At 55.4% G+C, this 55,553-nt stretch carries 59 protein-coding genes and 2 tRNA genes (2 of these 61 cut by a window edge); 24 read left to right on the forward strand and 37 right to left on the reverse strand.

Features of this window, described 5'->3' with window-relative positions; genetic code table 11:
* The 7 genes from ABLU96_RS11815 to ABLU96_RS11845 form a co-directional block, all read left to right on the forward strand.
* On the forward strand, positions 1-756 hold the 3' portion of the coding sequence (locus ABLU96_RS11815) for an HPr family phosphocarrier protein (RefSeq protein WP_064404309.1). 60 nt of this gene lie to the left of the window's left edge; the window shows 756 of its 816 coding nt (coding positions 61-816); its start codon lies beyond the left edge, outside the window; its stop codon occupies positions 754-756.
* 176 nt (positions 757-932) lie between these two features.
* The gene (gene gatZ / locus ABLU96_RS11820) at positions 933-2,204 is read left to right on the forward strand and encodes a tagatose-bisphosphate aldolase subunit GatZ (protein ID WP_064404311.1); all 1,272 of its coding nucleotides are present in this window, start codon (positions 933-935) and stop codon (positions 2,202-2,204) included.
* 14 nt (positions 2,205-2,218) lie between these two features.
* On the forward strand, positions 2,219-2,686 hold the full coding sequence (gene gatA, locus ABLU96_RS11825) for a PTS galactitol transporter subunit IIA (RefSeq protein WP_014226959.1): 468 nt from the start codon (positions 2,219-2,221) through the stop codon (positions 2,684-2,686).
* 26 nt (positions 2,687-2,712) lie between these two features.
* Complete coding sequence (gene gatB / locus ABLU96_RS11830) at positions 2,713-2,997, forward strand: PTS galactitol transporter subunit IIB (RefSeq protein WP_004106023.1); 285 nt, start codon at positions 2,713-2,715, stop codon at positions 2,995-2,997.
* 5 nt (positions 2,998-3,002) lie between these two features.
* The gene (locus ABLU96_RS11835) at positions 3,003-4,376 is read left to right on the forward strand and encodes a galactitol-specific PTS transporter subunit IIC (RefSeq protein ID WP_017145366.1); all 1,374 of its coding nucleotides are present in this window, start codon (positions 3,003-3,005) and stop codon (positions 4,374-4,376) included.
* Positions 4,377-4,422: 46 nt separating this feature from the next.
* Positions 4,423-5,466, forward strand: coding sequence for a galactitol-1-phosphate 5-dehydrogenase (gene gatD / locus ABLU96_RS11840; protein WP_064404313.1), 1,044 nt, complete (start codon positions 4,423-4,425; stop codon positions 5,464-5,466).
* Positions 5,467-5,576: 110 nt separating this feature from the next.
* On the forward strand, positions 5,577-6,350 hold the full coding sequence (locus ABLU96_RS11845; protein ID WP_049079965.1) for a DeoR/GlpR family DNA-binding transcription regulator: 774 nt from the start codon (positions 5,577-5,579) through the stop codon (positions 6,348-6,350).
* A 64-nt stretch (positions 6,351-6,414) separates the two neighbouring features.
* On the opposite strand, the gene ABLU96_RS11850 is transcribed toward ABLU96_RS11845, so the two are convergent.
* Entirely contained in the window at positions 6,415-7,416 is a 1,002-nt protein-coding gene (locus ABLU96_RS11850; protein WP_049079966.1) for a Fic family protein, read from the reverse strand.
* A 4-nt stretch (positions 7,417-7,420) separates the two neighbouring features.
* A complete protein-coding gene (gene rsmI / locus ABLU96_RS11855) occupies positions 7,421-8,284 on the reverse strand; it encodes a 16S rRNA (cytidine(1402)-2'-O)-methyltransferase (RefSeq protein WP_064404314.1) in 864 nt (287 codons plus the stop codon).
* 63 nt (positions 8,285-8,347) lie between these two features.
* Between rsmI and ABLU96_RS11860 the strand changes: the two genes are divergently transcribed.
* Genes ABLU96_RS11860 through dolP form a run of 4 tightly spaced genes read left to right on the forward strand, consistent with a single transcriptional unit; the run spans position 8,348 to position 11,971 of the window.
* Positions 8,348-10,429, forward strand: coding sequence for a penicillin-binding protein activator (locus ABLU96_RS11860; protein WP_064404316.1), 2,082 nt, complete (start codon positions 8,348-8,350; stop codon positions 10,427-10,429).
* The gene (locus ABLU96_RS11865) at positions 10,387-10,773 is read left to right on the forward strand and encodes a YraN family protein (protein WP_014226966.1); all 387 of its coding nucleotides are present in this window, start codon (positions 10,387-10,389) and stop codon (positions 10,771-10,773) included. Before ABLU96_RS11860 ends, ABLU96_RS11865 begins: the two co-directional genes overlap by 43 nt.
* 22 nt (positions 10,774-10,795) lie before the next feature.
* Positions 10,796-11,386 carry a DnaA initiator-associating protein DiaA gene (diaA, locus tag ABLU96_RS11870; protein ID WP_002918211.1) on the forward strand — a complete coding sequence of 197 codons (591 nt, stop codon included), beginning with the start codon at positions 10,796-10,798 and terminating at the stop codon, positions 11,384-11,386.
* Positions 11,387-11,395: 9 nt separating this feature from the next.
* The gene (gene dolP, locus ABLU96_RS11875; RefSeq protein ID WP_004125578.1) at positions 11,396-11,971 is read left to right on the forward strand and encodes a division/outer membrane stress-associated lipid-binding lipoprotein; all 576 of its coding nucleotides are present in this window, start codon (positions 11,396-11,398) and stop codon (positions 11,969-11,971) included.
* Positions 11,972-12,078: 107 nt separating this feature from the next.
* Here the strand turns inward: dolP and ABLU96_RS11880 are convergent, their stop codons facing one another.
* A complete protein-coding gene (locus ABLU96_RS11880; RefSeq protein ID WP_064404317.1) occupies positions 12,079-13,119 on the reverse strand; it encodes a permease in 1,041 nt (346 codons plus the stop codon).
* 69 nt (positions 13,120-13,188) lie between these two features.
* The gene (locus ABLU96_RS11885) at positions 13,189-13,839 is read right to left on the reverse strand and encodes an NAD(P)H-binding protein (RefSeq protein WP_046878314.1); all 651 of its coding nucleotides are present in this window, start codon (positions 13,837-13,839) and stop codon (positions 13,189-13,191) included.
* A 128-nt stretch (positions 13,840-13,967) separates the two neighbouring features.
* On the opposite strand from ABLU96_RS11885, the gene ABLU96_RS11890 reads away from it, so the two are divergent.
* Positions 13,968-14,486 carry a type 1 glutamine amidotransferase domain-containing protein gene (locus tag ABLU96_RS11890; RefSeq protein WP_004854517.1) on the forward strand — a complete coding sequence of 173 codons (519 nt, stop codon included), beginning with the start codon at positions 13,968-13,970 and terminating at the stop codon, positions 14,484-14,486.
* Here ABLU96_RS11890 and ABLU96_RS11895 read toward each other — a convergent pair.
* A complete protein-coding gene (locus ABLU96_RS11895; protein WP_046878315.1) occupies positions 14,466-14,909 on the reverse strand; it encodes a YhbP family protein in 444 nt (147 codons plus the stop codon). The genes ABLU96_RS11890 and ABLU96_RS11895 overlap by 21 nt on opposite strands.
* Before the next feature lie 55 nt (positions 14,910-14,964).
* Here ABLU96_RS11895 and ABLU96_RS11900 point away from each other — a divergent pair, with 55 nt between their 5' ends.
* The gene (locus tag ABLU96_RS11900; protein WP_004854522.1) at positions 14,965-15,249 is read left to right on the forward strand and encodes a GIY-YIG nuclease family protein; all 285 of its coding nucleotides are present in this window, start codon (positions 14,965-14,967) and stop codon (positions 15,247-15,249) included.
* Here the strand turns inward: ABLU96_RS11900 and ABLU96_RS11905 are convergent.
* Entirely contained in the window at positions 15,236-15,739 is a 504-nt protein-coding gene (locus ABLU96_RS11905; protein ID WP_004125592.1) for an N-acetyltransferase, read from the reverse strand. The two genes, ABLU96_RS11900 and ABLU96_RS11905, sit on opposite strands and share 14 nt — an antisense overlap.
* The gene (locus tag ABLU96_RS11910; protein ID WP_004854523.1) at positions 15,733-16,257 is read right to left on the reverse strand and encodes an SCP2 domain-containing protein; all 525 of its coding nucleotides are present in this window, start codon (positions 16,255-16,257) and stop codon (positions 15,733-15,735) included. Before ABLU96_RS11910 ends, ABLU96_RS11905 begins: the two co-directional genes overlap by 7 nt.
* A gap of 221 nt (positions 16,258-16,478) precedes the next feature.
* On the opposite strand from ABLU96_RS11910, the gene ABLU96_RS11915 reads away from it, so the two are divergent.
* The 3 genes from ABLU96_RS11915 to ABLU96_RS11925 all read left to right on the forward strand — a co-directional run bounded on the left by ABLU96_RS11915 (position 16,479) and on the right by ABLU96_RS11925 (position 19,512).
* A complete protein-coding gene (locus ABLU96_RS11915; RefSeq protein ID WP_004106058.1) occupies positions 16,479-17,474 on the forward strand; it encodes a peptidase U32 family protein in 996 nt (331 codons plus the stop codon).
* Between the two features lie 8 nt (positions 17,475-17,482).
* The gene (locus tag ABLU96_RS11920; RefSeq protein WP_064404321.1) at positions 17,483-18,361 is read left to right on the forward strand and encodes a U32 family peptidase; all 879 of its coding nucleotides are present in this window, start codon (positions 17,483-17,485) and stop codon (positions 18,359-18,361) included.
* Between the two features lie 143 nt (positions 18,362-18,504).
* Positions 18,505-19,512: an LLM class flavin-dependent oxidoreductase gene (locus ABLU96_RS11925; protein WP_032693258.1), complete on the forward strand. Its 1,008-nt coding sequence runs from the start codon at positions 18,505-18,507 to the stop codon at positions 19,510-19,512.
* 32 nt (positions 19,513-19,544) lie between these two features.
* Here the strand turns inward: ABLU96_RS11925 and mtr are convergent, their stop codons facing one another.
* From mtr to ABLU96_RS11985, 12 genes are all read right to left on the reverse strand, one after another.
* Positions 19,545-20,789, reverse strand: a complete 1,245-nt coding sequence (gene mtr / locus ABLU96_RS11930) for a tryptophan permease (RefSeq protein ID WP_025108146.1) — start codon at positions 20,787-20,789, stop codon at positions 19,545-19,547.
* Positions 20,790-20,933: 144 nt separating this feature from the next.
* The gene (locus ABLU96_RS11935; protein ID WP_064404323.1) at positions 20,934-22,895 is read right to left on the reverse strand and encodes a DEAD/DEAH family ATP-dependent RNA helicase; all 1,962 of its coding nucleotides are present in this window, start codon (positions 22,893-22,895) and stop codon (positions 20,934-20,936) included.
* Positions 22,888-22,968 carry a protein YrbN gene (gene yrbN, locus ABLU96_RS11940; RefSeq protein ID WP_085954934.1) on the reverse strand — a complete coding sequence of 27 codons (81 nt, stop codon included), beginning with the start codon at positions 22,966-22,968 and terminating at the stop codon, positions 22,888-22,890. The genes ABLU96_RS11935 and yrbN overlap by 8 nt, the downstream gene beginning before the upstream one ends.
* A gap of 100 nt (positions 22,969-23,068) precedes the next feature.
* Complete coding sequence (gene nlpI, locus ABLU96_RS11945; RefSeq protein WP_004854535.1) at positions 23,069-23,953, reverse strand: lipoprotein NlpI; 885 nt, start codon at positions 23,951-23,953, stop codon at positions 23,069-23,071.
* 107 nt (positions 23,954-24,060) lie between these two features.
* The gene (pnp, locus tag ABLU96_RS11950) at positions 24,061-26,199 is read right to left on the reverse strand and encodes a polyribonucleotide nucleotidyltransferase (protein ID WP_009651902.1); all 2,139 of its coding nucleotides are present in this window, start codon (positions 26,197-26,199) and stop codon (positions 24,061-24,063) included.
* A gap of 241 nt (positions 26,200-26,440) precedes the next feature.
* On the reverse strand, positions 26,441-26,710 hold the full coding sequence (gene rpsO, locus ABLU96_RS11955; protein WP_002918244.1) for a 30S ribosomal protein S15: 270 nt from the start codon (positions 26,708-26,710) through the stop codon (positions 26,441-26,443).
* 147 nt (positions 26,711-26,857) lie between these two features.
* The gene (gene truB, locus ABLU96_RS11960) at positions 26,858-27,802 is read right to left on the reverse strand and encodes a tRNA pseudouridine(55) synthase TruB (RefSeq protein ID WP_014839629.1); all 945 of its coding nucleotides are present in this window, start codon (positions 27,800-27,802) and stop codon (positions 26,858-26,860) included.
* The gene (gene rbfA / locus ABLU96_RS11965) at positions 27,802-28,203 is read right to left on the reverse strand and encodes a 30S ribosome-binding factor RbfA (RefSeq protein WP_004106092.1); all 402 of its coding nucleotides are present in this window, start codon (positions 28,201-28,203) and stop codon (positions 27,802-27,804) included. The genes truB and rbfA overlap by 1 nt, the downstream gene beginning before the upstream one ends.
* Before the next feature lie 91 nt (positions 28,204-28,294).
* Entirely contained in the window at positions 28,295-30,985 is a 2,691-nt protein-coding gene (infB, locus tag ABLU96_RS11970; RefSeq protein ID WP_025108147.1) for a translation initiation factor IF-2, read from the reverse strand.
* Between the two features lie 24 nt (positions 30,986-31,009).
* On the reverse strand, positions 31,010-32,497 hold the full coding sequence (nusA, locus tag ABLU96_RS11975; RefSeq protein WP_004854539.1) for a transcription termination factor NusA: 1,488 nt from the start codon (positions 32,495-32,497) through the stop codon (positions 31,010-31,012).
* A 27-nt stretch (positions 32,498-32,524) separates the two neighbouring features.
* A complete protein-coding gene (gene rimP / locus ABLU96_RS11980) occupies positions 32,525-32,977 on the reverse strand; it encodes a ribosome maturation factor RimP (RefSeq protein WP_004125659.1) in 453 nt (150 codons plus the stop codon).
* A 206-nt stretch (positions 32,978-33,183) separates the two neighbouring features.
* Positions 33,184-33,260, reverse strand: a tRNA-Met gene (locus ABLU96_RS11985).
* Between the two features lie 308 nt (positions 33,261-33,568).
* Between ABLU96_RS11985 and argG the strand changes: the two genes are divergently transcribed.
* Positions 33,569-34,912 (forward strand): argininosuccinate synthase, encoded by a 1,344-nt coding sequence (gene argG / locus ABLU96_RS11990; RefSeq protein WP_004106101.1) that lies wholly within the window; start codon positions 33,569-33,571, stop codon positions 34,910-34,912.
* 155 nt (positions 34,913-35,067) lie between these two features.
* Here the strand turns inward: argG and ABLU96_RS11995 are convergent.
* The 6 genes from ABLU96_RS11995 to rlmE form a co-directional block, all read right to left on the reverse strand.
* A tRNA-Leu gene (locus tag ABLU96_RS11995) sits at positions 35,068-35,154 on the reverse strand.
* A 14-nt stretch (positions 35,155-35,168) separates the two neighbouring features.
* Entirely contained in the window at positions 35,169-35,498 is a 330-nt protein-coding gene (secG, locus tag ABLU96_RS12000; RefSeq protein ID WP_004106103.1) for a preprotein translocase subunit SecG, read from the reverse strand.
* Positions 35,499-35,727: 229 nt separating this feature from the next.
* Complete coding sequence (gene glmM / locus ABLU96_RS12005) at positions 35,728-37,065, reverse strand: phosphoglucosamine mutase (protein WP_014226977.1); 1,338 nt, start codon at positions 37,063-37,065, stop codon at positions 35,728-35,730.
* Positions 37,058-37,906, reverse strand: coding sequence for a dihydropteroate synthase (gene folP, locus ABLU96_RS12010; protein WP_014226978.1), 849 nt, complete (start codon positions 37,904-37,906; stop codon positions 37,058-37,060). The genes glmM and folP overlap by 8 nt, the downstream gene beginning before the upstream one ends.
* Before the next feature lie 98 nt (positions 37,907-38,004).
* Positions 38,005-39,939 (reverse strand): ATP-dependent zinc metalloprotease FtsH, encoded by a 1,935-nt coding sequence (gene ftsH, locus ABLU96_RS12015; protein ID WP_004854549.1) that lies wholly within the window; start codon positions 39,937-39,939, stop codon positions 38,005-38,007.
* 99 nt (positions 39,940-40,038) lie between these two features.
* Positions 40,039-40,668, reverse strand: coding sequence for a 23S rRNA (uridine(2552)-2'-O)-methyltransferase RlmE (gene rlmE, locus ABLU96_RS12020; protein WP_004106110.1), 630 nt, complete (start codon positions 40,666-40,668; stop codon positions 40,039-40,041).
* A 124-nt stretch (positions 40,669-40,792) separates the two neighbouring features.
* On the opposite strand from rlmE, the gene yhbY reads away from it, so the two are divergent.
* Positions 40,793-41,086 (forward strand): ribosome assembly RNA-binding protein YhbY, encoded by a 294-nt coding sequence (gene yhbY, locus ABLU96_RS12025; RefSeq protein WP_004139797.1) that lies wholly within the window; start codon positions 40,793-40,795, stop codon positions 41,084-41,086.
* Between the two features lie 152 nt (positions 41,087-41,238).
* Here yhbY and greA read toward each other — a convergent pair whose 3' ends face one another.
* The gene (greA, locus tag ABLU96_RS12030; RefSeq protein WP_004854554.1) at positions 41,239-41,715 is read right to left on the reverse strand and encodes a transcription elongation factor GreA; all 477 of its coding nucleotides are present in this window, start codon (positions 41,713-41,715) and stop codon (positions 41,239-41,241) included.
* Positions 41,716-41,949: 234 nt separating this feature from the next.
* Between greA and dacB the strand changes: the two genes are divergently transcribed.
* Positions 41,950-43,383, forward strand: a complete 1,434-nt coding sequence (gene dacB / locus ABLU96_RS12035) for a serine-type D-Ala-D-Ala carboxypeptidase (RefSeq protein ID WP_064358312.1) — start codon at positions 41,950-41,952, stop codon at positions 43,381-43,383.
* 45 nt (positions 43,384-43,428) lie between these two features.
* Here dacB and cgtA read toward each other — a convergent pair whose 3' ends face one another.
* The 4 genes from cgtA to rplU form a co-directional block, all read right to left on the reverse strand.
* On the reverse strand, positions 43,429-44,601 hold the full coding sequence (gene cgtA, locus ABLU96_RS12040) for an Obg family GTPase CgtA (RefSeq protein ID WP_004125676.1): 1,173 nt from the start codon (positions 44,599-44,601) through the stop codon (positions 43,429-43,431).
* Positions 44,602-44,616: 15 nt separating this feature from the next.
* The gene (locus tag ABLU96_RS12045) at positions 44,617-45,582 is read right to left on the reverse strand and encodes a DMT family transporter (protein WP_014226981.1); all 966 of its coding nucleotides are present in this window, start codon (positions 45,580-45,582) and stop codon (positions 44,617-44,619) included.
* A gap of 95 nt (positions 45,583-45,677) precedes the next feature.
* A complete protein-coding gene (rpmA, locus tag ABLU96_RS12050) occupies positions 45,678-45,935 on the reverse strand; it encodes a 50S ribosomal protein L27 (RefSeq protein WP_003861831.1) in 258 nt (85 codons plus the stop codon).
* Between the two features lie 19 nt (positions 45,936-45,954).
* A complete protein-coding gene (rplU, locus tag ABLU96_RS12055) occupies positions 45,955-46,266 on the reverse strand; it encodes a 50S ribosomal protein L21 (RefSeq protein ID WP_004106123.1) in 312 nt (103 codons plus the stop codon).
* A gap of 260 nt (positions 46,267-46,526) precedes the next feature.
* Here rplU and ispB point away from each other — a divergent pair, with 260 nt between their 5' ends.
* Together ispB and sfsB are read left to right on the forward strand one after the other, a co-directional pair.
* Positions 46,527-47,498 carry an octaprenyl diphosphate synthase gene (gene ispB, locus ABLU96_RS12060; RefSeq protein WP_004854564.1) on the forward strand — a complete coding sequence of 324 codons (972 nt, stop codon included), beginning with the start codon at positions 46,527-46,529 and terminating at the stop codon, positions 47,496-47,498.
* 197 nt (positions 47,499-47,695) lie between these two features.
* Positions 47,696-47,968: a DNA-binding transcriptional regulator SfsB gene (gene sfsB / locus ABLU96_RS12065; RefSeq protein WP_004854566.1), complete on the forward strand. Its 273-nt coding sequence runs from the start codon at positions 47,696-47,698 to the stop codon at positions 47,966-47,968.
* 65 nt (positions 47,969-48,033) lie between these two features.
* Here the strand turns inward: sfsB and murA are convergent, their stop codons facing one another.
* The 7 genes from murA to mlaF form a co-directional block, all read right to left on the reverse strand.
* On the reverse strand, positions 48,034-49,293 hold the full coding sequence (murA, locus tag ABLU96_RS12070) for a UDP-N-acetylglucosamine 1-carboxyvinyltransferase (RefSeq protein ID WP_009651898.1): 1,260 nt from the start codon (positions 49,291-49,293) through the stop codon (positions 48,034-48,036).
* 54 nt (positions 49,294-49,347) lie between these two features.
* On the reverse strand, positions 49,348-49,602 hold the full coding sequence (gene ibaG, locus ABLU96_RS12075) for a BolA family iron metabolism protein IbaG (RefSeq protein WP_004106141.1): 255 nt from the start codon (positions 49,600-49,602) through the stop codon (positions 49,348-49,350).
* A 135-nt stretch (positions 49,603-49,737) separates the two neighbouring features.
* Positions 49,738-50,028 (reverse strand): lipid asymmetry maintenance protein MlaB, encoded by a 291-nt coding sequence (gene mlaB, locus ABLU96_RS12080; protein WP_014839634.1) that lies wholly within the window; start codon positions 50,026-50,028, stop codon positions 49,738-49,740.
* Positions 50,028-50,663, reverse strand: a complete 636-nt coding sequence (gene mlaC, locus ABLU96_RS12085; protein ID WP_004125682.1) for a phospholipid-binding protein MlaC — start codon at positions 50,661-50,663, stop codon at positions 50,028-50,030. The genes mlaB and mlaC overlap by 1 nt, the downstream gene beginning before the upstream one ends.
* Before the next feature lie 18 nt (positions 50,664-50,681).
* On the reverse strand, positions 50,682-51,233 hold the full coding sequence (gene mlaD, locus ABLU96_RS12090; protein WP_014226983.1) for an outer membrane lipid asymmetry maintenance protein MlaD: 552 nt from the start codon (positions 51,231-51,233) through the stop codon (positions 50,682-50,684).
* Positions 51,234-51,237: 4 nt separating this feature from the next.
* The gene (gene mlaE, locus ABLU96_RS12095) at positions 51,238-52,020 is read right to left on the reverse strand and encodes a lipid asymmetry maintenance ABC transporter permease subunit MlaE (protein WP_004125690.1); all 783 of its coding nucleotides are present in this window, start codon (positions 52,018-52,020) and stop codon (positions 51,238-51,240) included.
* 7 nt (positions 52,021-52,027) lie between these two features.
* Positions 52,028-52,840 (reverse strand): phospholipid ABC transporter ATP-binding protein MlaF, encoded by an 813-nt coding sequence (mlaF, locus tag ABLU96_RS12100; protein ID WP_004125691.1) that lies wholly within the window; start codon positions 52,838-52,840, stop codon positions 52,028-52,030.
* A 209-nt stretch (positions 52,841-53,049) separates the two neighbouring features.
* Between mlaF and ABLU96_RS12105 the strand changes: the two genes are divergently transcribed.
* The 3 genes in view from ABLU96_RS12105 to kdsC are tightly spaced (at most 14 nt apart) and all read left to right on the forward strand, a layout consistent with a single transcriptional unit that may run on beyond the window.
* A complete protein-coding gene (locus ABLU96_RS12105; RefSeq protein ID WP_004854581.1) occupies positions 53,050-54,027 on the forward strand; it encodes a calcium/sodium antiporter in 978 nt (325 codons plus the stop codon).
* Positions 54,028-54,041: 14 nt separating this feature from the next.
* Complete coding sequence (gene kdsD, locus ABLU96_RS12110; RefSeq protein WP_004854583.1) at positions 54,042-55,028, forward strand: arabinose-5-phosphate isomerase KdsD; 987 nt, start codon at positions 54,042-54,044, stop codon at positions 55,026-55,028.
* 14 nt (positions 55,029-55,042) lie between these two features.
* Positions 55,043-55,553 carry the 5' portion of a 3-deoxy-manno-octulosonate-8-phosphatase KdsC gene (gene kdsC / locus ABLU96_RS12115; RefSeq protein ID WP_004854584.1) on the forward strand. It continues 56 nt past the right edge of the window, so only the first 511 of its 567 coding nucleotides appear in the window; it begins with the start codon at positions 55,043-55,045; its stop codon lies off the right edge, out of view.

A 55,553-nucleotide genomic window follows, 5' to 3' on the forward strand; every position in this document is an offset into this window, starting at 1 on the left:
CTGCAACGCGTCGTTGGCAGATTAACCGAAGCCGGGCATACCACGCCCGCTTATCTGAACGGCATGCGCGACCGCGAAGGGCAAATCAGCACGTACCTTGGCAACGGTATTGCCATTCCTCACGGCACGCCGCAGAGCCGCGATGCGGTACTGAAAACCGGTGTCAAAGTACTGGCCTGCCCGCAGGGGGTGGATTGGGGAGAAGAACAAGCGGCTTTTCTGATTGTGGGGATCGCCGCGCAGGACAACGAACACCTTGATATTCTTCGCCAGCTTACCCACGCCCTGAGCGACGAACGCGTACCTGCAGCGCTATCGCGCGCTGAGAGTCCGCAGGCGGTGCTGGAGATTCTGGCCGGCAATATCTTCCCGGCCGAAGGGGAAGAGATGGAACCGCCCCCGGCGTTCGATGAAGAGGCGACTTTTACCCTGCGCAATCCCCACGGACTGCACGCGCGGCCAAGCGCTGTACTGGTGAAAGCGGTGAAGCAGTGGCGATCGCAAATTCAGGTGGAAAATCTCGACACCCGTTCCGCTATTGTTGACGCCAAAAATCTGATGCGGGTGGTGTCTCTCGGCGCAAAACAGGGACATCGGCTGCACTTTATGGCCAGCGGGGAAGATGCCCATCAGGCGCTGGAGGCTATCGGTACGGCCTTTAATGCCGGATTAGGCGAAATTGCCGCTCAACCGCAGCAGGTCGTTCAGCCAGCAGAAAAGCCTAAACGGAGCTGGATTTCACGAATATTTAGTTAAATTTCAATAAATTAAAAACGCTCTGCCGTCATCGCCAGAGCGTTTTTTTATCTTTAACTTTCGTAACATTACGTTTTATCTTTCTTTTTTTCGAGATTGATCACAAATCAAAACAAAGGAGTTTGCTAGCAAAACAAAACATAACGAATATATTCGAAAGAAAACGGAGGTTTTAAATGAAAGATATTATTTCCCGCCACAAAGCTGGCGAACACATCGGCATCTGCTCAGTTTGTTCCGCGCATCCGCTGGTTATCGAAGCCGCGCTACGTTTCGATCTGCATACCAACAACAAGGTTCTTATCGAAGCAACCTCTAATCAGGTTAACCAGTTTGGCGGCTACACCGGAATGCAGCCTGCGGACTTCCGTGATTTCGTGAATAAAATTGCCCGCGAAGTCGGTTTCCCGTCAGAGCGCATCATCCTTGGCGGCGACCATCTCGGGCCGAACTGCTGGCAGGGCGAACCCGCCGCCGAAGCGATGGAAAAATCGGTCGATCTGATTAAAGCCTACGTCGCCGCGGGCTTCAGCAAAATCCATCTCGATGCCTCAATGTCCTGCGCTGACGATCCGGTACCGCTGGACCCGGCCGTCGTCGCCGAACGTGCCGCTCGCCTGTGCCAGGCCGCGGAAGAGACGGCAACCGACGCGCAGAAACGCCATCTGACCTACGTGATCGGCACCGAAGTTCCGGTTCCCGGCGGCGAAGCCAGCACCATCGGCAGCGTCCACGTGACCCGCGCCCAGGATGCGGCGGCAACGCTGGAAACCCATGAAGCCGCCTTCCGCAAGCTGGGTCTTAACGCAGCGCTGGAACGCATCATTGCTATCGTGGTGCAGCCCGGCGTTGAGTTCGACCATACGCAAATTATTCATTACCAGCCGGAGGCCGCCAAAGCGCTCTCCGCGTGGATCGAAGGCACGCCGATGGTCTATGAAGCGCACTCGACTGATTACCAGTCTCGTCAGGCCTACCGGGCGCTGGTGCGCGACCATTACGCCATCCTGAAAGTTGGCCCGGCGCTAACCTTCGCGCTGCGCGAAGCTATTTTTGCCCTCGCGCAAATGGAAAATGAGCTGGTCGCTCCGGAATCCCGCAGCCGCGTGATGGAAGTGATTGATGAAGTAATGCTTAACGAGCCGGGCTACTGGAAGAAGTACTACCGCCCGACCTGGAGCCAGGCAATGGTGGATATCCACTTCAGCCTCTCCGATCGCATTCGCTACTACTGGCCGCATCCGCGTATTCGCCAGAGCGTGGAAAAGTTAATTGCAAACCTGACCGAAACTAAGCTGCCGCTGGGCCTTATCAGCCAGTATATGCCCGTGCAGTTTGAACGACTGTCGTTAAACGAACTCGCCGCCGTGCCGCACGACCTCATCCTCGACAAAATTCAGGATGTGCTGCGTGCCTACCGTTACGGCTGTTCATCCGAAATCGCCTGAAGTAAAGAGGATTTATGAGTCAATTGTTTGTTCGTACCGGCATTCATTTTAGTTCCAGCCGGCAGGCGCTGGAGCACATTGGCGAAGAGATGCTGGCGCGCGGCGTTGTGCACGACAGCTATCCACTGGCGCTGCTCGAACGAGAAGCAACTTTCCCCACCGGCATTGCGCTGGAGCAGCACGCGGTCGCGATTCCCCACTGCGAGGCGGTACATGCGAAGTCTCCGGCTATCTACCTGATTCGCCCGGACAACCCGGTCCCTTTTCAGCGTGCTGACGACGACGGCGAAATCGACGTTTCGTTAATCATCGCGCTGATTGTAGAAAATCCGACTGCACAGCTACAGCTGCTGCGCCGGTTATTTAGTGAGCTACAGAACCCGAACACGCTTGAAGCATTGCTGGCTGCCTCACAGGAGCAGCTGCCCGAGCTGTTTCGGCACTCTATCCTTGAGTCAGAGCCCAGCGCTCAGGCTTTATAACAGACTGATAATAAAAGGGGTACCCTATGAAACGTAAAGTAATCGTCGCCTGTGGCGGCGCTGTCGCCACCTCGACCATGGCCGCAGAAGAGATCAAAGATCTGTGCGCGGACCACAGCATCGAGCTGGACCTGGTGCAGTGTCGGGTGAATGAAATCGAAACCTATATGGACGGCGCGCACCTCATCTGCACCACCGCCCGGGTTGACAGAACATTTGGCGACATTCCGGTGGTTCACGGTATGCCTTTCATTTCTGGCGTAGGCATTGAAGAACTGCAGCAAAAAATCCTGAACATCCTGACGGAGTAACGCCCATGTTTAGCGAAATCATGCGTTATATCCTCGACCTTGGTCCAACGGTGATGCTGCCGATCGTGATCATCATCTTCTCCAAAATACTGGGGATGAAGCTCGGGGACTGTTTTAAATCAGGCCTGCACATCGGGATTGGTTTCGTCGGTATCGGCCTGGTCATCGGCCTGATGCTCGACTCTATCGGCCCGGCGGCGAAAGCGATGGCGGAGCATTTCCAGATTAACCTGCACGTGATTGATATTGGCTGGCCGGGGTCGTCGCCGATGACCTGGGCATCGCAAATCGCGCTGGTGGCGATTCCCATCGCCATCGCGGTCAACATCTTCATGCTGGTCACCCGAATGACTCGCGTCGTGAACGTCGACATCTGGAACATCTGGCATATGACCTTTACCGGCGCAATGCTGCATATCGCGACCGGTTCTTACTGGATTGGGATTCTTGGCGTAGTGGTGCATGCGGCTTTCGTCTACAAGCTCGGCGACTGGTTTGCGAAGGATACCCGCGACTTTTTCGGCCTCGATGGTATTGCTATTCCGCACGGTAGCTCGGCGTATTTAGGGCCGATAGCGGTGCTGGTCGATACGATTATCGAAAAAATTCCCGGCCTGAACCGCATCCACTTCAGCGCTGACGACATCCAGAAACGCTTCGGTCCGTTTGGCGAACCGGTCACCGTCGGTTTTGTAATGGGTCTGGTCATCGGCGCGCTGGCGGGCTACGACCTGAAGGGCATCCTCCAGCTGGCGGTGAAAACCGCGGCCGTAATGCTGCTGATGCCGCGCGTCATCAAACCTATCATGGATGGCCTGAACCCGATTGCCAAACAGGCGCGTAAACGTCTGCAGGCGAAGTTTGGCGGCCAGGATTTCCTGATTGGTCTCGATCCGGCGCTACTGCTTGGTCATACCTCGGTCGTATCGGCCAGCCTGATCTTTATTCCGCTAACTATTCTGATCGCGGTTGTGGTGCCGGGTAACCAGGTCCTGCCGTTCGGCGACCTCGCAACCATTGGATTCTTCGTCGCCATGGCGGTGGCGGTACACCAGGGGAACCTGTTCCGCACGCTGATTTCCGGGATCATCCTGATGGGGATAACGCTATGGATTGCCACGCAGACCATCGGCCTGCATACCCAACTGGCGGCTAACGCCGGGGCCCTGAAGACAGGCGGCCTTGTGGCCTCAATGGACCAGGGTGGTTCACCGGTTACCTGGCTGCTCATTCAGCTCTTCACCTGGCAAAACGTGGTGGGTTTTGTGGTTATCGGCGTCATCTATGTTGCCGGCGTGCTGTTGACGTGGCGTCGGGCGCGCAGCTTCGCCGCCGCAGAGAAAGCAACCGCCGCGCAGCAAAGCCCGAGCGTTTCTTAATCTCAAGGGGGAGCATTCGCTCCCCCGGACATTTCTGGAGAATATTATGCAATCAGTGGTTATCCATGCTGAGGGGACAGTGCGCGTTGAAGAACGCCCGATACCGACTCTACAAACGGAAAACGATGTCCTGGTCAAAGTCGTCAGCTCCGGATTGTGCGGTTCTGATATTCCGCGCATCTTCGCCAAAGGCGCCCACTACTATCCCATCACCCTGGGTCATGAGTTCAGCGGCTATGTTGAATCTTACGGCTCAGCGGTGACCGACCTGCAGCCGGGCGACGCGGTAGCCTGCGTGCCTCTGCTCCCCTGTTTTAACTGCCCCCAGTGCCAGCGCGAATACTTCTCTCTCTGCAAACAGTACCAGTTTGTCGGTTCGCGCAGCGAAGGCGGAAATGCGCAGTACGTGGTGGTCAAACGCGCCAACCTGTTCCGTCTACCGGACCAGATGCCGATTGATGACGGCGCGTTTATTGAACCGATGACCGTCGGCCTGCACGCCTTCCATCTGGCTCAGGGCTGCGAAGGGAAAAACGTCATTATTATTGGCGCAGGCACAATTGGTTTGCTGGCGTTGCAGTGCGCCCGCGAACTGGGCGCCAAAAGCATTACGGCAATCGATATCAACCCGCAGAAGCTGGCGCTGGCAAAAACGCTCGGCGCAACGCACGTCTTTAACAGCAAGGAGATGAGCAGCAAACAGATTCAAACGGCGCTGGAAGAGATTCAGTTCGACCAGCTGGTGCTGGAAACCGCCGGTACGCCGCAAACCGTGGCGCTGGGCATTGAGGTCGCCGGACCGCGCGCGCAGCTGGCGCTGGTGGGTACCTTGCACCATGACTTAACGCTGCCTTTCGCCACCTTTGGCCAGATTCTTCGAAAAGAGCTGACTATTGTCGGCAGCTGGATGAACTACTCGGGCCCGTGGCCGGGAAAAGAGTGGCAAACGGCGGTTCGCCTGCTGACGGAAAAACGCATTCAGCTTGCCCCGCTTATCACCCACATCGGCGATGCCGAAAGCTTTGCCCGCGAAGTCCAGGCGCTCAACGGTGCGCCGATGCAGGGGAAAATCCTGCTTAAACTCTCCTGACCAACTGAGCCAGCAATCAGAGCTGGCTCACATAACCTTTCGAAAATTATCGTTCAACTTTCATTACCCTTCGATTACACTAAGATCAGTTAATTATCAGGCAAATTAATATGAACTCATTCGAGCGAAGGAACAAAATTGTCGAAATGGTCAATACGCAGGGTAGCGTATTGGTGCTGGACCTTTCGAATCTCTTTGGCATCTCCGAAGTGACGATCCGGGCCGATCTCCGTTTGCTGGAAGAAAAAGGGTTACTCACCCGCTTTCACGGCGGTGCCGCAAGGCCCGGCAGCAATTTGACCGAAGGAGATAATCTGGAAGTGGTACTTGAAGATCGTTATCAGTTGGCCAGCGATCCGAAAAAACGGATAGCCCAGGCCGCGGCGGCGATGATTAGCGAAGGCATGACGGTGATCCTGGATAGCGGCAGCACTACCCTACTGATTGCCGAGGCGCTGGTACGTATGACCAATATTACGGTGATTACCAACAGCCTGCCCGCGGCGTTCACGCTATCCGAAAACAAAGATATCACCCTGGTGGTCTGCGGCGGCACCGTACGCCACAAAACACACTCCATGCACGGCACCATCGCCGAACGTTCACTCCAGGGCATCAGCGCCGATCTGATGTTCGTCGGCGCAGACGGCATCGATACCACCAACGGCATCACCACCTTCAACGAAGGTTACTCCATCAGCGGCGTCATGGCCGCCGCGGCACATAAAGTAATTGCCGTGCTGGACGCCAGCAAATTCAATCGCCGCGGGTTCAATCAGGTTCTACCGATGGAGAAAATAAACTGCGTGATTACCGACAGCGAAATAAATGAAGAACATCGGAAGGCATTAAAAAGTACCGGGATTGAGTTACACATCGTATAGAAAATAAGGCAGATGCGGTGACATCTGCCCTATTGACCATCACGTTTTGTACGCTGATAACCCGCTAAAGAATGCGCCAGGCTCCCCTTTTTTTTGCGCCGGTCCGCTGTAATCTTCCCTTTTGCTGCAGCGTCTTCAGATACCGCTCAACGGTTCTGGCAGAAACATCTATTTCCTGAGCCATGTCTTTCGCGGTGCGCGTGGGTTCTTTAGACAAAAGCTTGAGGATCCGTTCCTCAACGGCCGCCAGCATTTCCACTTTTTCTTCCGACATTTCTTCCGACATTTCTTCCGACAGAGAAGCTGTTTGTCCCATGCCATCTTTCAACGCGATAACCATATTTTCCAGCATAAATTCAATAAACGGCGTGCTGTCACTCTGGCTATCACACATCCCTAAAACCTGGTAATAGCGCTCCTGCTGATAATGCATCAACGTTTCAACTGGTAGCCAGGCAAGCTCCGCGCGCCATTGGCTAAGAATTAAGGTTTGCCACAGGCGTCCCATTCGGCCATTACCATCGGCAAATGGATGGATAAACTCAAATTCGTAGTGGAAGACAGCTCCAGCGATAAGCGGATGAATGTCAGTGACTTTCAGCCATAGCAGCAACTCGTTTATCAAACGCTCGACCTGAGAGGCGGGGGGAGCCATATGAACCAGTCGGGTATCCCGGAAGATCCCGACATCTCCGTCACGCAGCTGGCCAGGGTTATCAACCAGCCCTATCATCAGCGTCCGGTGGGCGGTCAAAAGATCGGTTAACCGGTGGCTTTTCCATGTAGGCATTTTTTCATATGCCAGAAGAGCGTTTCTCACTTCCTGAATATCTTTTGCTGGCGCAAGAACACGTTTACCCTCCACTAGCGCAGTGACCTGATCGGTACTCAGGCTGTTATGCTCTATCGCCAGCGACGCCTGAATCGTACGAATACGATTCTCTTTTCGCAGAAGGGGGGAGGCTCGTCCCGTTTGAGCTGACCAGTGCCCTAACAGCTCACCAATCTCAACAACCAGATTGAGAATGGCAGGAGTAATGCTAAACGGCGGCTGGTAATGACTCATGCGATTAGTCTCCCTGCTGCTCCAGGGCATACTTATACAGGGCGTTTTTCTTCACGCTGTGGATTTCCGCAGCCAGCGCGGCGGCTTTTTTCAGCGGCAGCTCAGCCTGCAGCAGGGCCAGCGTACGCAGCGCTACCGCCGGCAGCGCCTCTTCCTGCGCTTTAAAACCTTCTACGATCAGCACCATCTCGCCTTTACGGCGATTTTCGTCCTCTTTCACCCATGCCAGCAGCTCGCCGATCGGCGCTCCGTGAATCGATTCCCAGGTTTTGGTCAGCTCACGCGCCAACACCACGTAGCGGGACTCCCCCAGCACAGCGCAGATATCCTCCAGGCTTTCCAGCAGACGGTGGGTAGACTCATAAAAAATAATCGTCCGCGGCTCTTCTTCCAGCGCCTTCAGCGTATCGCGACGCCCTTTGGATTTGGCAGGCAAAAAGCCTTCATAGCAGAAGCGATCCGAAGGCAGACCCGCCGCGCTCAGCGCCGCAATCGCCGCACAGGGGCCGGGCAGAGGCACCACGCGAATATTAGCTTCACGGCAGGTGCGCACCAGATGATAGCCGGGATCGTTAATCAGCGGCGTTCCGGCGTCGGAAACCAGCGCGATGTTTTGCCCCGCTTTAAGCTTCGCGACCAGCGTTTCCGCCTTTTGCTGCTCGTTGTGGTCATGAAGCGCGAATAAACGGGCGTTGATAGCAAAATGCTGCAGCAGCAAACCGGTATGGCGGGTATCTTCCGCTGCAACTAAATCAACGGCTTGCAACACTTCCAGCGCGCGTTGCGTGATATCAGACAGATTCCCTATCGGAGTGGGCACAATATAGAGCTGTCCCTGAGAATTATCTGCTGATTCGTGTTGTTTCATTGTCTCGTCCGTATTGCCGAATTAATATTGAGCATTGAGCCAAAAAAATATCACTGGACACATATGGTACCGTCAACATTTCTTCGTTCTAAACCCGTGCGTTGTCTGCCCGTACTGCTGGCCGCGCTGATCTTTGCCGGCTGCGGTACCCATACTCCGGATCAAAGTACGGCGTATTTGCAGGGTACGGCCCAGGCAGACTCCAGTTACTATCTGCAACAGATGCAGCAAAGCACGAATGATAGCAAGACCAACTGGCAATTACTCGCCATTCGTGCACTGCTGAAGGAAGGTAAGAAACCGCAGGCGATCGACCTGTTCAACCAGCTACCGTCTAATCTCAACGGTGCGCAAAGCCGCGAAAGGTCGCTGCTGGCGGTGGAAGTGAAGCTGGCGCAGAACGATTTCCAGGGCGCGCAGACGCTGCTCAGCAAGCTCGACCCGGCAAGCCTTGAGGAGAACCAGCTGCCCCGCTACTGGCAGGCGCAAATTGACGCCAGCCAGGGTCAACCCTCGCTGAACCTGCTGCGGGCCCTGATTGCCCAACAGTCGCTGTTAAGCCTGCCTGCGCAAAAGCAGAAAAACATCGACGCGACCTGGAAAGCGCTCACCGCCATGACCAAAGATCAGGCCAACGCGCTGGTCATTAACGCCGATGAGAACGTCCTGCAGGGCTGGCTGGATCTGCAGCGCATGTGGTTTGATAACCGCAGCGATCCGACGATGCTCAAGGCGGGAGTGAAAGACTGGCAGACTCGCTACCCGCAAAACCCGGGGGCGAAAATGCTGCCGATGCAGTTAGTGAATATGCAGAACTACCAGGCCGCATCGACCAATAAAATCGCCCTGCTGCTGCCGTTAAACGGCCAGGCGGCGATTTTTGGCCGCACGATCCAGCAGGGCTTTGAAGCGGCGAAGAACGGCGCGCCTGCCGTTGCAGGAAGCGCAGTACCCGCCCAGGTCGCCCAGGCGGCGAACGTTGCCGAAAGCGCCGTAGTCAGCCCATCGCAGGCGGAGGTCACCGATCTGACGACCACCAATAACGCTCAGACTCCGGTACAGGCGCCAGCGGCCGACCAGGCGCAAACCGCGGCGCCGGTCACCGCGCCGGCGGTAGTACAAGCCCCGACGCCGGAGGCCACCAGCCAGCCGGCGGAAGCGCCGCAGGCTCAGGCCGTCGCCGCAACGCCAGCCAACCCTTCCGCAGAACTGAAAATCTACGACACCACCGCTCAGCCAATGAGCCAGCTGCTGGCCCAGGTGCAGCAGGATGGCGCGACCATCGTCGTCGGTCCGCTGCTGAAAGATAATGTCGAAGATGTCATCAAGAGCAATACCTCGCTGAACGTGCTGGCGCTCAATCAGCCGGAAAAAGTCGAAAGTCGGGCCAATATCTGCTATTTCGCCCTCTCGCCGGAAGATGAAGCCCGCGACGCGGCGCATCACATTCACGATCAGGGCAAACAGACTCCGCTGCTGCTGGTGCCTCGCGGCGCCCTGGGCGATCGGGTGGTTACCGCCTTCGCCAACGAGTGGCTGAAGCTGGGGGGCGGTACCGTCCTGCAACAGCGCCTGGGCTCCACCGCCGAGCTGCGCGGCAGCGTCAACAGCGGTATTTCGCTAAGCGGTACGCCGGTCTCAACCCTGCCGTCAGCGCAAGACAGCGCCCTGGGTAGCCCGAGCGATGTGCCGGTCAGCAGCACCGGCGGCGTCGACGCCGCGTATATCCTGGCCACGCCGGAACAAATCGCTTACATCAAACCGATGATCGCCCTGCGTAACGGCAGCCAGAGCGGCGTGACGCTCTACGCCAGCTCCCGCAGCGCCCAGGGGACTTCCGGACCGGACTTCCGTCTGGAGATGGAAGGTCTGCAATATAGCGAGATCCCGATGCTGGCGGGAAGTAACCCTGCCCTGCAGCAGCAGGCGCTGGCCGCCGTTCGTAACGACTACTCGCTGGCGCGCCTGTACGCCATGGGCGCCGACGCCTGGTCCCTTGCCAACCATTTCTCGCAGATGCGCCAGGTTCCCGGCTTTGAGCTGAACGGCAATACCGGCGATCTCACGGCCACTCAGGATTGCGTGATCAACAGGAAACTGTCATGGCTCAAATACCAGGGTGGGCAAATCGTCGCGGCCAACTAAGTAAACAGACCGGCGATGCCTGGGAAACCCAGGCGCGCCGCTGGCTGGAGAGCCAGGGTCTGCGTTTTATCGCCGCCAACGTCCGCGAGCGCGGCGGCGAGATAGACCTCATCATGCGCGACGGCAGCGTCACCGTCTTTGTCGAAGTACGCTATCGTCGCAGCGCAAACTACGGCGATGCCGCCTCCAGCGTGACGCCGCAAAAGCAACAAAGACTGCTCAAAGCCGCGCGTCTGTGGCTCTGCCGACAGAATGGGAGCTTTGAGACTGTGGATTGCCGTTTCGATGTGGTAGCCTTCACCGGAAACGACATCCAATGGCTAAAAAACGCCTTTGGCGAATAGCGTAAACGAATTAAGGGATCCCGTGCTCGACAGAATCAAAGCCTGCTTCACCGAAAGCATTCAAACCCAAATTGCAGCAGCGGAAGCACTCCCGGACGCCATCTCCCGTGCGGCGATGACGCTCGTTCAGTCGCTGCTGAACGGCAACAAAATCCTCTGTTGTGGTAATGGCACTTCCGCCGCCAACGCACAGCATTTTGCTGCCAGTATGATTAACCGTTTTGAAACAGAGCGTCCTGGTTTACCCGCCATTGCACTAAATACCGATAATGTGGTCTTAACCGCAATTGCCAACGATCGCCTGCATGACGAAATCTATGCTAAGCAGGTGCGAGCGTTGGGACACGCCGGCGACGTGCTGCTGGCGATTTCTACGCGCGGCAACAGCCGGGACATCGTGAAAGCCGTGGAAGCGGCGGTCACCCGCGATATGACTATCGTGGCGTTAACCGGTTATGACGGCGGTGAACTGGCTGGCCTGTTAGGGCAGCAGGACGTCGAAATCCGCATTCCGTCGCATCGCAGCGCGCGAATTCAGGAAATGCACATGCTCACCGTCAACTGTCTGTGCGATTTGATCGATAACACGCTTTTTCCACACCAGGACGATTAAGGAGAACACATGAAGGCTCTCTCGCCCCTCGCCATTCTGCTGTCTGCGCTACTGCTTCAGGGATGCGTTGCTGCCGCGGTAGTCGGAACGGCAGCAGTCGGCACTAAAGCCGCGACGGACCCGCGTACGGTAGGTACTCAGGTGGACGACAGCACGCTGGAACTGCGCGTTAACAGCGCGCTGTCGAAAGATGAACAAATTAAGAAACAGGCCCGCATCAACGTGACCGCCTACCAGGGCAAAGTTCTGCTGACCGGGCAGTCCCCAACGTCCGATCTCTCCGCGCGCGCGAAGCAAATCGCTATGGGCGTAGAAGGTACGACGGAGGTGTTTAACGAAGTGCGTCAGGGCCAGCCGATCGGCTTAGGAACCGCGTCTTCGGATACCTGGATCACCACCAAAGTCCGCTCCCAGCTGCTGGGTACCGACCAGGTGAAATCCTCCAACGTGAAGGTGACAACCGAAAACGGTGAAGTGTTCCTGATGGGTCTGGTCACCGACCGTGAAGGACGCGCGGCGGCGGATATCGCCAGCCGGGTGAGCGGCGTGTCTCGCGTCACCACCGCCTTTACCTATATCAAGTAAGCGTCTCTGCCTCCCGGCCTGCGCCACGCTGAGCCGGGCTACGTGTTCACCGTTGGCTGTGGGCCGGTAGCCCGGACAGGCGCGCAGCGCCGCCTCCGGGAAGATCATCAGAGTAAAGCGACGCCCCCAACCACCGCGCCGCACAGCGCCACCAGCCCGCCGGTCAGCCACAGCGCCTTCGCCGGGAACGCTTTACGCAGCATAATCAGTGACGGTACGCTGACAGCAGGCAGCGTAATCAGCAGCGCCAGCGCGGGCGCCATGCCCATACCTGCCAGCATCATGGTCTGCACAATCGGGATCTCCGCCGCCGTCGGTATCACAAACAGACAGCCGGCAATCGCCATGGCAATCACCCAGAACAGCGTATTCTCCACCACGCCATCGGCGTGAGGGAATAGCCACACCCGCGCGGCGCCCAGCACCAGAACCGCCAGAATATAAACCGGGATGGTATTCCAGAACAGCGTCCACAGCGCGCGCAGCCAGCGGCTGAAGAAGCCTTCCTGCGCGGTTTCCGCAGGCAATTCAGGCACATCTGCGGGCTGCGTCGCCGCTTCTTTCACCCATTTCTGAACCAGCGTGGCGACCACCAGCACAGTCGCCAGTCCCGCCAGCAGGCGAATCAGCGCAAACTGCCAGCCCAGCACGAAGCCCATAAACACCAGCGTCGCCGGGTTGAGCAGCGGATTGCCCAGCCAGAATGCCAGCGCGCCGCCCATGGATACCTGCTGTTTACGCATTCCCGCAGCCACCGGCGCGGCGCAGCAGGTGCACATCATCCCCGGCAGAGAGAACGCGGTCCCCAGCAGCGTACCGCGAAAACGCGATTGCCCTAACGTGCGCCACAGCCAGTCACGCGGGATCAGCACCTGAATGAGCGATCCCAGCAGCACGCCTAATACCGCCGCTTTCCATACCGCCAGGAAATAGACCAGCGCGTAATCCCAGGCCGCAGCGAAAGGATTCGCATCGCTATTTGCAAGAATGGATTTGCCGATACTGTGCGTCTCAGCGGCGGTAAAGGCTTTGCCGTAATAGGGCTGCCATTTAACGAACCACAGACCAACGATAACGACGAGAAAAAACAGCGCGGGCTTCCACCATTGAAACGGTGCTGCCGCCTGAGATGAAGACTGACCAGCCATAGCATTCCCCAGGGAGTGTCATGATAAATTGAGGACATGAATACTACGCCTCCGGGGAAACTTTGGAAATCAGTAATCCCCCGCGCGCGCGGCCCTCTCGCGCAGCTGCGACGAGGAGAGAATGCGGACGCCTTCCTGCGCGGGCGAGAGCGCCTCCGCGAGTAGCGCGCTTGCCACGTCCCGCGCGTCTATCGATTTCAGGTTTCCCGGCAGCAGGCTAAAAAGCGGCGCAAGGAGCGTCTCGCCGGCGCGTTTTTTTTCGCGCTCGCCTACCAGCATTGATGGACGGGCAATCGTCAACCTCGGCCACTGCTGCGCAATCAGCGCCTCTTCCATCTCGCCTTTTACCCGATTATAGAAAAAGGGGGAATGCGCGTTCGCCCCCATCGCGCTGACCACCAGCATATGCTGCGCGCCCAGCTTTTTCCCCACCAGCGCGGTATCAATGACCAGCGTATAATCGGCATGCACAAACGCCTCTTTGCTTCCCGCTTCCCGGCGGGTGGTCCCCAGGCAGCAGAAAACAATATCGACCGGATCGACCACCTGCGCCAGCGCATCCGTGAGCTGCGGATCGTGCGGGTTAAATACGCCGGAGATATCGCTCAGCGGCCGACGCGTGGGCGCAGCAATGGACTTAATATCCTGTGCGTTGAGTAGCATTCGCAGTAAGTGACCACCAACTAACCCGGTTGCCCCCGTTAACAGTACTTGACTCATCGAAACTCCTTTGCAGATTTTTCTATGTTGCGATCCCAGCCTCATGTTCCAGACTTAATACTCTACGAGGTAATTATCCATCATCATCAGGGAAATGCCTCATTCCACACCGAAACACTGGAGGAAGAATGAGTAAGAAGATAGCCGTTTTAATTACCGACGACTTTGAAGACTCGGAGTTCACCTCACCCGCGGACGCCTACCGTCTGGCCGGACACAAGGTGGTGACCATTGAAAAACAGGCGGGGAAGAAGGTAAAAGGGAAAAAAGGGGAAGCTGAAGTCGTTATCGATAAAGCCATTGATGACGTCAGCCCTGCCGACTTCGACGCCCTGCTGCTGCCGGGCGGATATTCACCGGACTCGCTGCGCGGCGACGAACGCTTTGTCACCTTCACCCGCGATTTTGTCAACAGCGGCAAACCGGTCTTCGCCATCTGCCATGGCCCGCAGCTGTTGATTAGCGCCGATGTGATTCGCGGGCGTAAACTGACGGCCGTGAAGCCTATCGTAGTCGACGTGAAAAACGCCGGTGGCGAATTCTATGACCAGGAAGTGGTTATCGACAACGAACAGCTGGTGACCAGCAGAACCCCGGACGACCTGCCGGCGTTTAATCGTGAAGCCTTACGCCTGCTCGGCGCCTGATTCGCGCAGCCAGTGCAGCTTTTTCCCAAAGCCCAGCGTGTTATCGGTGAACTTGATCTCATCGGGACGAATCTCCCAGACTGGCGCCGATAGCATGCGGGCGACAGGAAAACGGCTGACGTAGCGCTTGCGCATCGCCGCCTCTTCTTCCCCGGTGAGGCGGCGAATTTTACCTTTGAACTGTACGCCGCGGATCAGCGCCACGCTCTTTGGCTGGCCGTTGACCGTCCCGGCCACGTTGGCGCTTTCCCCGGTCATTTGACCGTGGCGCGTTTTTTCATCGCTGAGCAGATAAAATGCGACCTTCTCCGGGTCATAAACGTAAAAAGCATTGGCGCACCACAGCTCATCATCGCGGGCGACGCACCAGGTCACGACGTGCTGCTTACCCAGCCAGCGGCCGATCGCGGCGAGCGTATCCATCTTTACTCTCCAGTATGTTATGGTGTTCACACCTTAACATAGCGACCTCTGTACCGTGTGCTGGTTTCTCTATCTGATTCGTACCGCCGATAATCGCCTTTATACCGGGATTACCACCGATGTTTCACGCCGCTTTTGCCAGCACCAGACTGGCAAGGGCGCGAAAGCGCTGCGTGGAAAAGGCGAGCTTGAGCTGGCCTTCAGTCAGGAAGTTGGTGAACGCTCACTAGCGTTACGGCTTGAGTATCGTATTAAGCAGCTAACGAAGCGCCAGAAAGAGCGCCTCGTTGCCGGGGACGGTTCATTTGAGGCGCTGCTGGAAAGCCTCAGAAGCGATTAAAGTGGTCGCTATATTCGACCAGCCCGCTCACGCCGTTCAGCGCGTCATCGGCCAGACGATGCACCTGGAAAGCCTCAGCGCTATCGGGCCAGCGGCAGCGCAGATCGAAACGCGCCGCGGGTTCAAAGCCCAGACGGCCATAGAGCGCCGGATCGCCAAGCGTCACGACGGCGGCATAGCCAAACTCGTTCAGGGAATCGAGCCCTTCATAGACCAGCTGACGCCCGATGCCCTGACCGCGGTAGCTTTCATCGACCGCCAGCGGAGCCAGTCCAACCCACTGCAGCTCTTCGCCTTCGACGGCGACCGGGCTAAAGGCCACGTAGCCTACGACCTGACCTTCGTCATCCGTCGCCACCACGCCCAGCGTGATCAGGCCATCTTCACGAAGACTGTGCACCAGCTGCGCTTCCGCGTCGCCGCCGAAGGTACGACGCAATAGAGCATCGATACCCGGCGCATCAATCCCAATCTCTACTCGAATCAGCATGCCTCACCTACCGATGTCTGTTCAGGTTTCTGCGGGCCTTTCAGGCCAGCTTCAACAAAGTCCGCCAGCTGCAGCAGCATAATACGCAGCGCCTTTGGCATCTGCTCCAGCTCAATGGCATCCATCAGGTTTTTTACATACAGTCCCAGCTCGGTATCGCCTTCGATAACCAGGCGACGCTGGAAGAACAGCGTATCCGGATCCTGCTTACGCGCCGCGATCATCAGCAGGTCGCTGGCGTCGGCGCTGAAGCTAACGTCCGCTTCAGCCGCAGGGCTGACCACCAGACGACCGTCCACCACCGAGGTATACCACAGCAGGCCGATGTCGCGCACATGAATACTTAACCAGCGCCCCTCGAGAAACTCCAGTTCCCCATCCGCCAGCGCCTGGCGAAATTGCCAGCTTAATACCTGTTCCAGCACCTGGCGCTTGAGGGCAAATGGCGCCAGCTTAACCGGCACGCTCATCATCGACGGGCCAAAGTGAACCAGTTTGGAACGCAGTTTATCCAACACAAGCTTTACTCCATGAATGCAATAGTTCCTCTATTGTGCCATATCAAATAAACGACATAGCGGCGTAAATCAACAAAATCACGATGCCGGGCCGCAGGTATTGATCCCGCCAATACGCTTTTAACTGCCTCAAATCAAAAATTGTCACCAAAAGGTTAACTAAAATCCCAGCTCATTAACCATCCAGCGTCCCTGACGGGCCGCGTTTTTCAGGAAAAATTATGGAGCTGCTCTGCCCAGCCGGTAACCTTCCGGCGCTTAAGGCGGCCATCGAAAACGGCGCCGATGCCGTCTATATCGGGCTGAAAGATGACACCAACGCCCGCCACTTTGCCGGCCTTAATTTCACCGAAAAGAAACTGCAGGAAGCCGTCAGCTTTGTGCACCAGCATCGTCGCAAACTGCATATTGCCATTAACACCTTCGCGCATCCTGATGGTTATGCCCGCTGGCAGCGCGCGGTCGACATGGCGGCGCAGCTGGGCGCCGACGCGCTGATCCTCGCCGATATCGCGATGCTGGAATACGCCGCCGAGCGTTATCCGCATATTGAGCGCCACGTTTCCGTCCAGGCCTCGGCCACCAACGAAGAGGCGGTAAAGTTTTATCATCGCAATTTTGACGTCGCCCGCGTGGTGCTGCCGCGCGTGCTGTCGATTCACCAGGTCAAACAGCTGGCGCGCGCCACGCCGGTGCCGCTGGAGGTTTTTGCCTTCGGTAGCCTGTGCATTATGGCGGAAGGGCGCTGCTACCTTTCCTCTTATCTGACCGGCGAATCGCCGAATACCGTCGGCGCCTGTTCGCCGGCGCGCTTCGTGCGCTGGCAGCAAACGCCGCAGGGGCTGGAATCACGCCTTAACGAAGTGCTGATTGACCGCTATCGGGACGGTGAAAACGCCGGCTATCCCACCCTCTGTAAAGGGCGGTATCTGGTCGACGGCGAACGCTACCACGCGCTGGAAGAGCCCACCAGCCTGAACACCCTGGAGCTGCTGCCGGAACTGATGGCGGCCAATATTGCCTCGGTGAAAATCGAGGGGCGCCAGCGCAGCCCGGCGTATGTTACCCAGGTGGCGAAAGTCTGGCGTCAGGCGATCGATCGCTGCAAAGCCGATCCGCAAAACTTCGTACCGCAGTCCGCGTGGATGGAGACCCTCGGTTCCATGTCCGAAGGTACGCAAACCACCCTTGGCGCCTATCACCGTAAATGGCAGTGAGAACAGCAATGAAATATTCATTAGGGCCGGTGCTTTATTACTGGCCAAAAGAGACGCTGGAAGATTTTTACCAGCAGGCGGCAAGCTGCAGCGCGGACACAATTTACCTCGGCGAAGCGGTATGCAGCAAACGTCGCGCCACCAAAGTCGGCGACTGGCTCGACATGGCAAAAACGCTGGCGGGAAGCGGTAAACAGGTGGTGCTTTCCACCCTCGCGCTGGTGCAGGCGTCCTCGGAGCTGGGCGAACTGAAGCGCTATGTCGATAACGGCGAATTTCTGATTGAAGCCAGCGATCTCGGCGTCGTTAACCTGTGCGCGGAACGTAAGCTGCCGTTCGTCGCCGGGCACGCGCTTAACTGCTACAACGCCGTCACCCTGCGTCTGCTGCTCAAGCAGGGCATGGTGCGCTGGTGTATGCCGGTCGAACTTTCCCGCGACTGGCTGGCGAATTTGCTGACCCAGTGCGACGAGCTGGGCATTCGCGACCGGTTTGAGGTAGAGGTCCTGAGCTACGGTCATCTGCCGCTGGCCTACTCCGCCCGCTGCTTTACCGCGCGCTCGGAAGACCGGCCGAAAGACGAGTGTGAAACCTGCTGCATAAAATACCCTAACGGGCGCGACGTGCTTTCGCAGGAGAACCAGCAGGTGTTCGTCCTCAACGGCATTCAGACCATGAGCGGCTACGTCTACAACCTCGGGAATGAGCTAAGCACCATGACCGGGCTGGTGGATATGGTTCGCCTGTCGCCGCTGGGTAGCGAGACCTTCGCTATGCTGGACGCCTTCCGGGCGAATGAAAACGGCGCGGCGCCGCTGCCGCTGACGGCGAACAGCGACTGCAACGGCTACTGGCGACGACTGGCCGGGCTGGAATTGCAGAGCTGATTAACCGCTCACTTTGTTAATGGCTATCGCTGCTTTTTAATGCACTATTAAAGATGCAGCTTTTCTGGCTGGCGTATCCTGGATACGCCAGGCTGGAAGAAGACCTTCAATCTGATGACGATGCTGTAGCAAAGTGAGCCTTTATGACTGACAAATCTGTTTCGTTCTCGGTGCTCGATCTGGCGCCGATCCCGCAAGGTTCTTCCGCAAAGGAAGCCTTCTCCCACTCTTTAGACCTGGCGCAGCTGGCGGAAAAGCGCGGCTATCACCGCTACTGGCTGGCCGAACACCATAATATGGTCGGTATCGCCAGCGCGGCGACTTCCGTACTGATTGGCTACCTTGCCGCGAATACCACCACTCTGCATCTGGGCTCCGGCGGCGTGATGCTGCCGAACCATTCGCCGCTGGTGATTGCCGAGCAGTTCGGTACGCTCAATACGCTCTACCCGGGACGCATCGATCTCGGCCTTGGCCGCGCGCCGGGCAGCGATCAGCCAACCATGCGCGCGCTGCGTCGCCATATGAGCGGCGATGTCGATAACTTCCCGCGCGATGTCGCGGAGCTGGTGGACTGGTTCGACGCCCGCGATCCTAACCCGCACGTGCGCCCGGTTCCCGGCTATGGCGAGAAGATCCCGGTCTGGCTGCTCGGCTCAAGCCTGTACAGCGCCCAGCTGGCGGCGCAGCTTGGGCTGCCGTTTGCCTTTGCCTCGCACTTCGCCCCGGATATGCTCTTTCAGGCTCTGCACCTCTACCGCACCCACTTCCAGCCGTCAGAGCGGTTAGCGAAGCCGTACGCGATGGTATGCATTAACATTATTGCCGCCGACAGCGACAGAGATGCGGAATTTCTGTTTACGTCCATGCAGCAGGCGTTCGTCAAACTGCGCCGCGGCGAGACCGGACAGCTGCCGCCGCCGGTGCAAAATATGCATCAGCTGTGGTCCGCTTCAGAGCAGTACGGCGTCGAAAAAGCGCTGAGCATGTCGCTGGTCGGCGATAAAGCGAAAATCCGTCACGGGCTGGAGTCGATCCTGCGGGAAACCCAGGCCGATGAAATCATGGTCAACGGCCAAATCTTCGATCATCAGGCGCGCCTGCATTCATTTGATTTGGCGATGCAGGTGAAAGAAGAGCTTCTCGGATAGTGAAAAATGCGGCATTTCTGCCGCATTTTCAACTAGTGATAGGTGGGTAATACGTTAAAGCTCGACAGGAAATGCACGATAACGTTACCCAGCCCGAACAGCAGGACCAAAGCAATCATCGGCTTTCCACCCCAAACGCGAAACAATGGGCTACCAAAGCGTTTGCGCGATGCGCGAGCCAGCAGCGCCGGTACAATTGCCGCCCAGATCGTCGCCGCCAGCCCCGCATAGCCGATCGCGTAGAGGAATCCGTTCGGCCACAGCAGGCCGCCCGCCATCGGCGGAACAAAGGTGAGAAGCGCGGTTTTAAAGCGTCCCAGCGCGGAGTCATCGAACCCGAACAGATCCGCCAGATAATCAAACAGACCGAGCGTCACGCCAAGGAATGAACTGGCAACGGCAAAGTTCGAAAAAATGACTAACAGCAGATCCAGACTCCGGCTGTTCAGTACCCCACTGAGCGCCTGGACCAGGACATCTATGTTGCCCCCCTTCTGCGCAATACCGATAAACTCAGGGCGTGGGATATTACCCATCGTCACCAGCAGCCACACCACGTACAGGCCCAGCGCCAGCAGCGTACCGTAAACCAGACACTTAACGATTGTGCGCGGATCTTTGCCGTAGTACTTCATCAGGCTCGGCACGTTGCCGTGATAGCCGAAGGACGCGAGGCAGAACGGCAGCGTCATCAGCAGATAGGGCATATACGAGGCATTTTGTTCAGCCACGTTAAACAGGGTGGTCGGCTGGACGTGCCCCAACAGGCTGCCAAAGGTCAAAAAGAAGGTAATGACCTTAGCTCCCAGCACAATGGCCGTCATGCGGCTCACCGCTTTGGTGCTCAACCAGACGATAAACGCCACCAGCAGCGCAAAACCGAAACCTGCCGCCCTTGCCGGTACGTTCAGCGACATTTCGCTAAACGTATGGTGCAGAATCGAGCCGCTGGCGGAGATATAGGCGTAAGTCAGAATATAAAGAACAAAGGCGATCGACACGCCGTTAACCAGATTCCAGCCTTTGCCGAGCAGATCTTTAGTAATGGTATCGAAGCTCGAGCCAATCCGGTAATTCAGGTTCGCTTCGAGGATCATTAACCCGGAGTGAAGCATACAAAACCAGGTAAAAACCAGCGCCGCCAGAGACCAGAAGAACCACGCGCCGGACATCACAACCGGCAGTGAGAACATGCCCGCCCCAATAATCGTCCCGCCAATAATCACTACGCCGCCAAACAAGGACGGTCGGGTTGCCGTAGTGGTAAGTGTCGCCATTTGCCGAAATCTCCAGTCGAAAATACTTTTCTTGTTATCAACGTGACGCACTGTACCAGTACACGAGTACAAAGGGAATAAAAAAAGCCCCAATCATAAAGATCGGGGCTGTATCGTTTACTTTACGTTAGCGGAAAGCGCTAATTATGCATCGCCACCGAAACGACGACGACCTGCGGAGTCATCGCGACGCGGAGCTGAAGCATCATCGCGGCGCGGCGCGCGGCCACCTTCACGACGTTCGCCGCTGAAACGACGACCTTCACCACGGCCGCCTTCGCGACGCTCACCGCCGAAACCACGGCCTTCACGACGTTCACCGCCGCCGAAGCTACGACCGCCTTCACGACGCTCACCGCCGCCACGACGTTCGCCGCTGCGTTCAGGACGCGGCTGAGCATCGCCCAGCAGCTGCATGTTCATCGGCTTGTTCAGGATGCGGGTACGCGTAAAGTGCTGCAGCACTTCGCCCGGCATGCCTTTCGGCAGTTCGATGGTGGAGTGAGAACCAAACAGCTTGATGTTACCGATGTAACGGCTGCTGATGTCGCCTTCGTTGGCAATTGCGCCAACGATGTGACGAACTTCAACGCCGTCATCACGGCCCACTTCAATACGGTACAGTTCCATATCGCCAACGTCACGACGTTCACGCTTCGGACGATCTTCGCCGCTGCGTTCCGAACGGTCGCCGCGCGGGCCACGGTCGTTACGGTCGCCGCGACGTTCGAAACGATCGTCACGGTCGCGGAACTCGCGCTTAGGACGCATAGGCGCATCCGGCGGCAGGATCAGCGGACGTTCGCCCTGAGCCATTTTCAGCAGCGCGGCGGCCAGCGTTTCCACGTCCAGCTCTTCGCCTTCGGCAGACGGCTGGATTTTCGCCAGCAGCGCACGGTACTGATCCAGATCGCTGCTTTCCAGCTGCTGCTGAACTTTCGCCGCGAATTTTTCCAGACGGCGTTTGCCCAGCAGTTCTGCGTTCGGCAGTTCAACTTCCGGAATGGTCAGCTTCATCGTACGTTCGATATTGCGCAGCAGACGACGCTCGCGGTTCTCAACGAACAGCAGCGCGCGGCCAGCACGACCCGCACGACCGGTACGGCCGATACGGTGAACGTAAGACTCGGAATCCATCGGGATATCGTAGTTAACCACCAGGCTGATACGCTCAACGTCCAGGCCACGGGCCGCAACGTCGGTTGCAATCAGGATATCCAGACGACCGTCTTTCAGACGCTCCAGAGTCTGCTCACGCAGGGACTGGTTCATGTCGCCGTTCAGCGCAGCGCTGCTATAACCGCTACGCTCCAGCGCTTCGGCCACTTCCAGGGTCGCGTTTTTGGTACGAACGAAGATAATCGCCGCATCAAAATCTTCCGCTTCCAGGAAACGCACCAGCGCTTCGTTTTTACGCATACCGTAAGCAGTCCAGTAGCTCTGGCTGATGTCCGGGCGAGTTGTTACGCTCGACTGGATGCGCACTTCCTGCGGCTCTTTCATAAAGCGGCGGGTAATACGGCGAATGGCTTCCGGCATGGTGGCAGAGAACAGAGCGGTCTGATGACCCTCCGGGATCTGCGCCATAATGGTTTCTACGTCTTCGATGAAGCCCATGCGCAGCATTTCGTCAGCTTCATCCAGAACCAGACCGCTCAGCTTAGAGAGATCCAGCGTACCGCGTTTCAGGTGGTCCAGCAGACGACCCGGGGTACCGACAACGATTTGCGGCCCCTGACGCAGCGCGCGCAGCTGCACGTCATAACGCTGGCCGCCGTACAGGGCAACCACGTTTACGCCGCGCATATGTTTAGAGAATTCCGTCATTGCTTCAGCAACCTGTACCGCCAGTTCGCGGGTCGGCGCCAGCACCAGAATCTGCGGTGCTCTCAGCTCAGGATCGATGTTGTTCAGCAGCGGTAAAGAGAACGCTGCGGTTTTACCGCTACCCGTCTGGGCCATACCCAGAACGTCGCGGCCGCCCAGCAGATGCGGAATGCACTCAGCCTGGATCGGAGATGGTTTTTCGTAACCCAGATCGTTAAGCGCTTCAAGGATGGGAGCCTTCAGGCCCAGATCTGCAAAAGTGGTTTCGAATTCAGCCATGTAGTACGTGTGCCTCAAAATTAATGGCGGCCAGTCTACATAACTCATCGTGAAAATTTTCGGTAATTTTCATTGAAAAGTGTGAACCGGCTCAAAGTAGGTGTATTAACGAACAACAACGCCCTCACCCGCAAAGGTGATGGCAATCAAAAAAGGGCTGATGTGTTCGTCAGCTATTGCTGGTCCGATTCTGCCAGGTCATCTTGCTCCTGGCCCAAGAGCGATAATTCCAACAATGCGTATCGGTGCTCAACGTAGTTATGAACGTTGTTTGCGACCGCCAGTTTGAACAGTGCCGTAGCGCTGTCCTTGTCCCCCAGACTTAGGTAGTACTTACCTAAATAGAAGTTGGTTTCACTGAGATGCTCAGCGAGCGAGGTGTTATCCGTTGCGTCTGCCTTCAGACGGTCCATTAGCTCTTTTTCGCTAATGTCGCCAAGGTAGAACCCGACAATGTTCCATCCCCATTGTTCTTTATCCGACTTGTTTAAGCGCTGTCTCAGTGCTTCAAGCGCCTGCTTCTCATCGAGCTGACGCTCGGCGAGATAAAGCCACAGGCTTCGGAAAGGATCATTGGGATCGTCTTGATAAAACGCCAGCAGATCATCTTGCGCTAACTTAGCGCGACCGCCGTAATACAGGGCGATACCGCGATTTAAGTGCGCGTAGTTGTAAGTTGGATCAAGCTCAAGTACAGAATCAAACGCTTCATAGGCAGCATCAAAATTGCCTGCCTGCGTTAAGTAAATGCCTAAGTAATTGAATACTTCAGGCATATCCGGTCGGATTGCCAGCGCTTGTGAAAAATCATTTCGCGCTAATGCCCTCAGACCGAGACTATCATACAACACTCCGCGCTCATATAAAAGCTGTGCGCGTTCGTCATCGGTTAAAGCCCGACTGGCAAGAATTTGTTCCATGCGCGCCAGAATCACTTCCTGCTGCAAAGTCGGTTGCAATGGCACCGCGAGGACTGCGTCCTTACGCCAGGCAGAGTTGCTGCATCCTGCCAGCGTGAGAGCTGTCGCCACGAAACACCAGCGCAAAAAAGGCTTCATTTCCCACTCCCGAAGACAACGATTGGATGAACGTCCAGTTCCCCGGCTGCAAACAGGGCGTCCTGCCCGCAATGCGCCCTCCGCAATGCGGAGGGCAAACGGCAACCTTACTCGCCCTGCTGTTCGGCAGCCGGAGCTTCCGGCGCAGCCGCAGGCTGAGTTTGTTCAGTTGCTTCTTTGATGCTCAGACGGACACGGCCCTGACGGTCAACTTCCAGAACCTTAACCGGCACTTCCTGACCCATCTGCAGATAGTCGGTCACTTTCTCAACGCGCTTGTCGGCGATTTGAGAGATGTGAACCAGACCTTCTTTACCGCCGCCAATGGCAACAAACGCGCCAAAGTCAACGATACGGGTCACTTTACCGTTGTAGATACGGCCAACTTCGATCTCAGCGGTGATCTCTTCGATACGACGAATCGCGTGCTGCGCTTTGTCGCCATCGGTTGCCGCGATCTTCACGGTACCGTCATCTTCGATTTCGATAGTGGTGCCGGTTTCTTCGGTCAGCGCACGAATAACGGAACCGCCCTTACCGATAACGTCTTTGATTTTGTCCGGACTGATCTTGATCGTGTGGATACGCGGTGCGAATTCAGAGATATCGCCGCGCGGCGCGTTAATCGCCTGTTCCATCACGCCCAGGATGTGCAGACGCGCACCTTTAGCCTGGTTCAGAGCAACCTGCATGATCTCTTTGGTGATACCTTCAATTTTGATATCCATCTGCAGAGCAGAGATACCTTCGCGGGAACCCGCTACTTTGAAGTCCATATCGCCCAGGTGATCTTCATCGCCCAGAATGTCAGACAGTACAACGAAGTTGTCGCCTTCTTTCACCAGACCCATTGCGATACCCGCAACGGCGGCTTTCACCGGCACGCCTGCGTCCATCAGCGCCAGAGAAGCGCCACAAACGGAAGCCATGGAGGAGGAGCCGTTAGATTCGGTGATTTCAGAAACCACGCGAACGGTGTACGGGAACTCTTCGATAGTCGGCATCACGGCCAGTACGCCGCGCTTAGCCAGACGACCGTGACCAATTTCACGACGCTTCGGAGAACCGACCATTCCCGTTTCGCCTACGGAGTACGGAGGGAAGTTATAGTGGAACAGGAAGGAGTCCGTGCGCTCGCCCATCAGTTCATCGATGTTCTGCGCGTCGCGTGCGGTGCCCAGGGTCGCAGTAACCAGCGCCTGAGTTTCGCCACGGGTAAACAGTGCGGAACCGTGGGTACGCGGCAGAACGCCGGTACGAACGTCCAGACCACGAATCATATCTTTTTCACGACCATCGATACGCGGCTCACCGGCCAGTACGCGGCTACGCACCACGTTTTTCTCGATTGCGTGCAGGATTTCGCCCAGTTCGTTAGCGTCCAGAGCTTCATCTTCCGCAACCAGGGTCGCGATAGTTTCAGATTTGATCACGTCAACCTGAGCATAGCGCTCCTGTTTGTCGGTGATACGGTAAGCATCGCTCAAGCGAGATTCAGCCAGCGCGGCAACGCGCGCGTTCAGCGCCGCATCAACCACTTCCGGCTGCCAGTCCCAGCGCGGCTTACCGGCTTCTTTCACCAGATCGTTGATGTTCTGAATAACCACCTGCTGCTGGTCGTGACCAAACACGACCGCGCCCAGCATCTGGTCTTCGCTCAGCAGTTCAGCTTCGGATTCAACCATCAGTACTGCGGCTTCGGTACCTGCGACAACCAGATCCAGTTTGCTGGACTTCAGCTCTTCCTGGGTCGGGTTCAGCACGTACTGGTCATTAATATAACCCACGCGAGCGGCGCCAATTGGGCCGTTGAAAGGAATACCGGACAGGGACAGCGCTGCGGAAGCGCCGATCATCGCGACGATATCCGGGTTAACCTGCGGGTTAACGGAAACCACGGTCGCGATAACCTGAACTTCGTTAACGAAGCCTTCCGGGAACAGCGGGCGAACCGGGCGGTCAATCAGACGCGCGATCAGGGTTTCGCCTTCGCTCGGACGGCCTTCACGACGGAAGAAACCACCCGGGATTTTACCTGCAGCGTAGGTACGCTCTTGATAGTTAACGGTCAGCGGGAAGAAATCCTGGCCTGGCTTCGCTTTTTTCTGGCCCACAACGGTAACGAATACCGCGGTGTCATCCATGCTAACCATAACGGCGGCAGTTGCCTGGCGCGCCATCATGCCGGTCTCCAGCGTTACGGTATGTTGGCCGTACTGGAATTTACGAACGATCGGATTAAGCAAAATTCTATCCTTTTATCTATAGATGATGTCAAATCCACGATAAGACATCGTATGACCCGATCTTCTGCATCCTCGCGACTAATGACAACCTTTACCCGCCCCTGCGAGTCAAGCCTCTCATTAGCCGCGCGAACCTCTGCATGAAGATCATTAATAGCAACAATACATGAGTTTTTAATGAATTGCTGCCGCCCGGTCGAAAAAAGGGGCCGTGAGGCCCCTTCTTCTGAAACTCGCAGAATTAGCGACGCAGACCCAGACGCTCGATCAGCGCAGAGTAACGTGCAACATCTTTACGTTTCAGGTAGTCGAGCAGTTTACGACGCTGAGAAACCATGCGCAGCAGACCACGACGGCTGTGGTGATCTTTTTTGTGCTCTGCAAAGTGACCCTGCAGGTGGTTGATCTGTGCAGTCAGCAGTGCAACCTGAACTTCAGTAGAACCGCTGTCGTTTTCGCCACGACCGAACTCAGAAACGATTTTTGCTTTAGCTTCAACGCTTAGAGACATTTTCGAACTCCAAAATTAAAAGAAAGAAAGGGTGCCGATCTCTAATTCAGCAACCCCTGATATAACGCTCGCAAATGTTAAAACACGTTGGCGAGTGTTAAGCGGCGATATTCTACTCGCAGCAGCCTTTTATCGCAAGGAAAGCGCTCAGACAGGGTATTCAACCACCAGACGACGAGGCGCCACGCGGCCTTCATCATCCATCTCACCCATACCAAGAAACTTCTCTTCAGCGCCTTCAGTAACGCGAACCAGCCCCTGCAGCGGCGCGCCCGATGTCCGCACCGGGTTACCGTTTTTAAAGTAGACGGCCGAGGTTTCCGGAATATTCACCAGCGGGTAATCCGAAGCCGGGCTGTCCATCGGCATCAGCAGCGGGTCCAGCAGCTGGGCTGCGGGAATATCCTGCGCATGTGCTTGTTCGACAAGCGCCTGCAGCTGCTCCAGCGTCACCATCCGTTCGACGGGATATTTACTGACAGCCAGGCGACGCAGGAAAATGACGTGCGCACCGCACCCGAGTTTCTCGCCTAAATCATCAATAATCGTGCGGATATAGGTGCCTTTCGAGCAGTGAATCTCCAGCTCGAGCTCCGTCCCCTCATGGCGAATAAACAGCAGCTCGTACACCGTAATCGGCCGGGATTCACGCGGTACTTCAATCCCCTGTCGGGCATATTCGTACAGCTTTTTCCCCTGGTATTTCAGCGCCGAATACATCGACGGTACCTGCTGGGTTTCGCCACGGAAGCCGTCGAGCGCTGCCGCCAGCTGCTCCGGGCTAAACGTCAGCGGACGCTCCTCCACCACCTGGCCATCGGCATCAGAGGTATCGGTGCGCTGGCCAAGCCTGGCAATCACGCGGTAGCGCTTGTCAGAATCGAGCAGATACTGGGAAAACTTTGTCGCTTCCCCGAGGCAAATCGGCAGCATACCGGTCGCCAGCGGATCCAGCGCCCCGGTGTGCCCTGCCCGATTAGCATTATAAAGCCGCTTAACTTTCTGCAGCACGTCGTTGCTGGATGCGCCCTGCGGTTTATCCAGCAACAGTACGCCATGCACGTCACGGCCGCGACGACGAGGACGACTCATTAGTCCTCCTTACTGTCGTCCGGGTTCACACGACGTTCATCGTCATGTTTTACCACGCTGGTCACCAGGTTCGACATGCGCATCCCTTCGACTAATGAATTGTCGTAGAAGAAGGTCAGTTCCGGCACGATACGCAGGCGCATCGCTTTGCCCAGCAACGAGCGGATAAAACCAGACGCTTCCTGTAAGGCCTTGATCCCCGCTTTCACTGCGGCTTCGTCTTTGTCGTTCAGGAAGGTCACAAACACTTTGGCATAGGCCAGGTCGCGGGACATTTCAACGCCTGAAACGGTCGTCATCATGCCCAGACGCGGGTCTTTAATTTCGCGCTGCAGGATGATTGCGATCTCTTTTTGCATCTCCTGGGCCACGCGCTGCGGGCGACCAAATTCTTTCGCCATAATAAATTCTCCAGACAAATAAGGGGGCCACGCGGCCCCCTTTAATTTTGTATAACCGGGTGGCGCTGCGCTTCCCCGGCCTACTAAACGATTAATCGATGGTACGTTGAATCTCGATGATTTCGAACACTTCGATCATATCGCCAACGCGAACGTCGTTGTAGTTCTTAACGCCGATACCACACTCCATACCGTTACGAACTTCGTTAACGTCATCTTTGAAGCGGCGCAGGGATTCCAGCTCGCCTTCATAGATAACCACGTTGTCGCGCAGGACGCGGATTGGGTTATGACGCTTGATCGTACCTTCGGTAACCATACAGCCTGCGATGGCGCCGAATTTCGGCGATTTGAACACATCACGGACTTCAGCCAGACCAATGATCTGCTGTTTCAGTTCCGGAGACAGCATGCCGCTCATCGCTGCTTTCACTTCGTCGATCAGATGGTAGATGACGGAGTAGTAGCGCAGATCCAGGCTTTCCGCGTCGATAACTTTACGTGCGGATGCATCAGCACGTACGTTGAAGCCAACCAGAATCGCGTTGGATGCGGCCGCCAGGGTCGCGTCGGTTTCGGTGATACCACCTACGCCGGAACCGATAATCTTCACTTTCACTTCGTCGGTAGACAGTTTCAGCAAGGAGTCGGAGATCGCTTCCACAGAGCCCTGCACGTCCGCTTTGAGGACGATGTTCACTTCGTGAACTTCGCCTTCGGTCATGTTGGCGAACATGTTCTCAAGCTTAGATTTCTGCTGACGAGCCAGTTTAACTTCACGGAATTTACCCTGACGATACAGCGCAACTTCACGTGCTTTTTTCTCGTCACGCACAACGGTCACTTCGTCACCGGCAGCCGGTACACCTGACAGGCCAAGGATTTCCACCGGAATGGACGGACCCGCTTCCAGCACTTCCTGACCCAGTTCGTTACGCATCGCACGAACGCGACCGTATTCGAAACCGCACAGGACGATGTCGCCTTTATGCAGCGTACCTTCGCGTACCAGAACGGTGGCAACCGGACCACGACCTTTATCGAGGAAAGATTCGATAACCGCGCCGCTCGCCATACCGTTGCGAACCGCTTTCAGCTCCAGAACTTCAGCCTGCAGCAGGATAGCATTCAGCAGATCGTCAATACCGGTACCGGCTTTAGCGGATACAGGGATGAACTGCGCTTCGCCACCCCACTCTTCCGGCATAACGCCGTACTGAGAGAGCTCGTTTTTAACGCGATCCAGGTCCGCTTCCGGCTTATCGATTTTGTTCACCGCAACCACCAGAGGTACCTGCGCCGCTTTCGCGTGCTGGATAGCTTCGATAGTCTGCGGCATTACGCCGTCGTCTGCCGCCACAACCAGAACCACGATATCCGTCGCCTGCGCACCACGAGCACGCATAGAGGTAAACGCGGCGTGACCCGGGGTATCCAGGAAGGTGATCATACCGTTGTCGGTTTCGACGTGGTACGCACCGATGTGCTGGGTAATGCCGCCCGCTTCGCCAGAGGCCACTTTCGTTGAACGAATGTAGTCCAGCAGAGAGGTTTTACCGTGGTCAACGTGACCCATGATGGTCACAACCGGTGCGCGCGGTTCAGCCGCAGCGCCGGTGTCACGGTCGCTCATTACCGCTTCTTCCAGCTCGTTTTCACGACGCAGGATAACTTTGTGGCCCATCTCTTCGGCAACCAGCTGTGCGGTTTCCTGGTCGATAACCTGATTAATCGTCGCCATGGCGCCCAGCTTCATCATCGCTTTGATGACCTGAGAACCTTTGACGGCCATCTTGTTGGCCAAATCGCCAACGGTGATGGTTTCGCCGATGATAACATCACGGTTAACCGCCTGAGCCGGCTTCTGGAAGCCTTGCTGCAGAGCAGAACCTTTACGATGCTTGCCACCTTTACCGCCGCGAACGGCCGCACGGGCTTCTTCACGATCGGCTTTCGATTCAGCGTGTTTGTTGCCTTTCTTAGCCGGACGCGCTGCTTTCGCATTACGTCCACGGCCGCGACCGCCTTCAACTTCACGATCGTTATCGTCTTCAGCCTGACGCGCATGCTGAGAAGTCGTTACGTGATAGTCAGTGGTCTCTTCAGGGGTTTCTGGCGCTTCAGTCCAGTTCTTTTCATTTTCTTGAGCCATACGGCGTGCTTCTTCCGCTACACGGCGCGCTTCTTCTTCAAGTTTGCGGCGTGCTTCTTCTTCCGATTTGCGCTTCAGCTCCGCAGCTTCGTTTTCGCGGCGTTGCTTTTCAGCCTGGGCGGTTTTGGTCATATCGTCGGTTTGTTGATTGCTCACTTTGTCTTTTTCCGCGGCTTCACGTTTCGCTTTATCGGCGAGTTCACGTTTCGCTTGTTCTGCGGCCTCACGTTCAGCTTTTAATTGCGCCTCGCGTTTGGCAGCTTCTTCTGCCTCACGACGGGCTTGCTCTTCCGCTTCACGCTGCGCCTGCTCTTCCGCGGCAAGGCGTTCGGCCTCTTGCGGATCGCGTTTCACAAAGGTGCGTTTCTTGCGGACTTCGATTTGTACCGACTTACTCTTTCCACCGGTACCCGGAATATTTAACGTGCTGCGCGTTTTGCGCTGCAGCGTCAGCTTGTCGGGCGCTGAGCCGTGTTCACGGTTCAGGTGCGTCAACAAGGTTTGCTTCTCTTGCGCGGTCACAGAATCATCAGCCGATTTGCGGATCCCTGCATCAGCAAATTGCTGTATCAGGCGATCCACAGAGGTCTGAATCTCTGAGGCCAGCGCTTTAATGGTCACATCTGTCATGCTGTTCCTTCCTGCTACAGTTTATTACGCTTCGTCGCCGAACCAACAAATATTACGAGCGGCCATGATAAGTTCTCCGGCTTTCTCGTCGGTCAAGCCTTCGATATCAGCCAGATCATCAATGCCCTGCTCGGCGAGATCTTCCAGCGTACAAACACCACGGGCGGCCAGGGTGAATGCCAGAGCGCGATCCAAACCTTCCAGATTCAACAGATCGTCGGCAGGTTTGCTGTCACCCAGGCTCTCTTCTTTGGCCAGCGCCAGCGTGGTCAGCGCGTTTTTCGCCCGCTCACGAAGTGCTTCAACGGTCGCTTCATCCAGACCGTCAATTTCCAGCAGTTCTTTCATTGGCACATAGGCCAGCTCTTCCAGAGTGGCGAAACCTTCTTCAACCAGCAGCGTGGCGAAATCTTCATCAATATCAAGATATTTAGTGAAGGTATCAATCGCTGCATGGGCTTCAGCCTGATGCTTAGCCTGGAGGTCATCAACGGTCATGACGTTGAGTTCCCAGCCGCTCAGCTGAGACGCCAGACGGACGTTCTGACCGTTACGGCCAATGGCCTGAGCCAGGTTGCCCGCTTCTACTGCGATATCCATGGTGTGCTTGTCTTCATCTACCACGATAGATGCGACGTCAGCCGGAGCCATGGCGTTAATCACGAACTGCGCCGGGTTATCGTCCCACAGCACGATATCGATACGCTCGCCGCCCAGTTCAGTCGAGACTGCCTGAACGCGCGCGCCGCGCATACCGACGCAGGCGCCAACCGGATCGATGCGCTTGTCGTTGGTTTTAACCGCGATTTTGGCACGAGAGCCAGGATCGCGAGCCGCCGCTTTAATTTCGAGAACTTCTTCACCGATTTCCGGAACTTCAATGCGGAACAGTTCAACCAGCATTTCCGGCTTGGAGCGAGTCACGAACAGCTGCGCGCCGCGCGCTTCCGGACGAACTGCGTACAGTACGCCGCGGATACGGTCACCCGGACGGAAGTTCTCACGCGGCAGCATATCTTCGCGCAGGATCACGGCTTCAGCGTTGTTGCCCAGATCCAGCGTAATATTGTCGCGGTTCACTTTCTTCACTACGCCCGTGATGATTTCACCTTCGTGCTCACGGAACTGATCGACGACCATTGCGCGTTCGGCTTCACGTACTTTTTGTACGATAACCTGCTTCGCGGTCTGCGTAGTGATACGGTCAAAGGTGACAGACTCAATCTGGTCTTCGACGTAATCGCCAGGATTCATGCTTTCATCTTCGAAACGCGCAGCTTCCAGCGTGATTTCGCGAGTCGGCTGGGTCACTTCTTCAACAACCAGCCAGCGACGGAATGTGTCGAAATCACCGCTTTTACGATCGATTTCTACGCGAACGTCGATCTCTTGCTCATATTTTTTCTTGGTAGCCGTTGCTAGCGCACTTTCCAACGCTTCGAAAATTTTCTCACGCGGCAGCGCCTTTTCGTTGGAAACGGCTTCAACAACAGCCAAAATTTCTTTGTTCATCGGGGCCTTTCACCTCAATCCAGACTGTTAAAAGTGGGGAACCAGGTTCGCCTTCTGGATGTTACTCAGCGCGAACACTTCATCTTTGCCTTCGACGGTTACCGTGATCATCTCACCGTCTACCGCTTTGATAAGGCCCTGCCATTTGCGTCGGTTCTGTACCGCCATGCGCAAAACCAGCGAAACTTCTTCGCCGATGAAACGCTCATAGTGCTCGGCGGTAAACATAGGACGATCGAGACCTGGAGAAGAAACTTCCAGGTTATAAGCGACTGTAATCGGGTCTTCTACGTCCATAACAGCACTGACCTGGTGGCTCACATCAGCACAATCATCAACATTGATGCCATCTTCACTATCAATATAGATGCGCAGTGTGGACGTGCGACCGCGAATAAATTCGATGCCGACCAGCTCAAAGCCAAGCGCTTCAACTGGCGCTGTGAGCATCTCTGTTAATTTTTGCTCTAATGTGGACAAACCCACCCCCAAGACATAAAAAAAGGGCGTATAGCCCAGTTATTCTGAAGTCAGATAACAAAAAACCCCGATAAATCGGGGCTTTAGATAACTGAACCCTGAGATCGCAACTGCGATCTGGAACACTTTCCAGAAGAATTCTTTCAAATTCGTCTACGAAGGACCCGGTCCTCACAGTATATTTGAAAAAGTACTTAATGGGAAAGTGGTTGCGGGGGCCGGATTTGAACCGACGACCTTCGGGTTATGAGCCCGACGAGCTACCAGGCTGCTCCACCCCGCGCCTGAAACGTGGCATATTTTACTCGTTTTGAGTAAAAGACGCAAATACTGCTGGGATTTGGTACCGAGAGACGGGACATAAAATCGTAGTGAATTGTATTGATACTTCATATATTTTGTCAACATGAATTTCACATTGCCAGGTTTCGGTTCATGCTGGTATTTCTGGGTTTTTTGGCAAAAAGCGGCTCAGCCTCTTCCTGTCGCCAGCAAAAGATGATTAAATGAAAACTCACAATTAATGCATAAACATGCATTAAAGATTGTTGAGTCAAACTCACCACAGTCTATCTAGCAGGGTTTTATTTTATGACGACGATTCTCAAGCATCTCCCGGTTGGCCAACGTATTGGTATTGCTTTTTCTGGTGGGCTGGATACCAGCGCCGCGCTGCTGTGGATGCGTAAAAAGGGAGCAGTCCCTTATGCATATACCGCCAATCTGGGACAGCCAGACGAAGACGATTACGAGGCCATTCCTCGTCGTGCCAAAGAGTATGGTGCTGAAGGGGCTCGTCTGATCGACTGCCGTAAGCAGCTGGTTGCGGAAGGCATTGCCGCGATCCAGTGCGGCGCATTTCATAACACCACCGGCGGGTTGACCTACTTTAATACTACGCCGCTGGGCCGCGCAGTGACCGGTACCATGCTGGTCGCCGCAATGAAGGAAGACGGTGTTAACATCTGGGGCGACGGGAGTACCTATAAAGGCAACGATATCGAACGTTTCTATCGTTACGGCCTGCTGACCAACGCTGAGCTGAAAATTTACAAACCGTGGCTGGATAGCGACTTTATCGACGAGTTAGGCGGCCGCCAGGAGATGTCAGAGTTTATGATCTCCTGTGGGTTTGACTATAAAATGTCCGTTGAAAAAGCCTACTCAACCGACTCCAATATGCTGGGCGCGACGCACGAAGCTAAAGATCTTGAATTCCTGAACTCCAGCGTCAAGATTGTGAACCCGATTATGGGCGTCAAGTTCTGGGATGAAAGCGTCAAAATCCCTGCGGAAGAAGTCACCGTTCGCTTTGAACAGGGCCATCCTGTTGCGCTGAACGGGCAGACCTTTAGCGATGACGTTGAACTGATGCTGGAGGCTAACCGCATCGGCGGCCGTCATGGTCTGGGTATGAGCGATCAGATCGAAAACCGTATCATCGAAGCGAAGAGCCGCGGCATCTATGAAGCCCCGGGAATGGCGCTGCTGCATATTGCCTATGAGCGTCTGCTGACCGGTATTCATAACGAAGATACCATTGAGCAATACCACGCGCACGGTCGTCAGCTGGGTCGGCTGCTGTATCAAGGGCGCTGGTTCGATTCCCAGGCGCTGATGCTGCGCGACGGCCTGCAGCGCTGGGTAGCAAGCCAAATTACCGGCGAAGTGACGCTTGAACTGCGTCGCGGCAACGACTACTCCATCCTGAATACCGTCTCTGATAATCTGACCTATAAAGCAGAGCGTCTGACGATGGAAAAAGGTGACTCGATGTTCTCCGCTGAGGATCGTATCGGCCAGCTGACAATGCGCAACCTGGATATCACCGATACTCGCGATAAGCTGTTTGGCTACGCGCAGTCTGGACTGCTGACCGCGTCTTCCGCAACTGGCCTGCCGCAGGTGGAAAACCTCGAAAATAAAGCGAAGTAACGCTCCAGAGAAATTCGCAAAGGCCGCTAACGCGGCCTTTTTCATGCAGAAAAATCCCGAACCAAACCGGAGTGACATATCTGCCGCTGATGCAGCTGCTCAACTTTTTCGGGACGAAAAAAAAAGACGCTTTTCAGCGTCTTTCTTCAGGAAATTGGTACCGAGGATGGGACTCGAACCCACAAGCCCGTTAGGGCACTACCACCTCAAGGTAGCGTGTCTACCAATTCCACCACCTCGGTACGGATACTGCTTATCAGTGCGGGATGTCACTGCTCGGCTGCGCCGGCGCGGTCGGCTGAGTTTGCTCAGTTTTCGGCGCGCTCAGGTTATCCCACTCACTTCCTTTATTGGTCTTGTTGCTGTTGATATTGCCCAGCGCCAGACTGATGATGAAGAACAGCGCAGCCAGGATACCAGTCATACGGGTCATGAAGTTACCAGAACCGCTGGATCCAAACAGAGTGCCGGAAGCGCCTGCTCCGAAGGAGGCTCCCATATCAGCGCCTTTACCTTGCTGCAGCATAATCAGACCCACAAGGCCAATTGCCACAATAAGGAAAACAACTAAAAGAGCTTCGTACATAATCAACCTGTTCCTTGCGGATTTGCCGCATACCAAGTGCTTCGACCAATAAAGCGGGACGTTTTAACGTTTCCCACTGAAGCGGGTGTGAATACTAACCAAAGCGAATGACCTTCGCAAGGGCAATTTCAGCGCATTGTATCAAGTGCGGAAAAAAACAGCAAAAAGCGATTTTTTGTCGATTAAAAAGGCGGCAAGCGTCGCCTTTTTAATCACTTAGCAAGAGAGATTAAACGCTTTTTACGGCATCGGCGATACGGTGGGCAAATTCGTGCACCTGCTCTTCGTGCTCACCTTCCACCATAACGCGAATCAGCGGCTCTGTGCCTGATTTACGCAGCAGTACGCGCCCCCGATTGCCCAGCGCCGCTTCTACTTCCGCGGTTACTGCTTTTACATGCTCATGTTCCAGCGGGTTGCCGCTACCTTCAGTAAAGCGAACGTTAACCAGAAGCTGCGGGAACATTTTCATTCCGCTGCACAGGTCGTGCAGGCTCATATGGTTACGCACCATCGCCGCCACCACCTGCAGGCTGGCGACAATTCCATCCCCCGTCGTGGTTTTATCCAGTAAGATCACATGACCGGAGTTTTCTGCGCCAATGCGCCAGCCTTTCTCCTGCAGCTTCTCCAGCACATAGCGGTCGCCCACCTTCGCGCGAACGAAAGGAATGCCCAGCTGTTTAAGCGCCAGTTCAAGGCCCATGTTGCTCATGAGCGTCCCGACGGCACCGCCCCGTAGCTGCCCCTGGCGTAGCCCCTCACGGGCAATGATATAGAGGATCTGGTCACCGTCGACTTTGTTGCCTTCGTGGTCCACCATGATGACCCGATCGCCATCGCCATCGTAGGCAATACCCAGGTCGGCTTTCTCCGCCAGCACGCGTGCCTGCAGAGCACGAACGTCCGTCGCCCCGACCTCTTCATTGATGTTGAGGCCATCAGGCTCACAGCCCATCGCAATAACCTGAGCGCCCAGCTCGCGGAAAACATTTGGCGCAATATGATAAGTCGCCCCGTGAGCGCAATCGACTACCACCTTCAAAGCATTGAGGCTCAGCTCGTTCGGAAAGGTGCCTTTGCAAAACTCGATATAGCGACCGGCGGCGTCGACGATACGACTGGCTTTACCCAGCTCGGCGGAATCCACGCAGGTCAGCTCTTTTTCCATTTCGGCTTCAATGGCTTCTTCTACCTCATCCGGAAGCTTGGTACCTTCGATAGAGAAGAATTTGATGCCGTTGTCATAAAACGGATTATGTGAAGCCGAAATCACAATCCCGGCTTCCGCGCGGAAGGTGCGCGTCAGATAGGCAATTGCCGGCGTTGGCATCGGGCCGGTAAAAGAAGCGGATAATCCCGCGGCGGCCAGGCCAGCCTCCAGCGCGGACTCCAGCATATACCCTGAAATACGGGTATCTTTACCAATAATAATCTTCCGTGAACCGTGGCGTGCCAGCACTTTACCCGCCGCCCAGCCCAGCTTTAATACAAATTCTGGCGTTATTGGCGCATCGCCTACGCGGCCACGAATACCATCCGTACCAAAATATTTGCGGTTACTCATAACGTTTATTTTCCTTAGCGGCCAGGGTAGCTTCAACCACGCGCAGCGCTTCTACCGTTTCTTTGACATCATGGACGCGAATAATCTGCGCGCCCTGCATTGCAGCAATGACTGCGCAAGCCAGGCTGCCATTCAGGCGTTCCGTCGGCCCGACATTCAGCAACTGACCTACCATCGACTTACGTGACATGCCTACCAGCAGCGGAAGACCAAAATGATGGAACTCTCCAAGTCGGGCAAGCAGTTCATAATTATGAGAAAGATTTTTACCGAAACCAAATCCCGGGTCGAGCAACAATTTATCTTTTGCGATACCGGCCCGTTCGCAACGCACAATATGTTCGATAAAAAAGCGCTCAACGTCAGCAAACACGTCCGCGTACTTCGGGGCATCCTGCATTGTCTTCGGCTGACCCTGCATATGCATCAGGCACACTGGCAAGCCCGTTTCAGCCGCCGCCTCCAGCGCTCCCGGTTCGGTCAGCGAGCGGATATCATTGATGATATGCGCGCCAACACGCGCTGACTCGCGGATCACCTCCGGCTTTGAGGTATCAACGGAAATCCAGACTTCAAAGCGCTGGGCAATCGCTTCTACCGTCGGAATGACTCGCGCCAGCTCTTCCTCGACGCTGACATCTGCCGCCCCCGGACGCGTCGATTCCCCACCGATATCAATGATAGTCGCCCCGGCATTGATCATCAGATTGGCATGCTTCACGGCTTCGACCAGCGTGTTGTGGGTCCCGCCATCAGAGAACGAATCCGGGGTAACGTTAAGAATACCCATCACATGTGGGTGAGAGAGATCGAGGGTTGAGCCCTGGGCTACAAGTTTCATCGCTAAATCCCTGAGTCAGAGAAAGATTGAAAAAGAAAAACCCCGGAGCAAACGCTCAGGGGTTTTAGAAAAGTACAACAGCATCAATAACGGCTAACTTATTTGTCGCCCAGCTGTTCTGACATCGTATTACCCGGGTTTGGCGTACGCGGTTCATCGACCGGACGCGGCGCACGAGGCGTGCCATTGTTGTCAGAATTGTTGGACGAGCCCGGTTCTTCCCAGCCAGCTGGCGGGCGAACATCGCGGCGAGCCATCAGGTCATCAATCTGCGGGGCGTCGATGGTCTCATATTTCATGAGCGCGTCTTTCATCGCGTGCAGGATGTCCATATTATCGTTCAGAAGCTGGCGTGCACGATTGTAGTTACGCTCAATCAGTGACTTCACTTCCTGGTCGATGATACGCGCCGTTTCATCGGACATATGCTTCGCTTTCGCAACGCTGCGGCCAAGGAATACTTCACCTTCTTCTTCGGCATACAGCAGCGGGCCGAGTTTGTCAGAGAAGCCCCACTGGGTCACCATGTTACGCGCCAGGTTGGTCGCGACTTTAATGTCGTTCGACGCACCGGTAGAAACATGCTCTACGCCGTAGATAATCTCTTCCGCCAGACGACCGCCGTAAAGGGTAGAGATCTGGCTTTCCAGCTTCTGGCGGCTGGCGCTGATCGCGTCGCCTTCAGGCAGGAAGAAGGTGACACCCAGCGCGCGACCGCGCGGAATAATCGTCACTTTGTGCACCGGATCGTGTTCCGGCACCAGGCGACCAATAATTGCGTGACCGGCTTCGTGATACGCGGTGGACTCTTTCTGCGCTTCCGTCATCACCATGGAGCGACGTTCCGCACCCATCATGATTTTGTCTTTCGCTTTCTCGAATTCAACCATCGATACAACGCGCTTGTTGCCACGAGCGGCAAACAGCGCAGCTTCGTTCACCAGGTTTGCCAGGTCAGCACCGGAGAAGCCAGGCGTACCGCGGGCGATAATTGCCGCGTCGATATCCGGCGCCAGCGGTACGCGACGCATATGCACTTTCAGAATCTGTTCGCGACCGCGGACATCCGGCAGACCGACCACAACCTGACGGTCAAAGCGGCCTGGACGCAGCAGCGCAGGGTCAAGAACGTCTGGACGGTTGGTTGCTGCGATAACGATGATACCTTCGTTACCCTCGAAGCCGTCCATCTCTACCAGCATCTGGTTCAGCGTCTGCTCACGTTCATCGTGACCACCGCCCAGGCCAGCGCCACGCTGACGGCCGACGGCGTCGATTTCATCGATAAAGATGATGCACGGAGCCGCTTTCTTGGCTTGTTCAAACATGTCGCGCACGCGGGATGCACCCACACCGACGAACATTTCAACGAAGTCAGAACCGGAAATCGTAAAGAACGGTACCTTTGCTTCACCCGCGATGGCTTTTGCCAGCAAGGTTTTACCGGTACCCGGAGGGCCGACCATCAGGACGCCTTTCGGGATTTTACCGCCCAGCTTCTGGAAACGGCTCGGCTCGCGCAGGTATTCAACCAGTTCACCGACTTCTTCTTTCGCTTCGTCACAACCGGCGACGTCGGCAAAAGTGGTTTTGATCTGGTCTTCCGTTAGCATACGCGCCTTGCTCTTACCGAACGACATGGCGCCTTTGCCACCGCCGCCCTGCATCTGGCGCATAAAGAAGATCCAGACGCCGATAAGAAGCAGCATCGGGAACCAGGAGATGAAGATAGAAGCCAGCAGGCTCGGCTCTTCTGGCGGCTCACCTACCACCTTGACGTTTTTAGTCAGAAGGTTATCAAGCAGCTTAGGATCGTTCACCGGGATGTAGGTCGTGTAACGGTTACTATCTTTCTTGGTAACGTTTATCTCACGTCCGTTGATACGCGCTTCGCGAACCTGGTCCTGATTGACCTCCTGCAGGAAGGTAGAATAATCCACCTTGCGGCCATTCGACTCGCTGGGCCCAAAGCTCTGGAATACTGACATCAGCACAACGGCAATGACCAGCCAGAGTATTAGGTTTTTCGCCATGTCACTCAAGGGATTAACCTCATATTACAACTGTGTTAAAAACAGCGTCAGGATACTCTATATCCAGCGTCTTTCAAACTTTCGTTTGAAATCTGCCGGTTATGGTTTACGCCCGGTCGCTACAATATACACTTCACGCGAACGGGCGCGAGAAGAGTCCGGCTTACGAACTTTGACCTTCGTAAACAGGGAGCGAATCTCTCTTAGATACTCATCGAAGCCTTCGCCCTGGAACACCTTCACTACAAAACTACCACCTGGCGCTAATACATCACGAGCCATTCCAAGCGCCAGTTCCACCAGATACATGGCCCGGGGAATATCCACCGCCGGTGTTCCACACATATTTGGCGCCATATCGGACATGACAACTTGTACTTTACTGTCACCTACACGCTCAAGTAACGCTTTCAGGACTAATTCATCACGAAAGTCGCCCTGAAGGAAGTCCACACCAACGATTGGATCCATAGGTAAAAGATCGCAAGCAATGATGCGGCCGCTGTTACCGATCTGCGTAACCGCGTATTGCGACCAGCCACCGGGTGCAGCGCCGAGGTCAACTATCGTCATCCCCGGTTTAAAAATCTTGTCACTTTGCTGTATTTCATCAAGTTTAAACCAGGCACGGGAACGTAACCCCTTTTTCTGTGCCTGCTGAACATATTTATCGCTAAAGTGTTCCTGAAGCCAACGACTTGAGCTGGCAGAACGCTTTTTACCTGTCATTTAACATTCCCATTTCGGGTTCATCGTACTTCGCGACGTAAAAATCGACGCGGTAGTTTGGCGATATATGGGAGATGGCGGTAGAATGAACCGTTTTCAATCCCAACGTAAGCAAAAAAATACGATGAATCTGAGTACTAAACAAAAACAGCACCTGAAAGGTCTGGCACATCCGCTCAAGCCGGTAGTTATGCTTGGCAACAATGGTTTGACCGAAGGGGTACTGGCCGAGATTGAACAAGCGTTAGAGCACCATGAACTTATCAAGGTGAAGATCGCCTCGGAAGATCGCGAAACTAAAACCTTGATCGTGGAAGCTATCGTGCGCGAAACCGGCGCCTGTAATGTACAGGTCATCGGTAAAACGCTGGTTCTGTACCGCCCGACTAAAGAGCGTAAAATCTCGCTGCCACGCTAAGAATATCCTGGTTATCGACACAACTTTGTGTAAATCGAGGGTTTTCTGCGGGTAGACGAGCAAAATGCCATGCTCCGGACGCTGATAAAAGGCCGCTACGCGGCCTTTTTCCTTTCTTTACAATCCATCAACATCGTAGCGTTAAATTCGAATTAAAGGTACTCAACCTTAAGAATTTCGAATTCGACTTCCCCGCCCGGTGTACGGATAACCACCACATCGTCCTGCTCTTTACCGATTAAACCACGTGCAATCGGTGAGTTTACAGAAATCAGATTTTGCTTAAAATCGGCCTCGTCATCGCCAACGATACGATAAGTTTGCTCTTCATCCGTATCGAGATTCAGAACGCTGACCGTCGAACCAAAAATCACCCGGCCATTGTTGGGCATTTTGGTGATATCGATGACCTGCGCGTTCGACAGCTTCGCTTCGATATCCTTAATGCGACCTTCACAGAAGCCCTGCTGTTCACGGGCAGCATGATACTCAGCATTTTCTTTCAGATCGCCGTGCTCGCGGGCCTCAGCGATGGCCGCGATGATTTCAGGACGACGTACGGACTTCAGAAAATCCAGTTCTTCGCGCAGTTTTTCAGCGCCACGTAAGGTCATCGGAATAGCTTGCATTTGTTATACCTCTTTTTCATTCCTTCATGGAGCAGACAACGCCGCTCCGCAGCCGGTCAAGACTTGAGCAGGGCCGGAGCAAAAGAAAACCGACCCGGAAAGTCATCCCCAGGCCAGCAGCAATTTTCAATTTGATACGTATTTTACCCTGAAGTTCACTATGGGTCATCGTTTACTTTACAGGGCGATGCACCGTAGTATGACGGACTGGTTTCAGGTTGTTAGCGCGAGATTATGCGATTTTCCAGATTTATCATCGGATTGACTGCCGGTATAGCGCTTAGCGCTCAGGCGGCGAATATTGACGAGTACATCAATCAGCTTCCTGCGGGCGCAAACCTTGCCTTTATGGCGCAGAAGGTGGGATCCCCGACGCCGGAGATAGACTACCATAGCCAGCAGATGGCGCTCCCCGCCAGCACCCAAAAAGTGATAACCGCGCTTGCTGCGCTGCTGCAGCTGGGTCCGGACTTCCGCTTCACCACGACGCTGGAAACGAAAGGCAGCCTCGATGGCGGCGTCCTGAAAGGCGACCTCATTGCGCGCTTTGGCGGCGATCCTACCCTCAGGCGTCAGGATATTCGTAATATGGTGGCCACGCTGAAGAAAGCAGGCGTCCAGCGAATTGAAGGTAATGTGCTGATCGATACCTCCATCTTCGCCAGCCATGACAAAGCGCCTGGCTGGCCATGGAACGATATGACGCAGTGCTTTAGCGCCCCGCCGGCGGCGGCGATTGTCGATCGGAACTGCTTCTCCATCTCGCTCTATAGCGCGCAAAAGCCGGGCGATCTGGCGTTTATTCGCGTGGCGTCTTACTACCCGGTGACCATGTTCAGCCAGGTGCGTACGCTGCCCCGGGGCTCTTCTGAAGCGCAGTACTGTGAGCTTGACGTGGTTCCCGGCGATCTGAACCGTTACACCCTGACCGGCTGTCTGCCGCAGCGCAGCGAGCCGCTGCCGCTGGCTTTTGCCATTCAGGATGGCGCCAGCTACGCCGGTGCGATTCTGAAAGCTGAGCTGACCGACGCCGACATCACCTGGAGCGGCACGTTGCTGCGCCAGACGCTGGCAAACGATCCGGGTACCGTCCTGGCAAGTACACAATCTGCGCCGCTGCACGATCTGCTGCGTATTATGCTGAAAAAATCGGACAACATGATCGCCGATACGGTATTCCGCACCATTGGGCACGCTCGCTTCAACGTACCGGGTACCTGGCGAGCCGGTTCCGATGCGGTACGGCAGATCTTACGTCAGCAGGCCGGCGTCGATCTCGGGAATACCATCATTGCCGATGGCTCAGGTCTGTCGCGCCATAACCTCATCGCACCCGCGACGATGATGCAGGTGCTGCAGTACATCGCCCAGCACGATAATGAACTCAACTTTATCTCGATGCTGCCTCTGGCCGGCCATGATGGTTCTCTGCAGTACCGCGCAGGCCTGCATCAGGCAGGTGTCGATGGCAAAGTCTCGGCGAAAACGGGTTCACTGCAGGGGGTGTATAACCTGGCCGGTTTCATCACGACGGCCAGCGGGCAGAAGATGGCGTTCGTGCAATACCTGTCTGGCTACGCCGTGCCTCCGGCCGACCAGCGTAATCGCCGCATTCCACTGGTGCGGTTCGAAAGCCGATTGTACAAAGACCTCTATCAGAACAACTAAAGCAAAAGGGCCGCATCATTGGCGGCCCTTTTCGTTTGTTCAGGATTAACGTTTGTAGATGAATTCAACGCCTTCTTCGTCGTCTTCATCCCAATCATCATCCCAGTCTTCATCATCTTCCACTTCAGCTTCTTCAAGCTGCTGGCGGTGGTAGTCGTCCCACATAAACTCGACTTTTTCGGCAGGCTTCGCTTCTTCCGCATGCACAATCGGGTTTTCGATGATAAAGGTCATCACGTCCCAGCACAGGTCTTTTACGCCCTGCTGGCTGGCCGCCGAAATCAGGTAGAACTTATCTTCCCAGCCCAGCGCCTGCGCGATAGCTTTCGCTTTCGCTTCCGCCTCAGCTTTGTCCATCAGGTCAATCTTGTTAAAGACCAGCCAGCGCGGCTTAGAAGCCAGTTTCTCACTGTATTTTTCCAGCTCACCGATAATAATCCGCGCGTTCTCCACCGGATCGGAACCGTCAATCGGCTCGATATCGATGAGATGCAGCAGCACGCGGCAGCGCTCCAGGTGCTTCAGGAAGCGAATACCGAGACCCGCGCCTTCAGCAGCGCCTTCAATCAGCCCCGGGATATCCGCCACCACGAAGCTCTTCTCGTTGTCCATACGCACCACGCCGAGGCTCGGCACCAGCGTAGTAAACGGATAGTCAGCGACTTTAGGCTTCGCGGCGGAAACGGCACGAATAAAGGTCGATTTACCCGCATTCGGCATTCCCAGCATGCCGACGTCCGCCAGCAGCATCAGCTCCAGCTGCAGATCGCGCTTATCGCCCGGCGTCCCCATCGTCTTTTGACGTGGAGTACGGTTAACGGACGATTTGAAACGGGTGTTACCCAGACCGTGCCAGCCGCCTTTGGCGACCATCAGGCGCTGACCGTGCTTGGTCATATCACCCATCGTCTCGCCGGTGCCCTGATCGATGACGCGAGTCCCTACCGGTACCTTCACCGTTACGTCTTTACCGCGTTTACCGGTACAGTCACGGCTCTGACCGTTCTGCCCGCGCTCAGCGCGAAAAGACTTCTCAAAACGGTAGTCGATCAGGGTGTTGAGGTTTTCGTCCGCCTCAAGCCAGACGTCGCCGCCGTCACCGCCGTCACCGCCGTCCGGGCCGCCTCTCGGGATATATTTTTCGCGGCGGAAGCTAACGCAACCATTGCCGCCATCGCCTGCTACGACCAGGATCGTTGCTTCATCAACAAACTTCATTTTACTCTCCGTAAATCATTCGCCTGAGCGGGGGAGCGGCACAACCGCTTCTCGCTTACGCCATCGTCCCCAAAGACGATGACCGACGGCGGAATACATCGCGCCCGCAACCACGACAAACGCACCGAGATAACCCATCAGGTTCAACAGCGGTCTGGCGAAAACGTCGGGCCAGGCCAGTGATAATAAATCTGAAAACAGCAGCGTAAACAGCGGCGTTAAGGTAATCAACGCGCTCACCTGCGCCGCCTGCCAGCGCGCCATTGCTTCCGCCAGAGCGCCGTAGCCGACCAGGGTATTGAGCCCACAAAAAACCAGACAGGCCAGCTGCCAGTCGCTTAATGCCAGCACCTGCGAAGGCTTCGCTAATGGCAATAGCGATATCGTACATAAAGTGTACAGCAAAAAAAGGATTTGCTGTGATGCCAGACGGCGCAATAACACCTTTTGCGCGACGCCGTAGCACACCCACACCGTCGCCGCACCTACGCCGAAAATTACCCCCCACGTGTAGTCCGTCAGGCGGGTAAAAATCTCGATCAGGCTGGTGTTAAAAAACATCACCAGACCGCTCACCAGCATCAGCGCTCCCACAACCTGAGTGCCGCGCATTTTCTCTTTAAGGACAAAAACGCTGGCCACCATCATGCCGACCGGAGACAGCTGACCAATCACCTGGGAAGCGGTGGGGCTGAGATATTGCAAGGAAGAACTAAACAGAATGAAGTTACCGAACAAACCCGCTGTCGCAATGACCAGCAGTACCAACCACCGAGGCTTGCGAAAAATCCGCAGCGGGGGCAGCTTTCTTTTCATGGCGAGGATAGCGCCAAGACCAAAACTTGCCATCAAAAAGCGGTAAAACACCACCGTCGGCGGTTCCATCACTTCAAGAACCTGCTTCATTGCTATCGGCAGGGCACCCCAGCACATCGCCGTGGTGAGCGCTAAAATAATGCCGATGCCGGCCTGCTGCTTCATGCCCGTTTTCCCTGCAGAAAATTTTCCGGGGTTTCAATGTAAAAAGCCCCGCAACACGTTGCGGGGCTTTAATCCGTTACCGGACCACGAAAAACTTACTCAGCAACGATGCTGATGTATTTACGGTTGTTCGGGCCTTTAACTTCGAATTTCACTTTACCGTCTGCTTTAGCAAACAGAGTGTGGTCACGACCGCAACCTACGTTAGTGCCAGCGTGGAATTTGGTACCACGTTGACGAACGATGATGCTACCCGCCAGAACGGATTCGCCACCGAAACGCTTAACGCCCAGGCGTTTAGCTTCTGAATCGCGACCGTTACGAGTTGAGCCGCCAGCCTTTTTATGTGCCATTTAAATCTCTCCTCAGGTCTTAGGCGCTGATGCCAGTAATTTTCACATCAGTGAACCACTGACGATGGCCCTGCTGCTTACGGTAGTGTTTACGACGACGAAACTTAACGATTTTAACTTTCTCGCCACGACCGTGTGCAACAACTTCAGCTTTGATTACGCCGCCCTCAACGAAAGGAACGCCGATTTTAATTTCTTCACCGTTTGCGATCATCAGCACTTCTGCGAACTCAACAGCTTCGCCAGTTGCGATGTCCAGCTTTTCCAGGCGAATGGTTTGACCTTCGCTTACTCGGTGTTGTTTACCACCACTTTGGAAAACCGCGTACATATAAAACTCCGCTTCCGCGCACCTCTTCGTATGATTCAGAGTGCGCTATAAATATTCACAATAGGGCGCGAATATTACGCAAAACGCGAGCCTTTGACAAGAGCGATCAGCGATCAACGCAGAAAAAAAACACAACTTTCACTCCAGCGTTTAACTACGGCAATTTTTCAGTACAATCATAGCTTCTTTTAATTCTATCTTAATCCTTCTGTGATCCCATTCGGATACGCGGTAACAGGACATTTGGCCCGGCTTTTGCGATGAATTTAGAAAAAATCAATGAGTTAACCGCGCAGGATATGGCGGGCGTCAATGCGACAATTCTTGAGCAACTCGACTCTGATGTTCAGCTTATCAATCAGTTAGGCTATTACATTGTTAGCGGAGGCGGTAAACGCATTCGCCCGATGATTGCCGTACTGGCCGCGCGTGCCGTTGGATATCAGGGAAACGCTCACGTCGCCATTGCCGCGCTGATCGAATTTATCCATACCGCCACCCTGCTGCATGATGATGTCGTCGATGAGTCTGATATGCGCCGGGGAAAAGCCACCGCAAACGCCGCTTTTGGCAATGCGGCTAGCGTGCTGGTCGGTGATTTTATCTACACCCGCGCCTTTCAGATGATGACCAGCCTTGGGTCATTGAGAGTGCTGGAAGTGATGTCGGAAGCCGTTAACGTCATTGCCGAAGGCGAAGTCCTGCAGTTGATGAACGTTAACGACCCGGATATCACTGAAGAAAACTACATGCGGGTCATTTACAGCAAGACCGCACGTTTGTTTGAAGCCGCAGCCCAGTGCTCCGGCATTCTGGCCGACTGCAGCGCAGAACAAGAGAAAGCGTTACAGGATTACGGACGCTATCTGGGTACCGCTTTCCAGCTGATCGACGATCTGCTTGACTACAGTTCAGACGGTGAGCGTCTGGGTAAAAACGTCGGTGACGATCTGAATGAAGGCAAACCCACCCTTCCCCTGCTGCATGCTATGCAACACGGCAACGCAGAGCAGTCCGCCATGATCCGTGGGGCGATTGAGCAGGGTAATGGCCGTCATCTTCTCGACGCCGTACTGGAAACGATGGCAACCTGCGGCTCGCTGGAATGGACCCAAAAACGCGCGGAGGAAGAGGCTGATAAAGCAATTGCCGCGCTTCAGGTCCTTCCCGATTCTCCGTGGCGTGAAGCGCTAATCGGTCTTGCCCACATCGCTGTGCAACGCGATCACTAACCCCTCCTCTTGCTTTCCCGCGCAAACCGCGGGAAAGTTCCAGTAAGCGTCAAAAAACCCAAATCCAGCCCTCTCCCTTGATATATTCCTAATATCAAATCCATTAAAAGAACTTGTTAGAACATTACTGGAACCCACGGTATAGTCATTTTGTCGCCCATTAAGGACGACAGGCATGTTTATTACCAGGAGAATTTATGGATAAGTTCATCGACTGGCATCCGGCGGATATTATTGCCGGATTACGCAAAAAAGGGACGTCGCTGGCAGCTGAATCGCGGCGTAATGGTTTAAGTTCTTCAACGCTCGCCAATGCGCTGACCCGGCCCTGGCCCAAGGGCGAGCTGATTATTGCTAACGCGCTGGAAACCGATCCGTGGGTAATATGGCCATCGCGCTACCACGATCCCCATACCCATCAGTTTATCGACAGAACGCAAATGATGCGCCCAAGGAAGAACAACAAGTAAAGCGAGGTTGCAGACAACAGCCCCCGGACAAACGTCAGAGGGCTGCTGCTACAGGCTTATATGGCTTATTCGCCTTTGACGCGTTCGATATTCGCACCAAGCGCCTGAAGCTTGTCTTCGATACGTTCGTAGCCGCGGTCAATGTGGTAAATACGATCGACAATCGTCGTACCTTCCGCAATACAGCCCGCCAGTACCAGGCTAGCTGATGCACGCAGATCCGTCGCCATCACCTGGGCGCCGGAAAGCTGCTTCACGCCGTGGCAAATCGCCGTATTGCTTTCGATTTCCGCATGCGCGCCCATACGGATCAGTTCCGGGATATGCATGAAACGGTTTTCGAAGATCGTCTCGGTGATCACGCCGGTGCCCTCGGCAACCAGATTCAGTAAGGTGAACTGAGCCTGCATGTCGGTCGGGAAGCCTGGGTGTGGGGCAGTACGCACGTTGACGGCCTTCGGACGATTGCCGTGCATGTCCAGGCTAATCCAGTCTTCGCCCGTTTCGATATCCGCACCGGCGTCGCGTAGCTTGGCCAGAACCGCATCAAGGGTATCCGGCTGGGCATTGCGGCACAGGATCTTACCGCCAGAAATCGCCGCCGCCACCAGGAACGTCCCGGTTTCAATACGATCCGGCAGAACGCGGTAGACGCCGCCGCCGAGGCGCACTACGCCTTCGATGGTGATACGATCGGTACCCTGACCTTTGATCTTCGCACCCAGCGTGTTGAGAAAGTTCGCGGTATCGACAATTTCCGGCTCGCGCGCGGCGTTTTCGATAACGGTCGTACCTTCCGCCAGCGTCGCAGCGCTCATGATGGTCACGGTAGCGCCAACGCTGACCTTATCCATCACAATATGCGCGCCTTTCAGACGTCCATTAACCGACGCCTTGACATAACCTTCTTCCAGCTTGATTTCCGCACCCAGCTGCTCAAGGCCGGTAATGTGTAAATCAACGGGGCGCGCGCCGATGGCGCAGCCCCCGGGAAGAGAAACCTGCCCCTGGCCAAAACGCGCCACCAGCGGTCCCAGCGCCCAAATAGACGCGCGCATGGTTTTGACGAGGTCATACGGAGCACAGAAAACGTCGACCGGGCCGGCATCGATCCATACGGAGCCGTTGCGCTTAACGTTCGCGCCCAGCTGGCTCAGCAGTTTCATGGTGGTATCGATGTCTTTCAGCTTCGGTACGTTTTGGATCTCAATCGGCTCTTCGGCTAATAGCGCGGCAAAGAGGATTGGCAGGGCGGCGTTTTTCGCGCCGGAAATGGTGACCTCGCCCTGAAGACGAGTTGGCCCCTGAACACGGAATTTATCCATTGATTCTGTTCTCTGTTAAGAATTCACATACGCTGCGGGGAACATCCCCACAGCTTATAAGCCATTAAGTTTGCGGTCTCGCGCCCACTCCTGCGGAGTAAACGCTTTAATCGACAGAGCATGGATGCGGTTATCGGCAATATATTCCATCAGCGGGGCATAGATAGCCTGTTGCTTCTTGACCCGACTCATGCCGTCGAACATCTCACCCACAGCAATAACCTGAAAGTGGCTGCCATCGCCAGAGACGTGGACTTCCTGAAGGGAGAGTGCGTTCATCAGCACGGTCTGAATTTCATGATTTTCCATGGGCTACATTTATCTGATAGTGAAAACAGCCCAACATCTTAGAGGAAAGTGGCGCCGTCTTAAACAAGCAAAAAGCCCCATCGAAAAGTTTGATGGGGCTTTCAGAATAGCTTCAGCACTAAGGCACTGAAAAAGTTATGGGATCATATCAGCAGGAAGGTTATACAACCTGACCAGGGTTTGCAGATTTTCACTCTTCCCGGTCAACTTCGCTTCCCCGCCCTGCCGACGAACCAGTGCGATAAAATGCACTAATAGCGCCAGCCCGGCGGTGTCCACGCGGGTCACGGCGCTCAGGTCGATGGCGGACACGCCATCCGTCGCCTGCGCGCGCGCTTCCCACAGCGGGACCAAAAGATCCTGGTCCAGCTCTCCGCGCAGCGCCAGCGTCTCACCATCGCGAGCCCAGCTCAGCTGCCCGGTCATTATTTTTTCTGTTCCAGAGTAATCGGCTGCGCTGAGCTTGCCTTCAGCTGCGCCGTCAGACCATCAACGCCTTTAGTACGCAGCAGGTCGCTCCACTCGTTTTGTTTAGTGGTGATCATGCTCACCCCTTCCGCAATCATGTCGTACGCCTGCCAGTTACCGGTCTGGGTATTTTTACGCCACTGGAAATCCAGGCGCACCGGCGGACGACCATTCGGATCAAGGATGGTGACGCGGATAGGAACAATGGTCGCGCTGCCCAAGGGCTGCTCAGGGGCAATCTGATAGGTCTGACCGTGATACATCGCCAGCGCCTGGCCATAGGCCTGCTTCAGATATTCGCGGAAGGCGGCAAAATAGGCTTCACGCTGCGCCGGGGTCGCTTCTTTGTAATAACGACCTAACACCAGCGCGCCGGCGTATTTCACCTGAACATAGGGCAGCAGTTCCTGATCGACGATATCGCGCAGGTAGTTCGGGTTGGCCTGAATCTTCGGCTGCTCGTTCTTGAGGCGATCGAAGGTTTTCTGCGCCGCTTCGTCCATCAGCTTGTACGGATTGGACTGATCCGCGGCGGTGGCCGCAGTCAAGGGGGCAATCACCAGCATGGCGACCATTAGTAAGCGTTTAAACATATCTTAACTCTCCTGAAATTAGTGCGTCGTGCCGGCTGGCGGCGTAGCGTCAGTATGACTCTCTCCAGCAGCCTGTTCATCGCCAGAATTCTTATTGTCGCTACCTTTACTGTTATAAAGGAACTGGCCTATCAAATCTTCCAGCACCATTGCGGATTTGGTGTCCTGAATGGTACCGCCATCTTTAAGGATAGTGGTTCCCAGCTCAGGATCTTCAAACCCGATATTCATCGCCAGGTACTGTTCGCCCAGCAGACCGGAAGTTCGGATCGCCAGCGAGCTGGTATCCGGAATATGGTTGTAGCGCTCATCAATATCGAGCGCGACGCGAGGCAGGTAGGTCTTAGGATCGAGCGTAATATCCGCCACGCGTCCAACGACAACGCCGCCAATCCGCACCGGAGAGCGCGCTTTGAGACCGCCGATATTGTCAAAAGTGGCATAGAGCCGATAAGTCGGTTCGGTACGTAAAGAGGTTACGTTTGCCGCCTTCAGGCAGACAAACAGCGCGGCCAGCAGCGCAACCAGTAAAAACACCCCTACCCAGATTTCATTTTTTCTCGTTTGCATGAACTCAATTCCCAAACATCAGCGCAGTCAGCACAAAATCCAGCCCCAGAACCGCCAGCGACGCATGCACCACGGTACGCGTCGTCGCCCGGCTAATCCCGGCGGAAGTGGGGATAGCGTCATAACCGTTAAATAACGCGATCCATGTTACCGTAATGGCGAAAACCAGGCTCTTAATCAGGCAGTTAACCAGATCCATCCGCCAGTCAACGGCATTTTGCATCGCGCTCCAGAAGAAGCCGCCATCGATGCCCTTCCAGCTGACACCAACCAGCGAGCCGCCCCAAACGCCGACCGCCACAAAAATAATCGTTAACAACGGTAGTGAAATCACCCCCGCCCAGAAACGCGGAGAGATCACGCGGCGAAGCGGGTCGACCGCCATCATCTCCATACTGGAGAGCTGCTCCGTTGCGCGCATCAGGCCAATTTCAGCAGTCAGCGCCGAGCCGGCACGCCCGGCAAACAGCAGCGCGGCGACCACCGGCCCCAGCTCACGCAGCAGCGACAGCGCCACCAGCATGCCCAGACTGGTTTCGGCGCTATAGGTGGTCAACACCAGATAGCCCTGCAGGCCCAGCACCATACCGATAAACAGACCCGATACAATGATGATCAGCATCGATAGCACGCCAACGTTGTACAGCTGACGCACCAGCAGCGGCGCATGCTTGCGAAACTCAGGCTTGCCCACAACCGCGTTGAAGAGCATTAATCCAGCACGCCCGAACGTCGCGATAGTTTTTATACCGCGATGCCCAAGCGCGGCTAGCGCATTTAACAACATGAGTCGCTTAACTCCCTTTGCCCAATAAATCATGATGATAATCACCCGCCGGATAGCGGAACGGCACCGGGCCGTCGGCGATACCATCAATGAACTGACGAACCCGAGGATCGGCATTTTCACGCAGCGACTGCGCGCTCCCATGCGCTACGACCTTTTTGTCCGCCACGATATATGCAAAGTCCGCGATGCTGAGCACCTCCGGCACATCATGCGAAACCACGATACAGGTGACACCCAGGGTGCTATTGAGTTCAGAAATCAGCTTCACCAGCACCCCCATCGTAATGGGGTCCTGCCCGACAAAGGGCTCATCGAACATGATTAAATCAGGTTCGAGCGCAATCGCCCTCGCCAGGGCGGCACGGCGCGCCATGCCGCCGGAAAGCTCAGAAGGCATCAGCTTCGCGGCTCCGCGTAGCCCAACGGCTTCCAGCTTCATCATCACCGTGGTGTGCAGCAGCGCTTCCGGCAGACGCGTATGCTCGCGCAGCGGATAAGCGACGTTATCGAACACATTCAGATCGGTGAACAGCGCGCCGGACTGAAACAGCATGCTCATGCGCTTGCGGACGGTATACAGGCGCGAACGCGACATCTGCGGTACGTTTTCACCATCAAACAGGATTTCGCCTTTATCGGGCGGGATCTGACCGCCGATGAGACGTAACAGGGTGGTTTTGCCGATCCCTGATGGCCCCATTATCGCGGTGATCTTGCCGCGGGGTACCGATAGCGAGATATCATCGAAGATCACGCGATCGCCCCTCGAGAAGCGAATACCGCGCACTTCGACTAGATTCGCCGAACTCTGGCTCATAAAATCATCCTTACTAGACACCCGTCGGGCTAAGCATGGCGCTTTCTTTCACCACAAACCCAACATTTTTACAGAATCTTACCCGCCCGGGTTAGCGAAAGCTGGCATTTGTTTTACTTTTGGCACACATAAAGTCAAAATTAAGAATTCGTTACGCTGCCTACGGACGGCCAGCGAGGCGACGATTATACCTGAAGAAAGGACTTTAGATGCTCTTAGCGACGGCTCTGTTAATTATTGGTTTATTGCTGGTTGTCTACAGCGCCGATCGTCTGGTCTACGCCGCTTCAATACTCTGCCGTATGCTGGGGATCCCTCCCCTGATTATTGGCATGACGGTAGTCAGCATCGGTACCAGTTTGCCGGAAGTGATTGTTTCCGCCGCCGCTTCCCTGCATGGGCAAACCGATCTGGCGATCGGCACCGCTCTCGGATCGAATATCACCAATATCCTGCTGATCCTCGGCCTCACCGCGCTGTTTCAACCTTTTACCGTGCATTCTGATATCCTGCGCCGCGAATTGCCGTTAATGTTGCTGGTTAGTTTACTGGCAGGATTTGTGCTGTACGACGGCCAGCTTACGCGGATAGACGGCCTTTTTTTGCTGGCGCTGGCCATTCTGTGGCTGCTGTTTACCCTTAAAATTGCCCGCCTTGCGGAACGCCAGGGTAACGACAGCCTGACCCGTGAACAGCTGGCGGAGCTGCCGCGAGAAGGCTCGCTTCCCGTCGCGCTGCTCTGGTTGGGCGTCGCGATGATTGTGATGCCGATGGCTACGCGGATGGTGGTCGATAACGCCACGGTGCTGGCAAACTTTTTTGCTATCAGCGAACTGACCGTCGGCTTAACGGTCGTCGCTATCGGCACCAGCCTGCCCGAGCTGGCCACGGCCATCGCCGGAGCGCGAAAAGGCGAAAATGACATCGCTATCGGCAATATCATTGGCGCTAATATTCTTAATATTGTACTGGTCCTCGGGCTCCCCGCGCTGATTGCGCCAGGCACCTTTGCCGCCGAGGCCTTTACCCGCGATTATGGCGTCATGCTGCTGGTCAGCCTGATCTTCGCCGCGCTGTGCTGGCGCCGTAAGCAGCAGCCCGGTCGCCTTGCCGGTGCCCTGCTGCTGGGTGGTTTTGTGCTTTGGTTAGCGATGCTGTACTGGACAGCGCCGCTCTTCGTTGAATGATTCGGGATAACATTATGTCGCAAATAGATTTGCCAGCGGATTTTGACTTTCAACGGGCAGGCCGCGAGGTTCTGGACATTGAACGTGAAGGTCTGGCCCAGCTCGATCAATACATTAATGAAGATTTTACCCGTGCCTGTGAGACCATTTTCCGCTGTACCGGTAAAGTTGTGGTGATGGGAATGGGGAAATCCGGCCATATCGGGCGAAAAATGGCAGCCACTTTCGCCAGTACCGGAACGTCATCTTTCTTCGTTCATCCCGGTGAGGCCGCGCACGGCGATTTAGGCATGGTAACTCCATGCGACGTGGTGATCGCGCTATCCAACTCGGGCGAGTCAAATGAAATCCTCGCCCTGATTCCGGTGCTTAAGCGCCAGCAGGTGGCGCTGATTTGTATCACCAGCCGACCGGAAAGCAGTATGGCGCGCGCGGCGGATATTCACCTGTGCGTGAAGGTGCCCAAAGAGGCCTGCCCGTTAGGGCTGGCCCCCACGTCAAGCACCACCGCCGCGCTGGTCATGGGCGATGCCCTTGCCGTAGCGCTGCTGGAAGCCCGCGGTTTTACCGCTGAAGATTTTGCGCTATCGCACCCTGGCGGCGCTCTGGGCCGTAAGCTACTGCTGCGGGTCAATGATATCATGCACACCGGCGATGAAATTCCGCACGTTGGCCTGGAGGCCACGCTCCGCGATGCGTTGCTGGAAATCACGCGCAAAAATTTAGGCATGACCGCCATTTGCGATGATGAAATGAATATCATCGGCATCTTCACCGATGGCGATCTGCGCCGCGTATTTGATACCGGCATTGATATGCGTAACGCCAGTATTGCCGAAGTGATGACGCGAGGCGGAATCCGCATCCGTCCCGGCACGCTGGCCGTTGATGCGCTGAACCTGATGCAGTCCCGTCATATCACCTGCGTGCTGGTTGCTGATGGCGACCGTCTGGTAGGTGTGATACATATGCACGATCTCCTGCGCGCGGGCGTAGTGTAAGTAAGGAAAAAATAATGAATAATGCTGATGCCCTGATAGCGACCTGCTACGGGCCGGTAAGCCAGGACTTTCTTGACCGGGCGGCGAAGATCCGTTTATTGATACTTGATGTAGACGGCGTTTTGTCCGACGGTCTTATCTATATGGGTAACAACGGCGAAGAGCTGAAGGCGTTTAACGTGCGCGACGGCTACGGTATCCGCTGCGCCCTGACTTCAGATATTGAAGTGGCGATAATTACCGGGCGAAACGCTAAACTGGTGGAAGATCGCTGCCAAACGCTGGGCATTACGCATCTCTACCAGGGGCAGTCGGATAAGCTGCTGGCGTTTCGTGAACTACTCAATAAACTGGCCGTTAGCGCGGATGAAGTCGCCTATATTGGCGACGATCTGATCGACTGGCCGGTGATGGCTGAAGTGGGTTTAAGCATAGCGGTAGCCGATGCGCATCCGCTGCTGCTCCCGCGCGCGGATTACGTTACTCGTATCAACGGGGGTCGCGGAGCGGTACGCGAAGTGTGCG

This window comes from Klebsiella sp. CN_Kp106 (genome assembly GCF_040064575.1).
Classification (GTDB): Bacteria; Pseudomonadota; Gammaproteobacteria; order Enterobacterales; family Enterobacteriaceae; genus Klebsiella; species Klebsiella michiganensis.

Excerpts from the sequence above, each read along its gene's own strand:
- rplU (WP_004106123.1), bottom strand. The coding sequence starts at position 46,266 with ATGTACGCGGTTTTCCAAAGTGGTGGTAAACAACACCGAGTAAGCGAA.
- argG (WP_004106101.1), top strand. The coding sequence starts at position 33,569 with ATGACGACGATTCTCAAGCATCTCCCGGTTGGCCAACGTATTGGTATT.
- mlaB (WP_014839634.1), bottom strand. The coding sequence starts at position 50,028 with ATGACCGGGCAGCTGAGCTGGGCTCGCGATGGTGAGACGCTGGCGCTG.
- truB (WP_014839629.1), bottom strand. The coding sequence starts at position 27,802 with ATGAGTCGTCCTCGTCGTCGCGGCCGTGACGTGCATGGCGTACTGTTG.
- folP (WP_014226978.1), bottom strand. The coding sequence starts at position 37,906 with ATGAAACTTGTAGCCCAGGGCTCAACCCTCGATCTCTCTCACCCACAT.
- ABLU96_RS11905 (WP_004125592.1), bottom strand. The coding sequence starts at position 15,739 with ATGCTGATTCGAGTAGAGATTGGGATTGATGCGCCGGGTATCGATGCT.
- rbfA (WP_004106092.1), bottom strand. The coding sequence starts at position 28,203 with ATGGCGAAAGAATTTGGTCGCCCGCAGCGCGTGGCCCAGGAGATGCAA.
- mlaD (WP_014226983.1), bottom strand. The coding sequence starts at position 51,233 with ATGCAAACGAGAAAAAATGAAATCTGGGTAGGGGTGTTTTTACTGGTT.
- ibaG (WP_004106141.1), bottom strand. The coding sequence starts at position 49,602 with ATGGAAAATCATGAAATTCAGACCGTGCTGATGAACGCACTCTCCCTT.
- gatA (WP_014226959.1), top strand. The coding sequence starts at position 2,219 with ATGAGTCAATTGTTTGTTCGTACCGGCATTCATTTTAGTTCCAGCCGG.
- ABLU96_RS11925 (WP_032693258.1), top strand. The coding sequence starts at position 18,505 with ATGACTGACAAATCTGTTTCGTTCTCGGTGCTCGATCTGGCGCCGATC.
- ABLU96_RS12105 (WP_004854581.1), top strand. The coding sequence starts at position 53,050 with ATGCTCTTAGCGACGGCTCTGTTAATTATTGGTTTATTGCTGGTTGTC.
- gatB (WP_004106023.1), top strand. The coding sequence starts at position 2,713 with ATGAAACGTAAAGTAATCGTCGCCTGTGGCGGCGCTGTCGCCACCTCG.
- ABLU96_RS11835 (WP_017145366.1), top strand. The coding sequence starts at position 3,003 with ATGTTTAGCGAAATCATGCGTTATATCCTCGACCTTGGTCCAACGGTG.
- ABLU96_RS11865 (WP_014226966.1), top strand. The coding sequence starts at position 10,387 with ATGGCTCAAATACCAGGGTGGGCAAATCGTCGCGGCCAACTAAGTAAA.
- ABLU96_RS11885 (WP_046878314.1), bottom strand. The coding sequence starts at position 13,839 with ATGAGTCAAGTACTGTTAACGGGGGCAACCGGGTTAGTTGGTGGTCAC.
- ABLU96_RS11860 (WP_064404316.1), top strand. The coding sequence starts at position 8,348 with ATGGTACCGTCAACATTTCTTCGTTCTAAACCCGTGCGTTGTCTGCCC.
- ABLU96_RS11890 (WP_004854517.1), top strand. The coding sequence starts at position 13,968 with ATGAGTAAGAAGATAGCCGTTTTAATTACCGACGACTTTGAAGACTCG.
- ABLU96_RS11850 (WP_049079966.1), bottom strand. The coding sequence starts at position 7,416 with ATGAGTCATTACCAGCCGCCGTTTAGCATTACTCCTGCCATTCTCAAT.
- greA (WP_004854554.1), bottom strand. The coding sequence starts at position 41,715 with ATGCAAGCTATTCCGATGACCTTACGTGGCGCTGAAAAACTGCGCGAA.
- rlmE (WP_004106110.1), bottom strand. The coding sequence starts at position 40,668 with ATGACAGGTAAAAAGCGTTCTGCCAGCTCAAGTCGTTGGCTTCAGGAA.
- yrbN (WP_085954934.1), bottom strand. The coding sequence starts at position 22,968 with ATGAAAATTACCGAAAATTTTCACGATGAGTTATGTAGACTGGCCGCC.
- mlaC (WP_004125682.1), bottom strand. The coding sequence starts at position 50,663 with ATGTTTAAACGCTTACTAATGGTCGCCATGCTGGTGATTGCCCCCTTG.
- rpmA (WP_003861831.1), bottom strand. The coding sequence starts at position 45,935 with ATGGCACATAAAAAGGCTGGCGGCTCAACTCGTAACGGTCGCGATTCA.
- dolP (WP_004125578.1), top strand. The coding sequence starts at position 11,396 with ATGAAGGCTCTCTCGCCCCTCGCCATTCTGCTGTCTGCGCTACTGCTT.
- ABLU96_RS11915 (WP_004106058.1), top strand. The coding sequence starts at position 16,479 with ATGGAGCTGCTCTGCCCAGCCGGTAACCTTCCGGCGCTTAAGGCGGCC.
- ABLU96_RS12045 (WP_014226981.1), bottom strand. The coding sequence starts at position 45,582 with ATGAAGCAGCAGGCCGGCATCGGCATTATTTTAGCGCTCACCACGGCG.
- ABLU96_RS11895 (WP_046878315.1), bottom strand. The coding sequence starts at position 14,909 with ATGGATACGCTCGCCGCGATCGGCCGCTGGCTGGGTAAGCAGCACGTC.
- mlaF (WP_004125691.1), bottom strand. The coding sequence starts at position 52,840 with ATGAGCCAGAGTTCGGCGAATCTAGTCGAAGTGCGCGGTATTCGCTTC.
- gatZ (WP_064404311.1), top strand. The coding sequence starts at position 933 with ATGAAAGATATTATTTCCCGCCACAAAGCTGGCGAACACATCGGCATC.
- mtr (WP_025108146.1), bottom strand. The coding sequence starts at position 20,789 with ATGGCGACACTTACCACTACGGCAACCCGACCGTCCTTGTTTGGCGGC.
- secG (WP_004106103.1), bottom strand. The coding sequence starts at position 35,498 with ATGTACGAAGCTCTTTTAGTTGTTTTCCTTATTGTGGCAATTGGCCTT.
- ABLU96_RS11880 (WP_064404317.1), bottom strand. The coding sequence starts at position 13,119 with ATGGCTGGTCAGTCTTCATCTCAGGCGGCAGCACCGTTTCAATGGTGG.
- nlpI (WP_004854535.1), bottom strand. The coding sequence starts at position 23,953 with ATGAAGCCTTTTTTGCGCTGGTGTTTCGTGGCGACAGCTCTCACGCTG.
- rpsO (WP_002918244.1), bottom strand. The coding sequence starts at position 26,710 with ATGTCTCTAAGCGTTGAAGCTAAAGCAAAAATCGTTTCTGAGTTCGGT.
- infB (WP_025108147.1), bottom strand. The coding sequence starts at position 30,985 with ATGACAGATGTGACCATTAAAGCGCTGGCCTCAGAGATTCAGACCTCT.
- kdsD (WP_004854583.1), top strand. The coding sequence starts at position 54,042 with ATGTCGCAAATAGATTTGCCAGCGGATTTTGACTTTCAACGGGCAGGC.
- nusA (WP_004854539.1), bottom strand. The coding sequence starts at position 32,497 with ATGAACAAAGAAATTTTGGCTGTTGTTGAAGCCGTTTCCAACGAAAAG.
- ftsH (WP_004854549.1), bottom strand. The coding sequence starts at position 39,939 with ATGGCGAAAAACCTAATACTCTGGCTGGTCATTGCCGTTGTGCTGATG.
- yhbY (WP_004139797.1), top strand. The coding sequence starts at position 40,793 with ATGAATCTGAGTACTAAACAAAAACAGCACCTGAAAGGTCTGGCACAT.
- gatD (WP_064404313.1), top strand. The coding sequence starts at position 4,423 with ATGCAATCAGTGGTTATCCATGCTGAGGGGACAGTGCGCGTTGAAGAA.
- mlaE (WP_004125690.1), bottom strand. The coding sequence starts at position 52,020 with ATGTTGTTAAATGCGCTAGCCGCGCTTGGGCATCGCGGTATAAAAACT.
- ABLU96_RS11845 (WP_049079965.1), top strand. The coding sequence starts at position 5,577 with ATGAACTCATTCGAGCGAAGGAACAAAATTGTCGAAATGGTCAATACG.
- sfsB (WP_004854566.1), top strand. The coding sequence starts at position 47,696 with ATGGATAAGTTCATCGACTGGCATCCGGCGGATATTATTGCCGGATTA.
- ispB (WP_004854564.1), top strand. The coding sequence starts at position 46,527 with ATGAATTTAGAAAAAATCAATGAGTTAACCGCGCAGGATATGGCGGGC.
- ABLU96_RS11920 (WP_064404321.1), top strand. The coding sequence starts at position 17,483 with ATGAAATATTCATTAGGGCCGGTGCTTTATTACTGGCCAAAAGAGACG.
- rsmI (WP_064404314.1), bottom strand. The coding sequence starts at position 8,284 with ATGAAACAACACGAATCAGCAGATAATTCTCAGGGACAGCTCTATATT.
- glmM (WP_014226977.1), bottom strand. The coding sequence starts at position 37,065 with ATGAGTAACCGCAAATATTTTGGTACGGATGGTATTCGTGGCCGCGTA.
- cgtA (WP_004125676.1), bottom strand. The coding sequence starts at position 44,601 with ATGAAGTTTGTTGATGAAGCAACGATCCTGGTCGTAGCAGGCGATGGC.
- dacB (WP_064358312.1), top strand. The coding sequence starts at position 41,950 with ATGCGATTTTCCAGATTTATCATCGGATTGACTGCCGGTATAGCGCTT.
- ABLU96_RS11935 (WP_064404323.1), bottom strand. The coding sequence starts at position 22,895 with ATGGCTGAATTCGAAACCACTTTTGCAGATCTGGGCCTGAAGGCTCCC.
- murA (WP_009651898.1), bottom strand. The coding sequence starts at position 49,293 with ATGGATAAATTCCGTGTTCAGGGGCCAACTCGTCTTCAGGGCGAGGTC.